The 57,154-nt window shown below is 64.2% G+C and carries 45 protein-coding genes, 3 tRNA genes, 2 rRNA genes and 2 pseudogenes (2 of these 52 cut by a window edge); 23 read left to right on the forward strand and 29 right to left on the reverse strand.

Annotated elements, in window-relative coordinates; all coding sequences use genetic code 11:
* The 8 genes from QE444_RS13095 to QE444_RS13130 all read left to right on the forward strand — a co-directional run.
* Nucleotides 1-2,141: ribosomal RNA gene (locus tag QE444_RS13095) — 23S ribosomal RNA — on the forward strand; it begins 752 nt to the left of the window's first position.
* A 159-nt stretch (nt 2,142-2,300) separates the two neighbouring features.
* Nucleotides 2,301-2,416, forward strand: a 5S ribosomal RNA gene (gene rrf, locus QE444_RS13100).
* Between the two features lie 743 nt (nt 2,417-3,159).
* Entirely contained in the window at nt 3,160-3,804 is a 645-nt protein-coding gene (uvrY, locus tag QE444_RS13105; RefSeq protein ID WP_273861636.1) for a UvrY/SirA/GacA family response regulator transcription factor, read from the forward strand.
* Between the two features lies 1 nt (nt 3,805).
* Entirely contained in the window at nt 3,806-5,632 is a 1,827-nt protein-coding gene (gene uvrC, locus QE444_RS13110) for an excinuclease ABC subunit UvrC (RefSeq protein WP_133861892.1), read from the forward strand.
* Between the two features lie 31 nt (nt 5,633-5,663).
* Complete coding sequence (gene pgsA, locus QE444_RS13115) at nt 5,664-6,224, forward strand: CDP-diacylglycerol--glycerol-3-phosphate 3-phosphatidyltransferase (RefSeq protein WP_133861891.1); 561 nt, start codon at nt 5,664-5,666, stop codon at nt 6,222-6,224.
* Nucleotides 6,225-6,284: 60 nt separating this feature from the next.
* A tRNA-Gly gene (locus tag QE444_RS13120) sits at nt 6,285-6,360 on the forward strand.
* A 36-nt stretch (nt 6,361-6,396) separates the two neighbouring features.
* Nucleotides 6,397-6,470, forward strand: a tRNA-Cys gene (locus tag QE444_RS13125).
* 107 nt (nt 6,471-6,577) lie between these two features.
* Nucleotides 6,578-6,664 (forward strand) — tRNA-Leu (locus tag QE444_RS13130).
* A gap of 42 nt (nt 6,665-6,706) precedes the next feature.
* Here the strand turns inward: QE444_RS13130 and QE444_RS13135 are convergent.
* The 6 genes from QE444_RS13135 to sseA form a co-directional block, all read right to left on the reverse strand.
* Nucleotides 6,707-6,967: a hypothetical protein gene (locus QE444_RS13135; protein WP_007161858.1), complete on the reverse strand. Its 261-nt coding sequence runs from the start codon at nt 6,965-6,967 to the stop codon at nt 6,707-6,709.
* 126 nt (nt 6,968-7,093) lie between these two features.
* On the reverse strand, nt 7,094-7,321 hold the full coding sequence (locus tag QE444_RS13140; protein ID WP_133861831.1) for a TIGR02450 family Trp-rich protein: 228 nt from the start codon (nt 7,319-7,321) through the stop codon (nt 7,094-7,096).
* Entirely contained in the window at nt 7,318-7,983 is a 666-nt protein-coding gene (locus tag QE444_RS13145) for a gamma-glutamylcyclotransferase (protein WP_309738985.1), read from the reverse strand. Before QE444_RS13145 ends, QE444_RS13140 begins: the two co-directional genes overlap by 4 nt.
* A gap of 213 nt (nt 7,984-8,196) precedes the next feature.
* A complete protein-coding gene (gene ahpF, locus QE444_RS13150) occupies nt 8,197-9,756 on the reverse strand; it encodes an alkyl hydroperoxide reductase subunit F (protein ID WP_133861829.1) in 1,560 nt (519 codons plus the stop codon).
* Between the two features lie 83 nt (nt 9,757-9,839).
* The gene (gene ahpC / locus QE444_RS13155) at nt 9,840-10,403 is read right to left on the reverse strand and encodes an alkyl hydroperoxide reductase subunit C (RefSeq protein WP_309738988.1); all 564 of its coding nucleotides are present in this window, start codon (nt 10,401-10,403) and stop codon (nt 9,840-9,842) included.
* 158 nt (nt 10,404-10,561) lie between these two features.
* Nucleotides 10,562-11,413: a 3-mercaptopyruvate sulfurtransferase gene (sseA, locus tag QE444_RS13160; protein WP_309738990.1), complete on the reverse strand. Its 852-nt coding sequence runs from the start codon at nt 11,411-11,413 to the stop codon at nt 10,562-10,564.
* A 116-nt stretch (nt 11,414-11,529) separates the two neighbouring features.
* Between sseA and epsC the strand changes: the two genes are divergently transcribed.
* On the forward strand, nt 11,530-12,474 hold the full coding sequence (epsC, locus tag QE444_RS13165) for a serine O-acetyltransferase EpsC (RefSeq protein WP_007161852.1): 945 nt from the start codon (nt 11,530-11,532) through the stop codon (nt 12,472-12,474).
* Here the strand turns inward: epsC and tcyN are convergent.
* The 5 genes from tcyN to QE444_RS13190 form a co-directional block, all read right to left on the reverse strand.
* On the reverse strand, nt 12,465-13,229 hold the full coding sequence (gene tcyN / locus QE444_RS13170) for an L-cystine ABC transporter ATP-binding protein TcyN (protein ID WP_309738994.1): 765 nt from the start codon (nt 13,227-13,229) through the stop codon (nt 12,465-12,467). The two genes, epsC and tcyN, sit on opposite strands and share 10 nt — an antisense overlap.
* Nucleotides 13,226-13,900 carry a cystine ABC transporter permease gene (gene tcyL, locus QE444_RS13175; protein WP_309738996.1) on the reverse strand — a complete coding sequence of 225 codons (675 nt, stop codon included), beginning with the start codon at nt 13,898-13,900 and terminating at the stop codon, nt 13,226-13,228. The genes tcyN and tcyL overlap by 4 nt, the downstream gene beginning before the upstream one ends.
* Nucleotides 13,897-14,694 (reverse strand): cystine ABC transporter substrate-binding protein, encoded by a 798-nt coding sequence (gene tcyJ, locus QE444_RS13180; protein ID WP_187979172.1) that lies wholly within the window; start codon nt 14,692-14,694, stop codon nt 13,897-13,899. Before tcyJ ends, tcyL begins: the two co-directional genes overlap by 4 nt.
* 112 nt (nt 14,695-14,806) lie before the next feature.
* Nucleotides 14,807-15,799, reverse strand: a complete 993-nt coding sequence (locus tag QE444_RS13185; RefSeq protein ID WP_309738999.1) for a D-cysteine desulfhydrase — start codon at nt 15,797-15,799, stop codon at nt 14,807-14,809.
* A 68-nt stretch (nt 15,800-15,867) separates the two neighbouring features.
* Entirely contained in the window at nt 15,868-16,521 is a 654-nt protein-coding gene (locus tag QE444_RS13190) for a 7-cyano-7-deazaguanine/7-aminomethyl-7-deazaguanine transporter (protein WP_187979174.1), read from the reverse strand.
* Between the two features lie 193 nt (nt 16,522-16,714).
* On the opposite strand from QE444_RS13190, the gene QE444_RS13195 reads away from it, so the two are divergent.
* From QE444_RS13195 to QE444_RS13205, 3 genes are all read left to right on the forward strand, one after another.
* Nucleotides 16,715-17,752 (forward strand): NADP(H)-dependent aldo-keto reductase, encoded by a 1,038-nt coding sequence (locus tag QE444_RS13195; protein ID WP_187979175.1) that lies wholly within the window; start codon nt 16,715-16,717, stop codon nt 17,750-17,752.
* Between the two features lie 177 nt (nt 17,753-17,929).
* A complete protein-coding gene (locus tag QE444_RS13200) occupies nt 17,930-18,634 on the forward strand; it encodes a glutamine amidotransferase-related protein (protein ID WP_309739001.1) in 705 nt (234 codons plus the stop codon).
* A complete protein-coding gene (locus QE444_RS13205) occupies nt 18,631-18,987 on the forward strand; it encodes an antibiotic biosynthesis monooxygenase (protein ID WP_187979176.1) in 357 nt (118 codons plus the stop codon). Before QE444_RS13200 ends, QE444_RS13205 begins: the two co-directional genes overlap by 4 nt.
* On the opposite strand, the gene QE444_RS13210 is transcribed toward QE444_RS13205, so the two are convergent.
* Both QE444_RS13210 and QE444_RS13215 read right to left on the reverse strand, forming a co-directional pair.
* Nucleotides 18,953-19,327 (reverse strand): hypothetical protein, encoded by a 375-nt coding sequence (locus QE444_RS13210; protein ID WP_133861819.1) that lies wholly within the window; start codon nt 19,325-19,327, stop codon nt 18,953-18,955. The genes QE444_RS13205 and QE444_RS13210 overlap by 35 nt on opposite strands.
* A 151-nt stretch (nt 19,328-19,478) precedes the next feature.
* Nucleotides 19,479-19,961 (reverse strand): hypothetical protein, encoded by a 483-nt coding sequence (locus QE444_RS13215; RefSeq protein WP_256664577.1) that lies wholly within the window; start codon nt 19,959-19,961, stop codon nt 19,479-19,481.
* A gap of 239 nt (nt 19,962-20,200) precedes the next feature.
* Here QE444_RS13215 and galU point away from each other — a divergent pair, with 239 nt between their 5' ends.
* The gene (gene galU / locus QE444_RS13220; protein WP_133861817.1) at nt 20,201-21,031 is read left to right on the forward strand and encodes a UTP--glucose-1-phosphate uridylyltransferase GalU; all 831 of its coding nucleotides are present in this window, start codon (nt 20,201-20,203) and stop codon (nt 21,029-21,031) included.
* Nucleotides 21,032-21,158: 127 nt separating this feature from the next.
* Nucleotides 21,159-22,532, forward strand: coding sequence for a glutathione-disulfide reductase (gene gorA, locus QE444_RS13225; protein WP_133861816.1), 1,374 nt, complete (start codon nt 21,159-21,161; stop codon nt 22,530-22,532).
* A 24-nt stretch (nt 22,533-22,556) separates the two neighbouring features.
* Here the strand turns inward: gorA and QE444_RS13230 are convergent, their stop codons facing one another.
* Complete coding sequence (locus QE444_RS13230; RefSeq protein ID WP_280307285.1) at nt 22,557-23,567, reverse strand: bile acid:sodium symporter family protein; 1,011 nt, start codon at nt 23,565-23,567, stop codon at nt 22,557-22,559.
* A 76-nt stretch (nt 23,568-23,643) separates the two neighbouring features.
* Here QE444_RS13230 and QE444_RS13235 point away from each other — a divergent pair, with 76 nt between their 5' ends.
* Nucleotides 23,644-24,438, forward strand: a complete 795-nt coding sequence (locus tag QE444_RS13235; RefSeq protein WP_133861814.1) for a helix-turn-helix domain-containing protein — start codon at nt 23,644-23,646, stop codon at nt 24,436-24,438.
* A 3-nt stretch (nt 24,439-24,441) separates the two neighbouring features.
* Here the strand turns inward: QE444_RS13235 and QE444_RS13240 are convergent, their stop codons facing one another.
* The 6 genes from QE444_RS13240 to QE444_RS13265 all read right to left on the reverse strand — a co-directional run bounded on the left by QE444_RS13240 (nt 24,442) and on the right by QE444_RS13265 (nt 31,019).
* Complete coding sequence (locus QE444_RS13240) at nt 24,442-25,098, reverse strand: glycosyltransferase family 2 protein (RefSeq protein ID WP_133861813.1); 657 nt, start codon at nt 25,096-25,098, stop codon at nt 24,442-24,444.
* Entirely contained in the window at nt 25,095-25,682 is a 588-nt protein-coding gene (locus QE444_RS13245) for a class I SAM-dependent methyltransferase (RefSeq protein WP_405046424.1), read from the reverse strand. The genes QE444_RS13240 and QE444_RS13245 overlap by 4 nt, the downstream gene beginning before the upstream one ends.
* An 8-nt stretch (nt 25,683-25,690) precedes the next feature.
* Complete coding sequence (locus QE444_RS13250; RefSeq protein ID WP_280307287.1) at nt 25,691-26,452, reverse strand: PIG-L deacetylase family protein; 762 nt, start codon at nt 26,450-26,452, stop codon at nt 25,691-25,693.
* Entirely contained in the window at nt 26,440-27,450 is a 1,011-nt protein-coding gene (locus QE444_RS13255) for an acyl-CoA dehydrogenase (protein WP_405046470.1), read from the reverse strand. Before QE444_RS13255 ends, QE444_RS13250 begins: the two co-directional genes overlap by 13 nt.
* A 117-nt stretch (nt 27,451-27,567) precedes the next feature.
* On the reverse strand, nt 27,568-30,132 hold the full coding sequence (gene ligD, locus QE444_RS13260) for a DNA ligase D (RefSeq protein WP_309739009.1): 2,565 nt from the start codon (nt 30,130-30,132) through the stop codon (nt 27,568-27,570).
* Nucleotides 30,133-30,143: 11 nt separating this feature from the next.
* A complete protein-coding gene (locus QE444_RS13265) occupies nt 30,144-31,019 on the reverse strand; it encodes a Ku protein (RefSeq protein ID WP_309739011.1) in 876 nt (291 codons plus the stop codon).
* Between the two features lie 142 nt (nt 31,020-31,161).
* Between QE444_RS13265 and QE444_RS13270 the strand changes: the two genes are divergently transcribed.
* The 8 genes and pseudogenes from QE444_RS13270 (at nt 31,162) to QE444_RS13305 (ending at nt 43,096) form a co-directional block, all read left to right on the forward strand.
* Complete coding sequence (locus QE444_RS13270; protein WP_187979182.1) at nt 31,162-32,151, forward strand: XdhC family protein; 990 nt, start codon at nt 31,162-31,164, stop codon at nt 32,149-32,151.
* A 2-nt stretch (nt 32,152-32,153) separates the two neighbouring features.
* Nucleotides 32,154-32,636: pseudogene (locus tag QE444_RS13275) on the forward strand (NTP transferase domain-containing protein); the annotation flags it as partial.
* A 165-nt stretch (nt 32,637-32,801) separates the two neighbouring features.
* Complete coding sequence (locus tag QE444_RS13280; protein WP_309741985.1) at nt 32,802-33,311, forward strand: CinA family protein; 510 nt, start codon at nt 32,802-32,804, stop codon at nt 33,309-33,311.
* The gene (nadE, locus tag QE444_RS13285; RefSeq protein ID WP_309739013.1) at nt 33,308-34,138 is read left to right on the forward strand and encodes an ammonia-dependent NAD(+) synthetase; all 831 of its coding nucleotides are present in this window, start codon (nt 33,308-33,310) and stop codon (nt 34,136-34,138) included. The genes QE444_RS13280 and nadE overlap by 4 nt, the downstream gene beginning before the upstream one ends.
* A gap of 456 nt (nt 34,139-34,594) precedes the next feature.
* The gene (locus QE444_RS13290) at nt 34,595-36,598 is read left to right on the forward strand and encodes an alpha-1,4-glucan--maltose-1-phosphate maltosyltransferase (RefSeq protein ID WP_309739015.1); all 2,004 of its coding nucleotides are present in this window, start codon (nt 34,595-34,597) and stop codon (nt 36,596-36,598) included.
* A gap of 137 nt (nt 36,599-36,735) precedes the next feature.
* Nucleotides 36,736-40,065: a maltose alpha-D-glucosyltransferase gene (gene treS, locus QE444_RS13295; protein ID WP_133861804.1), complete on the forward strand. Its 3,330-nt coding sequence runs from the start codon at nt 36,736-36,738 to the stop codon at nt 40,063-40,065.
* Nucleotides 40,062-42,281, forward strand: a complete 2,220-nt coding sequence (gene glgB, locus QE444_RS13300; RefSeq protein WP_309739019.1) for a 1,4-alpha-glucan branching protein GlgB — start codon at nt 40,062-40,064, stop codon at nt 42,279-42,281. Before treS ends, glgB begins: the two co-directional genes overlap by 4 nt.
* A gap of 89 nt (nt 42,282-42,370) precedes the next feature.
* Nucleotides 42,371-43,096, forward strand: coding sequence for a polysaccharide lyase family 7 protein (locus QE444_RS13305; RefSeq protein ID WP_309739021.1), 726 nt, complete (start codon nt 42,371-42,373; stop codon nt 43,094-43,096).
* 7 nt (nt 43,097-43,103) lie between these two features.
* On the opposite strand, the gene QE444_RS13310 is transcribed toward QE444_RS13305, so the two are convergent.
* The 9 genes and pseudogenes from QE444_RS13310 to glgA form a co-directional block, all read right to left on the reverse strand.
* Nucleotides 43,104-44,150, reverse strand: a complete 1,047-nt coding sequence (locus tag QE444_RS13310; RefSeq protein WP_309739023.1) for a YbhN family protein — start codon at nt 44,148-44,150, stop codon at nt 43,104-43,106.
* The gene (clsB, locus tag QE444_RS13315) at nt 44,147-45,394 is read right to left on the reverse strand and encodes a cardiolipin synthase ClsB (RefSeq protein ID WP_309739025.1); all 1,248 of its coding nucleotides are present in this window, start codon (nt 45,392-45,394) and stop codon (nt 44,147-44,149) included. Before clsB ends, QE444_RS13310 begins: the two co-directional genes overlap by 4 nt.
* On the reverse strand, nt 45,391-46,152 hold the full coding sequence (locus tag QE444_RS13320) for an endonuclease/exonuclease/phosphatase family protein (RefSeq protein ID WP_133861799.1): 762 nt from the start codon (nt 46,150-46,152) through the stop codon (nt 45,391-45,393). Before QE444_RS13320 ends, clsB begins: the two co-directional genes overlap by 4 nt.
* Nucleotides 46,149-48,338: a glycogen debranching protein GlgX gene (gene glgX / locus QE444_RS13325; RefSeq protein ID WP_252977116.1), complete on the reverse strand. Its 2,190-nt coding sequence runs from the start codon at nt 48,336-48,338 to the stop codon at nt 46,149-46,151. The genes QE444_RS13320 and glgX overlap by 4 nt, the downstream gene beginning before the upstream one ends.
* Before the next feature lie 249 nt (nt 48,339-48,587).
* The gene (locus QE444_RS13330) at nt 48,588-49,091 is read right to left on the reverse strand and encodes a DUF2934 domain-containing protein (protein ID WP_285386631.1); all 504 of its coding nucleotides are present in this window, start codon (nt 49,089-49,091) and stop codon (nt 48,588-48,590) included.
* Nucleotides 49,088-51,895, reverse strand: a complete 2,808-nt coding sequence (treY, locus tag QE444_RS13335) for a malto-oligosyltrehalose synthase (protein ID WP_309739031.1) — start codon at nt 51,893-51,895, stop codon at nt 49,088-49,090. Before treY ends, QE444_RS13330 begins: the two co-directional genes overlap by 4 nt.
* A pseudogene (gene malQ / locus QE444_RS13340) lies at nt 51,892-53,959 on the reverse strand (4-alpha-glucanotransferase). The gene treY and the pseudogene malQ overlap by 4 nt, the downstream one beginning before the upstream one ends.
* Nucleotides 53,956-55,761: a malto-oligosyltrehalose trehalohydrolase gene (gene treZ, locus QE444_RS13345; RefSeq protein WP_309739033.1), complete on the reverse strand. Its 1,806-nt coding sequence runs from the start codon at nt 55,759-55,761 to the stop codon at nt 53,956-53,958. The pseudogene malQ and the gene treZ overlap by 4 nt, the downstream one beginning before the upstream one ends.
* 159 nt (nt 55,762-55,920) lie before the next feature.
* Nucleotides 55,921-57,154, reverse strand: the 3' portion of a protein-coding gene (glgA, locus tag QE444_RS13350; protein ID WP_273861614.1) for a glycogen synthase GlgA. It continues 350 nt past the right edge of the window; 1,234 of the gene's 1,584 nt are visible here — the last part of the coding sequence; its start codon lies off the right edge, out of view; its stop codon occupies nt 55,921-55,923.

Below are 57,154 nucleotides of genomic sequence, written 5' to 3' on the forward strand. Positions count from 1 at the left end.
TGACTTGTGGATCGGAGTGAAAGGCTAATCAAGCTCGGAGATAGCTGGTTCTCCTCGAAAGCTATTTAGGTAGCGCCTCATGTATCACTCTGGGGGGTAGAGCACTGTTTCGGCTAGGGGGTCATCCCGACTTACCAAACCGATGCAAACTCCGAATACCCAGAAGTGCCGAGCATGGGAGACACACGGCGGGTGCTAACGTCCGTCGTGAAAAGGGAAACAACCCAGACCGTCAGCTAAGGTCCCAAAGTCCTGGTTAAGTGGTAAACGATGTGGGAAGGCTTAGACAGCTAGGAGGTTGGCTTAGAAGCAGCCACCCTTTAAAGAAAGCGTAATAGCTCACTAGTCGAGTCGGCCTGCGCGGAAGATGTAACGGGGCTCAAACCAGGCACCGAAGCTACGGGTATCACCTTTGGTGATGCGGTAGAGGAGCGTTCTGTAAGCCTGTGAAGGTGAGTTGAGAAGCTTGCTGGAGGTATCAGAAGTGCGAATGCTGACATGAGTAACGACAATGCGAGTGAAAAACTCGCACGCCGAAAGACCAAGGGTTCCTGCGCAACGTTAATCGACGCAGGGTGAGTCGGTCCCTAAGGCGAGGCTGAAAGGCGTAGTCGATGGGAAACGGGTTAATATTCCCGTACTTCTAGTTACTGCGATGGGGGGACGGAGAAGGCTAGGCCAGCTTGGCGTTGGTTGTCCAAGTTTAAGGTGGTAGGCTGACTGTTTAGGTAAATCCGGACAGTTAAGGCCGAGAGCTGATGACGATCCTTCTTTTAGAAGGAGAAGTGGTTGATGCCATGCTTCCAGGAAAAGCCTCTAAGCTTCAGGTAACTAGGAACCGTACCCCAAACCGACACAGGTGGTCGGGTAGAGAATACCAAGGCGCTTGAGAGAACTCGGGTGAAGGAACTAGGCAAAATGGCACCGTAACTTCGGGAGAAGGTGCGCCGGTGAGGGTGAAGGGTTTACCCCGTAAGCTCATGCCGGTCGAAGATACCAGGCCGCTGCGACTGTTTATTAAAAACACAGCACTCTGCAAACACGAAAGTGGACGTATAGGGTGTGACGCCTGCCCGGTGCCGGAAGGTTAATTGATGGGGTTAGCGCAAGCGAAGCTCTTGATCGAAGCCCCGGTAAACGGCGGCCGTAACTATAACGGTCCTAAGGTAGCGAAATTCCTTGTCGGGTAAGTTCCGACCTGCACGAATGGCGTAACGATGGCGGCGCTGTCTCCACCCGAGACTCAGTGAAATTGAAATCGCTGTGAAGATGCAGTGTATCCGCGGCTAGACGGAAAGACCCCGTGAACCTTTACTGTAGCTTTGCACTGGACTTTGAGCTTGCTTGTGTAGGATAGGTGGGAGGCTTTGAAGCGTGGACGCCAGTCTGCGTGGAGCCATCCTTGAAATACCACCCTGGCAATCTTGAGGTTCTAACTCTGGTCCGTTATCCGGATCGAGGACAGTGTATGGTGGGCAGTTTGACTGGGGCGGTCTCCTCCTAAAGAGTAACGGAGGAGTACGAAGGTGCGCTCAGACCGGTCGGAAATCGGTCGTAGAGTATAAAGGCAAAAGCGCGCTTGACTGCGAGACAGACACGTCGAGCAGGTACGAAAGTAGGTCTTAGTGATCCGGTGGTTCTGTATGGAAGGGCCATCGCTCAACGGATAAAAGGTACTCCGGGGATAACAGGCTGATACCGCCCAAGAGTTCATATCGACGGCGGTGTTTGGCACCTCGATGTCGGCTCATCACATCCTGGGGCTGAAGCCGGTCCCAAGGGTATGGCTGTTCGCCATTTAAAGTGGTACGCGAGCTGGGTTTAGAACGTCGTGAGACAGTTCGGTCCCTATCTGCCGTGGACGTTTGAGATTTGAGAGGGGCTGCTCCTAGTACGAGAGGACCGGAGTGGACGAACCTCTGGTGTTCCGGTTGTCACGCCAGTGGCATTGCCGGGTAGCTATGTTCGGAAGAGATAACCGCTGAAAGCATCTAAGCGGGAAACTTGCCTCAAGATGAGATCTCACTGGAGCCTTGAGCTTCCTGAAGGGCCGTCGAAGACTACGACGTTGATAGGTCGGGTGTGTAAGCGCTGTGAGGCGTTGAGCTAACCGATACTAATTGCCCGTGAGGCTTGACCATATAACACCCAAACAATCTGACCGTGGTCAGAGCGTGAGGAAGACGACGCCGAAAACGGCGCGTGGGTTCGCAAGACCCCAAAGACGAGTTGTCTACTTCGATCACAAACCCAATTGAGCCAGCTAGGCAGCCTCATCGCCTGGTCAGCCAACCGAATTGCTTGACGAACATAGAGCATTGGAACCACCTGATCCCTTCCCGAACTCAGAAGTGAAACGATGCATCGCCGATGGTAGTGTGGGGTTTCCCCATGTGAGAGTAGGTCATCGTCAAGCGCCTAACACCCAGCACCCCCGCTCAGTTCATTCTGGCGGGGGTGTTGTCTTTGGGGCGAGGAAAGTTTGGCCGGGCGTCATGGGCTTGAGTGCTGGGAGCGGCTAATTGGCTAGCGGACGCCTGAAGCCGCGTGGCTGAGGTTGCCCTCACCCTAGCCCTCTCCCGGGGGAGAGGGGACCAAAAGGGCGCGGCGGCGGCGTTGAAGCAGTGCCTGCTAGGCAGGTGCTGCTTTAAGTCTGCAAAGAGCCCAAGAGCCCCAACAGCCCGGCTGCGCCGGGCTGTTGTGTTGGAAGCGCGGCAAAGGACCGTCGTAGGTTGGCGCTGAGCGCAGCGAAGCCCAACGATGAGGTCCGTTGCAGGCATGATAGACCTGAAAAAATGGCCGCCAGGCAGACTCCTATTGCTTATGCAGCCGTCGAGCGCCCGCTGCCGATATAGCGAGTCGGCAAAAGTACGCTAGCCAAGATCGACTGCAGCAGCCTGTCAGAGAACCATCATGGCCACCGGTAACCTGACCGGGAATGATTCTGATCTGGTACATTTTCCTTAACCTTTTCGGTATACAATGCCCAATGGCCTAAGGCCGGTAGGCAAGGGGTGCGAAGCGTCGTACCCCTTTTTTCTTTGCATGACCAATTAAATTTCTAGCGTGGCCCAGGATCCTATCCCTTGAACGTTAGGGTCCGCGGACAGGTGCTCAGGTGACGCAAGCGATGAAAGCGCAAGCGAAGGGGATTCGATTTTGATCAAGGTGCTAGTTGTCGACGACCATGATCTTGTTCGTACCGGCATCGTACGGATGCTCGCGGATGTATCAGGAATCCAGGTCGTCGGCCAGGCAGACAGTGGCGAAAATGCCTTGATGCTGGCCCGTGAGCTCGAGCCGGATGTCGTCTTGATGGACGTCCGTATGCCCGGTATTGGTGGGCTGGAAGCTACGCGCAAGCTCCTGCGCACTCGGCCTGACCTGAAGGTGGTTGTCGTCACGGCCTGTGAGGAAGATCCCTTTCCGACACGTCTGCTCCAGGCGGGCGCTGCCGGGTATCTGACCAAGGGTGCTGACATCGAAGAGATGATCACCGCCATCAAGCAGGCTTTTGCCGGTCGGCGCTACATCAGTGCGCAGATTGCTCAGCAGCTCGCCTTGAAGCCCTTCCAGTCCAAGGCCGAAGCGTCGCCCTTCGATCAGCTGTCCGAGCGTGAGATTCAGATCGCGCTGATGATCGCGGGCTGCCAGAAAGTCCAGGTCATTTCCGACAAGCTTTGTTTGTCCCCCAAGACCGTCAACACCTATCGCTATCGGATCTTCGAGAAATTATCGATTACCAGCGATGTCGAACTGGCCATGTTGGCTGTTCGCCACGGCATGGTAGATGCAACGAGTTGATATGAGTCAATCTTTCGATGCTGCGGCCTTTTTATCAGGTTGCAGTGGACGTCCGGGCGTCTACCGGATGTTCGATGAGGGCGGCAAGCTCCTCTACGTAGGTAAAGCCAAGAACCTCAAGAACCGCCTTTCGAGTTACTTCAGAAAGACCGGCTTGGCGCCCAAGACGGCTTCCATGGTGTCCAAGATCGCCCAGATCGAGACCACCATCACCGGCAACGAGACCGAAGCGCTCCTGCTGGAACAAAACCTCATCAAGCAGTGGCGTCCGCCCTACAACATCCTGTTGCGGGATGATAAGTCCTACCCCTACGTCTATCTTTCCACCGAGGATAAGTATCCTCGGCTGACCATTCACCGCGGTGAGAAGAGAGGAAAGGGACGCTATTTCGGGCCCTATCCCAGTGCCGGTGCCATCCGCGAAAGTCTCAATCTGCTGCAGAAAGCCTTCCAAGTGCGCCAGTGCGATGACAACTACTTTCGCAATCGTACGCGGCCCTGTCTGCAGTACCAGATCAAGAGATGTAAAGGACCCTGTGTTGCGCTGGTAAGTGAGCAGGAATATGGCGAGGACGTTCGCCATTCCGCCATGTTTCTCGAGGGGCGAAGCAATGCCCTGGCCGAAGAGCTGCAAGTCAAGATGGAGAGTGCCTCGGTCAATCTGCAATTCGAGCGCGCTGCTGAGCTACGTGACCAGGTAGCCCTGGTCAGGCGTGTGCAGGACCAGCAGAGTATCGAAGGTGGCACCGGCGACGTCGATGTCATCGCTGCCCTCGTCAACCCCGGCGGTGCCTGTGTCCACCTGGTCAGTGTCCGCGGCGGTCGGGTGCTGGGCAGCAAGAATTTCTTTCCGGAGGTGGGGATCGAGGAGGATTCCAGTGAGGTGCTGGTCGCCTTCCTGGAGCAGTACTATCTCGCTTACCTGGAACGGGATCTGCCGGATGAGATAATCGTCAATTCCGTCCATGAGGACTTCGCTACCCTGATCGATGCCTTTGCCGAAGTCCATAAGCGGCAGCTGGTCATCGCGCATCGCGTCCGCGGGACCCGGGCACGCTGGCAGCAGTTGGCGGTAACCAATGCAGAGCAGGCGTTGAATACGCGTCTGGCCAATCGGCAGCACATGGGTGTGCGTTTCGACGCCCTGGTCCAGGCGCTGGATCTGCCCGAACCACCGCAACGGCTGGAATGTTTCGATATCAGTCACTCCAGTGGCGAGGCGACCGTGGCGTCCTGTGTAGTCTTCGGACCGGAAGGGCCGCTCAAATCGGACTATCGTCGCTATAACATCGAAGGCGTAACGGCCGGCGACGACTATGCAGCGATGCATCAGGCGCTGACGCGTCGCTTCAGTCGGCTGAAAGCGGGAGAGGGCAAGTTGCCAGACATCCTGCTGGTGGATGGCGGCAAGGGCCAGTTGGCCATGGCCCGTGAGGTGCTCAGGGAGCTCGCCGTGCCGGATCTGGTTTTGCTGGGGGTGGCCAAAGGCGTCACCCGCAAGCCTGGCCTCGAGGTCCTCTATCTGGACGATCCTTCCAACGAATTCACCCTGCCGGCTCATTCGCCCGCGCTGCACCTCATTCAACAGATCCGTGATGAGGCGCACCGTTTCGCGATTACCGGGCATCGCGCGCGTCGCGGCAAGGCGCGCAGGACCTCCTCTCTGGAAGAGGTTGCCGGTATCGGGCCCAAGCGTCGTCAGGAACTCCTGAAACACTTTGGTGGGCTTCGCGAATTGCAGCGCGCCAGCATCGAGGAAATTGCCAAAGCGCCCAGCATTAGCAAAAAGCTGGCCGAGCAGATTTATGCCGCCTTGCACAGCGAGTAGAATCGCCTCACGTTCACCAACAGCCGCGCCAATGAATATTCCAAATCTGCTTACCGTACTGCGCGTCTTCCTTATTCCCCTGTTCGTCATCCTGTTCTACCTGCCAGTCCACTGGAGCTACTGGACCGCCAGCACCGTCTTCGCGATTGCCTGCGCGACCGACTGGCTGGATGGGTATCTGGCGCGGCGGCTGGGGCAGAGCACGCCCTTTGGTGCCTTTCTGGATCCGGTAGCGGACAAGCTCATCGTCGCCGTAGCCTTGGTATTGCTCGTGCAGGAGCACGCCAACGCCTGGCTGACGCTGCCCGCCGTCATCATCGTCGGGCGCGAGATCGTCGTATCGGCGCTGCGGGAGTGGATGGCCGAGCTGGGTGCCCGTGCCCAGGTCGCGGTCTCCAATCTGGGCAAATGGAAGACGGCGGCGCAGATGTTGGCCCTGGTCATCCTGCTGGCCAATCCACCGCAGATGACCTTCTGGGTAATCAGTGGCTACGCCTTGCTCATCGTCGCGGCGGCACTGACGCTGTGGTCCATGTGCACCTATCTGATGGCGGCCTGGCCGCATCTGATGAGCGCCGAGAAAAAGAAATAAGTTTTTGAATCAATGGCTTGACATGAAGGGTGGCTCAGATAGAATGGCGCCCGTCACCAAGCGGGAATAGCTCAGTTGGTAGAGCACGACCTTGCCAAGGTCGGGGTCGCGAGTTCGAGTCTCGTTTCCCGCTCCATGTTTTACATGAGTGTCGCAAGACATTCAGGTTTGAGGCCGGGTGGCAGAGTGGTCATGCAGCGGATTGCAAATCCGTGTACGCCGGTTCGATTCCGACCTCGGCCTCCACTATTGAGAGCCCCGTAGATCTCTGGTCTACGGGGCTTTTCATCATCCAGGGATGTGTGAATACTGGATCAGGTTCTACGAATCCGGTCGTCTGAGGATTCGGTTCTGCCCGAGTGGTGAAACTGGTAGACACAAGGGACTTAAAATCCCTCGACTTAACCGTCGTGCCGGTTCGATTCCGGCCTCGGGCACCATCCAAATGAAAAGGCCACTCATGCGTGAGTGGCCTTTTTCGTTTAGGAGGGGATCGTCCAGTAGGGTGTTTCATCCGCGTCGCGCTCGATGCGTGAGCGGCTGTCGAGGATGAAGGCTTCGAGCATGGCAGCGTCGAGCAATTCGGTGCGGGCGATGGGGCGATTGAGTACCGACTGACCGCTACGAGAGAAGACTTCGACATCGTAGGCACGTTGATCTCGTGTGGAGATCACGCAGCGCAGGGGTTCGAATCCGCCTTTCAGGGTGTTGAAGGCGCTGGCGAGTTCGACATAGAGGGTCATCCGGAAGAGCTTCCTGTTCAAAGGTGGCACTGTGACAGCATTGGCTGCTACAGGGTTTCACCTTTGCAGAAACGTGCCGTCATATCGCGATGCTAGTCGCAAAATTCCGGCCCTGCTTTCGGAGTTTTATTGCCAGCCTTGCAGCCAGCATTCTGCATCCTGCAACTCGTGCCAGTCCAGCGTCCAGGTACGACGAGTGAGAACGGCTTGTATATCTATCTGCGAGATGGGATCGGTCTCGACTTCAGGGGTATGCACTCGGGTAACGATGAAATGCTTCTGCCGTTCGCGTGGTTGGACGGCCGTCCATTTGCTGAGCAGCAGCTTGCTGGGATTGATCTGGCGCTGCTTCATCCCTGCATGGCCTCCAGCAGTGGTGTGCTGCGATAGCGCTGCAGCAGGGCTTCCAGGTTCCGATCGGGCATGGCGTGAGCCCTGAGCGCCGTGATGGTGCGTTCGACGTACTCCAGGGTGGTGCCGAAATGGCCGCAGGCTTCGGTCAGGACGCGATTGAGGATGTCATCGGGCAGGCTGCCGGCATAGCAGGGGAGATTGCGTTTCAGCACGAAGCCGAGCGCCTGGACCTTGCTACCGTCTTCCAGGTGGCATTGCAGCCAGCGAGGACGGTAGGAGCCATCCGGCATTTCGCGTTTCCAGAGGGCCAGCAGATGGTCGTCCAGCTGATCCTCGGGCAACTGGTAGGCGAAGCCCGAGCAGGAGCCGCCGCGATCCAGGCCCAGTACCAGGCCGGGTTGTTCGGGGGTGCCGCGATGCAGCTGGGACCAGAGATAGAGACCGCGGTGATAGCCGTGCACCCGCGCCCGTCGAACGTCGACCGCGGGGCACTCGGGGCGCCAGATCAGCGAGCCGTAGGCGAACAGCCACACCGGGCCGGATTGGCGCTGGGCCAGGGTGGCCTCCAGAGAGGCTACGAGTTCCGGATGGGTGAGCGGGGTGGCGGGCGCCAGCTTGGGGGGATAGGAATCGTGGATGCTGGAAGAAATCTGTCTGTGCATTTGTCGCCTGGTCCTCAACCGCTGAAGCTGCCAGGTCTAGGGACCCGGCACCAAGATCCTAACGAAAGTCCGGGAAGAACTCCTAGACCGTTCGTGCCCATCTTTATGACGCCTGGTTAGGTTGCAGCGAGAACCATGCCAACGCCTGGGGAAAAAGCACCAGACGAAAAAAAGCCCGACAGGTGTCGGGCTTGGAGTGGAGCGTCAGATTGATCAGGCGCTGGTGCGGATCAGGTGATCGAAGGCGGCCAGGGAGGCCTTGGCGCCTTCGCCCAGGGCGATGATGATCTGCTTGTAGGGCACGGTGGTGACGTCGCCCGCCGCGAACACGCCAGGCAGGGAGGTCTGGCAGCGCGCGTCCACTTCGATTTCGCCACGTGGCGACAGCTCCACGGTGCCCTTGAGCCAGTCGGTGTTGGGTACCAGACCGATCTGCACGAAGACGCCTTCCAGGTCGATGTGGTGGAACTCGCTAGAATTGCGGTCCTTGTAGACCAGGCCGTTGACCTTCTGGCCGTCACCCTTGACTTCACTGGTGAGCGCACTGGTGATGACGGTGACGTTGGGCAGGCTGAACAGCTTGCGCTGCAGCACGGCGTCGGCACGCAGCTGGCCGTCATACTCGATCAGGGTCACCTGGGCGACGATGCCGGCGAGGTCGATGGCTGCCTCGACTCCCGAGTTGCCGCCGCCGACCACGGCGACGCGCTTGCCCTTGAACAGGGGGCCGTCGCAGTGCGGGCAGTAGGCTACGCCGCGGTTACGGTATTCCTGCTCACCCGGCACGTTCATCTCACGCCAGCGGGCACCGGTGGCAAGGATCAGCGTCTTGGCCTTGAGCGAGCCGCCATCGGCGAAGCGTACTTCGTGCAGACCGCCGGCGTCGTGGGCCGGAATCAGCTGCTCGGCGCGCTGCAGGTTCATGATGTCGACTTCGTACTGCTTGACGTGCTCTTCGAGCGCCATGGCCAGCTTCGGGCCTTCGGTCTCCTTGATGGAGATGAAGTTCTCGATGGCGAGGGTATCCAGCACCTGGCCACCAAAGCGCTCGGCGGCGACACCGGTGCGGATGCCCTTGCGCGCGGCATAGACGGCTGCTGCAGCACCAGCGGGGCCGCCACCAATGACCAGGACGTCGAAGGCGTCCTTGGCCTTGAGCTTGTCGGCGGAGCGGGCGGCGGCGCCGGTGTCGAGTTTGGCGACGATCTCTTCCAGGCCCATGCGGCCCTGGCCGAAGGGTTCGCCATTCAGGTAGACGCTGGGCACGGCCATGATCCGGCGGCGCTCGACTTCGTCCTGGAACAGGGCACCGTCGACGGCGACGTGCTTGACCCGGGGATTGAGCACGGCCATGAGATTCAGGGCTTGCACCACGTCCGGGCAGTTCTGGCAGGACAGGGAAAAATAGGTTTCGAACTGGTAGTCACCGTCGAGGGCCTTGACCTGCTCGATGACGTCCTGGCTGGCCTTGGACGGATGACCGCCAACTTGGAGCAGGGCGAGGACCAGGGAAGTGAATTCGTGGCCCATGGGCAGACCGGCGAAGCGCAGGTCGATGTTCTGACCAGGGGTCAGCAGGGCGAAGGAGGGACGACGCTCATCGCTGCCGTCGGTGCTGAGGCTGACCTGATCGGACAGGCTGGCGATATCCTGCAGCAGGCTGTGCATTTCACGGGACTTCGCGCCATCGTCGAGGGACGCGACGATCTCGATGGGGCGCGTGACGCGTTCGAGGTAGGTCTTGAGCTGGGCTTTCAGATTTGCGTCCAACATGGCGACGTGGCTTCCGTAAAAAATGGGCAAAAAAAGAGCGCGCGGGCAAGGCGCCCGGGCGCTCGGGCTAGATCAGGCGGGCGTTAGATCTTGCCGACCAGGTCCAGCGAGGGGGTCAGGGTCGCTTCGCCTTCTTTCCACTTGGCCGGGCAGACTTCGCCCGGGTGGTTGGCGACGTACTGGGCGGCGCGGACCTTGCGCAGCAGTTCGCTGGCGTCACGACCGATACCGTTGTCGTGGATTTCGCACAGCTTGATCTGACCTTCCGGGTTGATCAGGAAGGTGCCGCGCAGGGCCAGGCCTTCTTCTTCGATCAGCACGTCGAAATTGCGGGCCAGGCGAGCGGTGGGATCGCCTACCAGCGGGTAGTTGACCTTCTTGATGGCTTCCGAGGTGTCGTGCCAGGCCTTGTGCGCGAAGTGGGTATCGCAGGACACGCCATAGATCTCTACGCCCAGCTTCTGGAACTCGGTGTACAGGTCAGCAAGGTCTTCCAGCTCGGTGGGGCACACGAAGGTGAAGTCAGCCGGGTAGAACACGAAGGCGGACCACTTGCCCTTCAGATCGGCCTCGGTCAACTGGACGAATTTGCCATTGTGGTAGGCGGTCGCGGTAAAAGGCTTCACTTCGGTGTTGATCAGGGACATTGATGACTCCTTGATGGATTTAAGTCAGGGTTGAAATCGATAGGACGCATACTAATCGCATTTTGACGATTCTCCTCATTGTTAAAGGCGATGCTGGTGATTAGGCGCCTCTATCGGATACTACAGGTTACGAAGGAAATCAGTACCTTAGCCAAACCTCAGGCGGCGCCCAGGGCCTTTATCGTGGCGGGATGCTGACCCCATTCGCTCCAGGAGCCGTCATAGAGTCGGCCATCCGGAAAGCCGGCGACACTGAGGGCGAGCAGCAGCACCGTGGCGGTGACCCCACTGCCGCAGCTGGTGATCACCGGATGCAGGCCATCGATACCCAGGGCCTGGAAGCGCTGGCGCAGCTCCTGGGGTGGCAGCAGGGTGCCGTTGTCGGTCAGCAGGCTGTCGTAGGGCAGATTCTGGCTGCCGGGCATATGACCGGAGGCGACGCCCGGGCGCGGCTCGGCGATCTCGCCGGTGAAGCGCTTGGCGCCGCGCGCGTCGAGCACCTGGGTCTGGCCCACGCTGAGCGCGGTCTGCACATCGCCCAGGCCGCAGAGCAGGCGGTTGTTGAAGATGACGGGGTAGGGTGGTTGCGGGCTGGGCAGGTTTTCACCGGCCTCCAGCGGCAGGCCCTGCTCACGCCAGAGCGGCAGGCCGCCATCCAGCACCAGCACCTGGTCATGGCCGAACAGGCGGAACAGCCACCAGGCTCGGGCAGCGGAGAAGAGGCCTTTCTGGTCGTAGACGACCAGGGTGGTCTCCGGGGTGACGCCCAGTTCGCCGGCCAGGCGGGCGAAGCGCCCGGCGCTGGGGACCATGTGCGGCAGCGCGGTGTCCGGGTCCGAGAAATATTCGATATCGAAGCGCAGGGCGCCGGGGATGTGCTGCTGCCGATAGGTCTCGTCGGCGATCTGGGGTTCATTGGGCAGATAGAGACTGGCATCTAGGATCAGCAGGTCCGGGCGACCGAGTTGCTCGTGCAGCCAGGCGGCGGTGACCAGCGGGGAAGCGATCATGGGTGGCGTTCCTTGATGGGCAAAGGGCGACAGCTTAGCGCGCCTGGCGCGACGTGGGCTGTCAGGGACCAGCGGATACTTTATCCTCGTCAGCCTGGCAACTGGATAGATGACTTATGAGTGAACTTAACGGGCAATCCACGGGCGGCAACGACTGGCAACTAGGGCGCATCGTCGGTGAACTGCATGAGGCGCGCAGTCAATGGCGCGAGACCCATGGACGTTTTCGCGAATTCAGTGGCCGCGAGCTGCCGTCGCGCAGCGTCATGGCCAGCGTGATCGAATCCCTCAGCGGGGCGCTCTTTCCACTGCGCCTCGGGCCGGATCAGTTGCGCCAGGAAAGCGAGGACTTCTACGTCGGCTTCGAGCTGGAGCGAGCGCTCAATGCCCTGGTGATCCAGGCGAAGCTGGAGCTGGACTATTTCGCCAAGCAGCGTGGCGAGAACGGTGTCAATCGTGCCGATGAGGCGCGCCGGCTGGTACAGGCCTTTGCCCTGGCGCTGCCGGATCTGCGCCGCCTGCTGGATACCGACGTGATCGCCGCCTACCAGGGCGATCCCGCTGCGCGCAGCGTGGACGAGGTACTGCTGTGCTATCCGGGCATCTACGCCATGATCCATCACCGCATCGCCCATCACTTCTATCGCAGCGGCCTGCCGCTGCTGGCGCGGATGGTCAGCGAGCGGGCGCATTCGGCGACCGGGATCGACATCCACCCGGGCGCTCAGATCGGCGAAGGCTTCTTCATCGATCATGGCACGGGCGTGGTGATCGGCGAGACCTGCATCATCGGCGACCGGGTGCGCATCTATCAGGCCGTGACCCTGGGCGCCAAGCGCTTCCCGGCCGATGCCGAGGGCAATCTCAAGAAGGGCCACCCGCGCCATCCCATCGTCGAGGACGACGTGGTGATCTATGCCGGGGCGACCATCCTCGGGCGCATTACCATCGGCCAGGGTTCGACCATTGGCGGCAACGTCTGGCTGACCCACGGCGTGCCGGCCAACAGCAACGTCAGCCAGGCCAGCCTGCAGGGCTGTGCCGGCCTGGCTCAGGAGTAGTCGGCGGCGCTGTCGCGAACGAACTTGGCCAGGAAGCGCCGGGTTCGTTCTTCACGCGGCCGATTGAACAGCTCGGCTGCCGGGCCCTGTTCGACGATGCGGCCAGCGTCCATGAACAGCACCCGGTGGGCGACGTCGCGGGCGAAGGCCATCTCGTGGGTGACGATCACCAGGGTACGACCCTCCTGGGCCAGCCCGCGGATCGTCTCCAGCACCTCGCCGACCCGCTCGGGATCCAGCGCCGAAGTGGGTTCGTCGAAGAGGATGGCCTGGGGACGCATGGCCAGCGCCCGGGCGATGGCGACCCGCTGTTGCTGGCCACCCGACAGCTGCCCGGGATAGGTATCCGCCTTGTCGGCCAGCCCGACCTTGGCCAACAGCTCGCGACCGCGGGCGCTGGCGGTCTCGCGCGCTTCGCCCTGGACGATGATAGGCCCTTCGATCACGTTCTCCAGCGCGGTGCGATGGGGAAACAGATTGAAGTTCTGGAAGACGAAACCCATGCTCTGGCGCAACTGGCGAATGGTGCCCTGCTGGGCCTTGAGCGGCCGGCTGGCATCGATACGCAGCTCACCCAGGCGGATACTGCCGGCGTCCGGGGTCTCCAGCAGATTGAGGCAGCGCAGCAGGGTGGTCTTGCCTGAGCCGCTGGGGCCGATGATGGCGACCACCTCGCCCTGGGCCACCTGGAGGTCGATGGCCTGGAGCACGGTCTGCTGTTGAAAGGACTTGGACAGCCCCTGCACCTCGATCATGACGGGCCTCGCTCGTTGATGTGACGCCCGTAGTGCCGTTCCAGGCGATTCTGCAGGGTGGACAGCAGGCTGGCCAGCACCCAGTAGAGCAGCGCTGCGGCCAGGTACATACTGAAGATCTCGAAGGTGCGGGCAGTGATCAGCTGGGCCTGGCGGAACAGCTCAGGCACCTGGATGGTGGCCGCCAGCGAGGTGTCCTTGACCAGCGAGATGAAGCTGTTGCCGAGCGGTGGCAGGGCGATCCGCAGCGCCTGGGGCAGGATGGCGCGCCTCAGGGTCTGCAGGGGCGTCATGCCGATGCTGGCGGCGGCTTCCCACTGGCCGCGGTCGATGGCGCCGATGGCCGAGCGGATGATCTCCGCCGTGTAGGCCGCCATGTTCAGCGAGAAGCCGATCAGCGCCGCCGGCAGCGGATCGAGCTGGAGACCGAGCTCGGGCAGGCCGTAGTAGATGACGAACAGCTGCACCAGCAGTGGCGTACCCCGGAAAAACGAGATGTACAGCCGCGCCAGGCCACGCAGCGGCAGACTCCGGGAGCGGCGCAGCAGGGCCAGGCCGAAGCCCAGCAGCAGTCCGAAGAACATGCCGCCGAGGCTCAGGACCACTGTCCAGATCGCGCCCTTCAGCAGGAAGGGCAGCGAATCGAGCAGGAGCTGTAGCGTGTCGCTCATTGGGTGACGTCAGCCTTGAACCACTTCTCGGAGATCTTGGCCAGGGTGCCGTCGGCGCGCAGCTTGGCGATGGCCTGGTCGACCGCGGCATGGAATTCCGGATCGCCCTTGCGCTCGGCGATGCCCGATTCCTGGCGGCTGAAAGGCTCACCGGCCAGGGCCAGCTTGTCCTTGGTCTTGGCCAGCAATTCCAGGGCGGCCAGGCGGTCGACGAGGATGGCGTCGATACGGCCGACGCGCAGATCCTGGTACTTGGTCGGATCGTCTTCGTAGGTGCGCACGTCCGCCTTGGGTACGTTCTGGCGCAGCCACTGCTCGTAGTTGGTACCCAGGCCGACGCCGACCTTCTTGCCGGCGAGGTCGGCGGCAGTCTTGATGCTGTCCACATCGTCCTTGCGCACCAGGGCCTGGATGCCGGAGACGGTGTAGGGGGTGGAGAAATCGTATTTCTTCTTGCGCTCCTCGCTGATGGTGACCTGGTTGATCACCACGTCCAGGCGACGGGATTCCAGGGCTGCCAGCAGGCCATCCCACTTGCCGGGCTGGATCTTGGCGTCGACGCCCAGTTCCTTGGCCAGCGCCTTGGCGAAGTCCACTTCGAAGCCGGTCAGCTGGCCCTGTTCGTTCTGGAAGCTGAAGGGCGGATAGGTGCCTTCCAGGCCGACGACCAGTTCGCCACGCTGCTTGACGGTCTGCAGGAGATCTTCGGCCTGGGCGGTGGCCTGGTGGGCCAGGCCCAGGGCGAGCAGCAGGGCGGCGCTACGGAACAGACGCTGGGGGAGAGCTTTGCGCATGGAGGAAATCCTTGAGGTTATGAGGGTGCGCCACTATGGGGGTGTCTGTTCTGACATCCCAAGTCCGAAAACTGCTGACGTTATGCCATCGCCCAGGGACTTGGCTAGCCGATCACGCCAACCAGTCGCCATAGGCGAAGGTACCCGGGGCTCCGCCGGTGTGCAGGAATACCAGGGGGCCGGGCGGCAGCGCGCCGGTGGCTACCATGTCCAGCAGGCCGGCCATGGCCTTGCCGGTGTAGACCGGGTCGAGCACAAGACCTTCCAGCCGGCCCAGCCGGCGGATGGCCGCCAGGGTGCCGGGATTGGGTTCGCCATAGCGGGGACCGAAATAGCCATCACGCAGCTGCGGCGGATCCTGAGGCGGGGCGACGCCCAACAGCTCGGCCAGCTGTTGCCCCAGCAGGGCGACCTTGGGCAGCTGTTCGGCCTCGGTGCGGGAGACGGTGACCCCGATCACCGGCAACTCCGGTCGCAGCTGGTGGAGGGCCAGGTCCAGACCGGCCTGGGTGCCGGCACTGCCGGAGGCGAGGATGACGGCAGCGGGTTGCAGCTGCAGTTCGTGCAGCTGAGCGTCGAGTTCCAGGCCGGCACGGACGTAGCCGAGGGCGCCCAGGGCGCTGGAGCCGCCAATGGGAATCACCCAGGGCTTGCGCCCTTGCTGGCGCAGGCGCTCGGCTGCGGCTTCCAGCTGGCTGACCGGATCATCGAGGGCGGCGACGGCCCTGACCTCGGCGCCGAAGAGTTCGAGCAGGAGACGATTGCCGCCGTGCAGATAACCGGGAGCCGTGGTGGCGATGGGATTTTCCAGCAGGGCGACGCAGGCCAGCCCCTGCTGCGCGGCGACGGCTGCAGTCTGACGGACATGATTGGACTGGATGGCGCCGGCGGTCACCAGGGTGTCGGCGCCGGCGGCCAGCGCCGCGGCGACCAGGTACTCCAGCTTGCGCACCTTGTTGCCGCCCAGGGCCAGGCTGGTGGTGTCGTCGCGCTTGCAGTAGACCGGTCGGCCCAGCTCTGCCGATAGTCGCGGCAGGAGCTCCAGCGGGGTCGCCGAGGATTGCAGCGTCAGGTGCGGAAAGCGGGCGAGGGCGGTGGCGAGCATGGCGGAACCCGGGGCAGTGAAGGGGGCTTCACTCTAGGGGCAAGCCGCGCCTGGCAGCAATCCTGCACTCAGGCGAGGTCCGGGCGCCGTGCCCAGGCCTGGGGTACCAGGGAGCGCAGCAGCACGCCGTAGAGCGGCACGAAGAGCAGCAGGCTGACCGTCAGCTTGACCCCGTAGTCGACCAGGGCGATCTCCGGCCAATGACTGGCCATGAAGGGATTGTCGCTGCGCCAGAAGGCGATGGAAAAGAACGCCAGGGTGTCGAGGGCGTTGCCGAACAGGGTCGAGACCGTCGGCGCCAGCCACCAGTGGCGCGAGCGCCGCAGGCGGTCGAACACCTGGATGTCGAGCAACTGGCCGAGCACATAGGCGCAGAAGCTCGCCAGGGAGATGCGCAGGACGAAGACATTGAGGGCGGCCAGCGCCGTCCAGCCCTGGAAGCTGCCGTCCTGGAACAGCACGGAAACCCCATAGGAGACCAACAGCGCCGGCAGCATCACCCGGGCGATGACCTGACGCGCCGCCGCCTTGCCCATCACCCGCACGGTGAGGTCGGTGGCCAGGAAGATGAAGGGGAAGCTGAAGGCACCCCAGGTGGTGTGCCAGCCGAACAGCTGCAGCGGCAACTGCACCAGATAGTTGCTGGCGATGATGATGAGGATGTGGAAAGCGACGAGCGCGGCCACGAGGGCACGCTGCGGGGTGGCAAGCAAGGCAGACATGGGCAGTCCTTTTTTGGTTACCTGGGGTGAGGGAACCCAGGGCGCGGAGGCGGGGCGACATTCTACGGATATACGGGGCACCTGGCGAGGTCGCGCCGGTCGGCGTCGGATCGGCAGCCTCATCGGACCGATGGGCAGACCAGGCAGCCGCCTGTTAACTTGTACGACTTCCGCACCGACAGAGAGCTTCCAGATGCACTTTCGATCGCTGGGTCGTACCGACCTCCAGGTTAGCGCCATTGCGCTGGGCACCATGACCTGGGGTGAGCAGAACACCGAGGCCGAGGCCTTCGAGCAGTTGCGCGCCGCCAAGGCCGCCGGGGTCAACTTCATCGACACGGCGGAGATGTATCCGGTGCCGCCGCGCGCCGAGACCTACACCCGTACCGAGACCATCATCGGCAACTACTTTCGCCAGCATGGCGATCGCGCCGACTGGATACTGGCCAGCAAGGCGGCCGGTCCGGGACGCGACATGGACTATATCCGCAATGGCGGTCTGGCCTTTACCAGGGCCAATCTCACCGCGGCGCTGGACGCCAGCCTGCAGCGTCTGAACACCGACTATCTGGATCTCTATCAGCTGCACTGGCCGGATCGGCGGACCAACTACTTCGGCCAGTTGGGCTACGAGCACAGCGATGCCGACTTCACGCCCCTCGAAGAGACCCTGGAAGCCCTGGATAGCCTGGTGAAGGCAGGCAAGGTCCGCCATGTCGGGCTTTCCAACGAAACGCCCTGGGGCGTGCAGCAATTCCTGCACCTGAGCGAGACCCGTGGCTGGCCGCGGGTGGTCTCGATCCAGAATCCCTACAACCTGCTCAATCGCAGCTTCGAGGTGGGTCTGGCCGAGCAGGCCATCCGCGAGCAGGTAGGCTTGCTGGCCTATTCGCCACTGGCCTTCGGCGTGCTGGCGGGCAAGTACCTGCAGGGCGCACGTCCGGAGGGCGCGCGACTGACGCTGTTCGAACGCTTCCAGCGCTACAGCAATCCGCAGACGCAGCGCGCCGCCCAGGCCTATGTCGAGCTGGCCCGGGAACGCGGTCTGGATCCGGCGCAGATGGCCCTGGCCTTCGTCACCAGTCGGCCTTTCGTGACCAGCAACATCATCGGCGCCACCTCGCTCGCCCAGCTGGAAAGCAACCTGGCGAGCAGCGAGCTGGTGCTGGACCGGGAAACCCTGGCCGCCATCGAAGCCATCCACGTCGACCAGCCCAATCCGGCGCCCTGATCGCGTGGTATCCGGCGCCCGGTACAGCCGTTGTACCGGGCGTTTTCTTGCGCGCGGCGAAAGGCGGCCGTGACCAACAGGGCATGGGCGCAAGGGCTGCTGTCCGCGACGCCTATTAAAACCGTGGCCCCGAAGGCCTAGAGTCAGTCGGACCTTCCACGCCTGCAGGTGTCCGTCATGACGTCGTATGAAATCGTGCTCCTGGGTGACCAGGATGCATCCATCATTGCCCACCAGGCCATCCCCCAGGCCCTGGCGCTGACGGCCATGGCGCTGGGTGTCACGCTGAGTTCCCGCTGGCTGCCGACTGTAGAAGCCGATGGCGCCCTTGCCCACTGCGACGGCCTCTGGTGCGTGCCCGGCAGTCCCTATCGCCATCGTGAAGGGGTGCTGGCGACTCTGCGCACGGCCCGCGAACAGCGGATTCCCTTTCTGGGTACCTGTGGCGGGCTGCAGTACGCGCTCCTGGAGTACGTCCATTCAGTACTGGGCTGGACGGACGCCGCCCACGGTGAAGACGATCCGTTGGCGACCCGCGCGGTGCTCACGCCCCTGAGCTGCGCCCGCATCGAGGTGCAGAATCAACTCCGGCTGCTGCCGGGTTCGCGCCTGGCGGAGGCGGCCGGCGCCGAACGGGTCGAGGCCACCTATCGCTGTCGCTTCGGGGTAAATCCCGCCTATCTGCCGACCTTGCTCGCTGCCGGCTGGCGCGTCCTCGCCTGGGATGAAGAAGGGCTACCCGCGGCGTTCGAACTGGAAAGCCATCCCTGTTATTTCGGCACCCTCTATCAGCCCGAGCGGGAGGCGCTGGCCGGTCGGGTCCCCTCGGTGGTGCGCGCCTGGCTGGAGGCGGTGGTCGCGACACGGAGCCTACGGGTATGAACCGGCTGGAGCTGCCCGAGGACTGCGTGGTGATCGCCTTCCTCTCGCAGCGCACGGACGAAGATCCCGACTATGAGCGGATGGCCGCGCGCATGGTGGAGTTGGCGCAGGCGCAACCGGGCTTTCTCGGCATGGAGTCGGTACGCGGCGCCGACGGCCGGGGCATCACCCTGTCCTACTGGACCGACCAGGCGGCGGTCGCGGCCTGGGGTGCCCATCCGGAACATCGGCAGGCGCAGCGGCTGGGCCATGAACGCTGGTATCGCTGGCATGACACCCGGGTCATGCGACTGCTGTCGTCGCGGTCCGGGGCCGGTGTCATTCCAGACGGATCGCGCCCAGGGCCGGAGTGACGCGAATCCAGCCGATGCGGCTGTCTTCGCCGATCAGCATGACTTTCTTCCAGGGACGAAAGGGCGCGCTGTCCAGGACCAGGATGCGATCTCCCGGCTCGAGCATGACGATCAGCTGGCGGTTGGCGACCAGGCTGCGTTCCGGCATGGCGGGATACTGCATCAGCGGAATCTGGCCACCGCGGATCTGCCAGGTCTCGCCACTGGCCGCGTTGATGAAGGTCGGCAGCCGCGTCAGCAGGATGGCCAGCGCGAAGAACCCGATCAGCAGCAGGACGAGCCGCTGCGTCACGGTGCGGACGGCAACGATATCGGGTGACAGCTTGCCAATCGAGGACATGGGAATGGCTCTGGGCGGCGGACGGTAGAGGTTCGATGCTACCGTCGTGCGGCCAATTGACATCATTCACATGAAGGAAAGGTCAACGGCTGCTCATTCGCCAGTGCCAGACTGTGAACGGCCGCAAAAGCGGCCGGCTAGAGGGGCGGCTTCAGGGCGCCAGCTGGCGGGTGACTTCCAGGGCCTTGTCGAAGGACGGGTAGCCACTCTTGGCGACCGCCAGCTCGCCATAGGCGCTCTTGTAGGTCTGCGCCTGGATCGGATCCGCCTCGGGCACCAGGAAGGGGTCGGTGTACATGCGATAGAGCAGGGCATAGGCCAGCGGATAGCGATGATCGGCGGAGGCGTTCAGCAATTCCAGGACATCGTCGGTCTGCGGACCCTGCTTGATGGCGATTACCGCCCGATAGAATTCCACCTCGCCATCGGCGCTGGTGCCGCCATTGCGCAGGAGCAGGGCATCCGCGAGCTTGAGCTGTTCCTCACTGCCACCCAGGACCAGCAGCTTGGCCTGCAACAGGTCGTTCTGGCGCAGCAGGGTGGTCTGTTCCGCGCTCAGTGGCCGCGTTTCCGCTGCCTCGTGGTGACCGCCCAGGGAGCAGCCGGCGAGGGAAACACACAGCAACGGGAGCATCCATTTCTTCATGTCGAGATCTATCCGCGGAGTCGTGACGCTGGTTCCAAACTTTGGACGATAGCAGTTCTTTGCGGCTTTGCGCAGAACCCGAAGGCAATCCTGGAGTCGTATCCGCACGTCCACAGAGCGCCCATGCCTGGCTATTTCCAGCGTCGCGCGCTTCGGGCATTGTATGCGACAAGCGGCTGGATAGACCGCCGTTCGTTTTGCCTTCACGTACAGATCAAAGGACTCCCATGATCACCAAATGTCTGTTTCCGGCAGCCGGCTATGGCACTCGTTTTCTCCCTGCGACCAAGGCCATGCCCAAGGAAATGCTGCCCATTGTGAACAAGCCGCTGGTGCAGTACGCCGTGGAGGAAGCTCTGGAGGCGGGCCTGCATCAGATCGGGATCGTCACCGGTCGTGGCAAGCGCTCGCTGGAAGACCATTTCGACATCAGCTACGAGCTGGAAAGCCAGATCAAGAACACCGACAAGGAAAAGTACCTGGTCGGCATTCGCAAGCTGATCGACAACTGCACCTTCTCCTACACCCGTCAGGTGGAAATGAAGGGCCTGGGCCACGCCATCCTGACCGGCCGCCCGCTGATCGGTGACGAGCCCTTCGCCGTGGTGCTGGCGGACGACCTTTGCCTGAATCTGGACGGCGACAGCGTCCTCAAGCAGATGGTCAAGCTGTACAACCAGTTCCGTTGCTCGATCGTGGCCATCCAGGAAGTCCCGGCCAACGAGACCAACAAGTACGGCGTGATCGCCGGCGAGATGATCCGCGACGACATCTACCGCGTGAACAACATGGTCGAGAAGCCCAAGCCGGAAGATGCTCCTTCCAACCTGGCGATCATCGGCCGCTACATCCTGACCCCGGACATCTTCGACCTGATCGAGCAGACCGAGCCGGGCAAGGGTGGCGAGATCCAGATCACCGACGCCCTGATGAAGCAGGCCCAGGACGGTTGCGTACTGGCCTACAAATTCAAGGGTCAGCGTTTCGACTGCGGCAGCGCGGAAGGCTTCGTCGAAGCCACCAACTTCTGCTTCGAGCATCTGTACAAGGCACTGTAAGACGCCCTGTGCACTGGACCAGGCCACCTGCGGGTGGCCTTGTCGTTTCTGGCGGTTGGCCATCCGCGCCGCTGTCCGGGGTGGCCTTGCGTTATGCTGGCGCCAGCAGCTGCAGAGAGAGAGCTCCATGACGACCTTTGATTTCGACCTCTTCGTGATAGGCGCCGGTTCGGGCGGCGTGCGCGCGGCGCGTTTCGCCGCCGACTTCGGGGCCCGGGTGGCAGTCGCGGAAAGCCGCTACCTCGGCGGCACCTGCGTCAACGTGGGCTGCATGCCCAAGAAATACTTCATCTACGGTGCCTCCTTTCGTGACGAATTCCGCCAGGCCCGTGGCTATGGCTGGGACGCCGAGGTCCCGGCCTTCGACTGGAATACCCTGGTCGCCAGCAAGGACCACGAGATCCGCCGGCTGAACGGCATCTACCGGGCCTTGCTGGTCAACAGCGGGGTTACCCTGCTGGAAGCCCATGCCCGCATCCTCGATCCCCATACCGTCGAGGTTGAAGGCCAGCGCTATCGCTGCGAACGCATCCTCATCGCCACGGGTGGCTGGCCGGACGTGCCGGACTTCCCCGGGCGTGAGCACGCCATCACCTCCAACGAGGCCTTCTACCTGCCGGAGCTGCCCAAGCGGGTGGTGGTGGTGGGGGGCGGCTACATCGCCGTGGAATTCGCCTCTATCTTCCAGGGCCTGGGCGCCCGCACCACGCTGCTGTATCGCCGCGAGCTGTTCCTGCGCGGCTTCGACCAGGGCGTGCGCGAGCACCTGCGCGACGAGATGCTCAAACGTGGCCATGACCTGCAGTTCAATGCCGACGTGGCGCGGATCGACAAGGCCGCCGATGGCAGCCTGCAGGTGACGCTCAAGGATGATCGGGTGCTGGAAGCCGATTGCGTGTTCTATGCCACCGGCCGCCGACCGATGCTGGATGACCTGGGGCTGGAAAACACCGGGGTCGCCCTGGATGCGCGGGGCTTCATCGAGGTCGGCGAGACCTTCCAGACCACCGAGCCGTCGATCTACGCCATCGGCGACGTCATCGGCCGGGTGCAACTGACCCCGGTGGCCCTGGCCGAGGGCATGACCCTGGCGCGGCACCTGTTCAATCCGGACAGCTATCGCCCGTTGAACTACGACCTGATCGCCAGTGCGGTCTTCAGCCTGCCCAACCTGGCCAGCATCGGCCTGAGCGAGGAAGAGGCCCGCGAACGTGGCCATCGGTTGAAGATCTTCCAGAGCAGCTTCCGGCCGACCAAGCTCAGCCTGACCGATGTCCAGGAGCGCACCCTGATGAAGCTGGTGGTGGATGCCGACAGCGATCAGGTACTGGGCTGCCACATGGTGGGACCGGATGCCGGCGAGCAGATCCAGTGCCTGGCCATTGCCCTCAAGGCCGGGGCGACCAAGGCTTGCTTCGACGACACCCTGGGCATCCATCCCACGGCTGCGGAAGAGTGGGTCACCATGCGCAAACCGGTTCGCGAGGACGAGGCGCGCTGATCGGGCGCCTCGCCACTGCGGGCATCACTTGGGTAGCGGCGCTACCACGGGTGTGACAGGCACTACCGCCTCACGCTTGGCGTAGCGCTGGGCCAGTATCGCGCAGACCATCAGCTGGATCTGGTGGAACAGCATGATGGGCAGCAGCACCGGCCCCATGGTGCTGCCGGCGAACAGCACCTTGGCCATGGGCACCCCCGTGGCCAGGCTCTTCTTGGAGCCGCAGAAGACCACGGTGATCTCGTCTTCCTTGCTCATGCCCAGCAGCCGCGCGCTGTAGCGCGTGGCCAGCAGCACCAGGGTCAGCAGGGTGGCGCAGATGAACACCAGGCCCACCAGCGACAGGATCGGTGTCTCGCGCCACAGGCCTTCGATCACCGCGGCGCTGAAGGCGGTGTAGACCACCAGCAGGATGGACCCCTGGTCGACGAACTTGAGCTTGCCCTTGTGGCGATCGACCCAGTGGCCGATCACCGGGCGCAGCAGCTGGCCGGCAACAAAGGGCAGCAGCAGCTGGACGCATATCTTGACGATGGCGTCGAGGGTGCTCTGGCCGTCCGAGCCGCCATGGGCGTCGAGCAGCAGCCGTACCAGGAGCGGGGTGAGGAAGATGCCGAGCAGGCTGGACAGCGACGCACTGCAGACCGCCGCCGAGACATTGCCGCGAGCCATGGAGACGAAGGCGATGGACGACTGCACGGTGGCGGGCAGGGCGCACATGAACAGCACGCCAAGATAGAGCTCCGGTGTCACCAGGGGCGCCAGCAGCGGCTGCAGCGCCCAGCCAAGCAGCGGAAAGCTGACGAAAGTAAAGGCGAACACCAGCAGGTGCAGCCGCCAGTGGGTGATGCCGGCCACCAGCGCCTGGCGCGACAGCTTGGCGCCATGCAGGAAGAACAGCAGGCCGATGGCGATGTTGGTCACCACGTTGGCGACCTGGGCAGCGAGGCCCCGGCAGGGCAGCACGCTGGCCAGGATCACCGTGGCAACCAGCAGCAGGGTGAAGTTGTCGGGCATCAGGCGGGGACGAGCCATGGTCTCTCTCGGGTTGTCTGTGGATGGCCTCAAGGCTATCGTCTCCTGACCTAACCGACTAACGCGAAAAGCCCCAATGATGTCGTCAAACGGACAGTCTGCGGTCGAACGTCCCGTTCCCGCACTCGCCCACCTGCCCCGGCGGCTCTATGCCCGCGTCGAGTCCCTGGCGCAACCGGCCTGGACACCCTGGCACCGACATCCCTGGGGGCAACTGTCCTATGCCATCCGGGGGGTGCTCACGGTGACCACCGCCGAGGGCAGCTACGTCGCGCCGCCGCAGCGGGCGGTGTGGATCGCCGCCGATGTGGAGCACCAGGTGCGTTCCTCGCCGCAGGCGGAGATGCGCAGTCTCTATGTGAGCGCCGAGGCAGCGCCCTATGTCGGCGAGCGCTGTCGCGTGGTGGCGGTCAGCCCCCTGATCCGCGAGCTGATCAAGACCTTCAGTGGCTTCGCCCGGGAATATGACGAGGATGGCGCCGAGGGCAGGCTGGTGTCGGTGATGCTCGATCAGCTGCAGGCGGCGCCCGAGGTGGGGTTGTCGCTGCCGGCGCCCCAGGATGGCCGGCTGCGGCTGCTGTGCGAGGCCCTGGCGGCCAATCCGTCGGACGACCGTACCCTGGCGCAATGGTCGGGGGTGCTGGGGGCGTCGGAAAAGACCCTGAGTCGTGCCTTCCTGCGGGATACCGAGCTGACCTTCAGGACCTGGCGCCAGCGGTTGCGGCTGATCAGCGCCCTTGAACGCCTGGAGCAGGGCGCCGCGGTGACCGAGGTGGCGCTGGATTGCGGCTACAACTCGCCATCGGCCTTCATCGCGGCCTTTCGCCGCCAGTTCGGCGCGACGCCCGGGGCCTTCGCCCTGGGCGTCTAACCGTCAGGCGGTGGCGCCGAGCAGGCTCAGGTAGTCACCGAAGCCGCCGCGAGCCCGGCAGTCCAGCCGTGAGCTGGTGCGCACCCGCACGCTGTTGCTCCAGGCGATACGCGCGCCCTGGGTCTTGAGCGCGGTGACCAGGGTGACGTCCTCGTCCACGGTCATGGAGGGAAAGCCCCCGGCGCGCAGGTAGGCCGCCGCCGAGATGCCAAAGTTGGCGCCGTGGATGTGCTGATGGCCTTCACGATCGTGATAGGCCGCCTCATAGCGCGCTCTCAGACCGGGGGAATGCGGGGCCCAGTCGTCCACCTCGACCACACCGCAGACGGCATCGGCGCCGTAGGCGAGTTGGGCGGCAAACCAGTCCGGCGCCACCTCGGAGTCGGCATCGGTGCAGGCCAGCCAGCGCGCGCCCCGCTGGATCAGGTGGGCCGCGCCGGTCGCCCGGGTCAGGCCGACGTTGCAGGCCCAGACCTCCAGTGCGGTTACCGGCAGGCGACGAACGATGTCGGCGGTGCCGTCGGTGCAGCTGTCCAGCACGATGACGATCTCGACGGTCTCACCCAGCAGGGCCGGATGCCGCGCGGCGCGCAGCACCGATTGCAGACAGCGTTCGACGTGTTGCTCTTCGTTATGAGCGGGTATCACGGCACCTATCATAGAAGCTGCTCCCGGCGGGCGACGGAGGTGGGATCGGAAGACCAGAGGGTGAGGACGAAATCGGCTTCTTCGAGCTGGCTCAGGCGATGCAGGCCGGGCAGGGCGGCCATGCGTGCGTGGACCTGGTCGCCGGTCAGGGCGCAGCCGTCGATGGGGTGGCGCCAGTGGCAGCCGAGCAGCACCCCGCCGGGCAACAGGGCGCTGTGGGCGCGATCCAGCAGGGCATCCAGGCCGCGCTCACCGAGGTAGTAGCCGATCTCGCTGATGACGATGAGATCGAAGGCGCCCGCGGGCCAGGCGTCCGGCAAAAGCGCGTGCCGTACCTCGACGTGGGGCTGGTCGGCCAGGCGCTCGCTGGCAGTGGCGACCGCCGAGGCATTGCCGTCGCTGACCAGCAGCCGTTCGCAGCGTTCGGCCAGGCGCCGGGACAGTTCACCGGTGGAGCAGCCTGGCTCATAGCCGTGCGTGTAGCGGCGATGCGGCAGCACGGCCAGGGTCAGATCGCGCTTGCGCGCCTCGTACCAGCGATGGCGGTAGTCCCAGGGGTCTTCGCTGTTGGCGTAGAGCGAGTCGAAATAGCTCATGGAGACAGTCACGTCAGATAGACCTCCCAGGCACGGGTAAGACGGGCAACCACCGCAGGCGGCAGGATCGGCCCCTGTCCCGTGCTGGCGTCCTCGGTCAGCTGACTGCCAAAGGCGCTGACCGCACGCTTCTTCAGCGCGAGGACATCTTCTTCCAGATCCAGGCGCCGCGCCCGGTCCCAGGGCACGCGCGGATCACCGGGGGCGGCCCAGTGCCAGGTCCAGACCGGCACCTCGATGCAGCGAGCCCCGCGCAAACGGCAGGCTTCCACCGCCGCACGCCCGGTCGCCTCGTGATCGGGATGGCCATCCAGCCGCCAGGTGGCGAAGACCACGTCCTCGGGAGTGATGAACTCCAGCAGGCGCTGTTGCAGGGCGTCTTCCTGCTCGCTGACCTGACCGTCCGGGATCGCCAGGCGCGTCACGGTGGCGCGTTCCAGACGCAGCCGGCGCAGGGCTTCGCGGGTTTCCAGCGGGCGGGTATTGCGCAGGCGGCTGGCGGGCCAGAGGGTGGACTGCGGATGGCTGCCATCGCCATCGGTGACCGCCACCAGCGCCAAGCGGCGCCCCAGTTCGCCCAGCAGGCAGAGCAGGCCGCCGCAACCGAGAATTTCGTCGTCCGGGTGAGGGGCGACCACCACGGCGCGATGTCCCGGCGGAACCAGTTGCGCGGCTTCGATGGCCGGCATCTCGCCAAAGCCTGACCACTGCAGCCACGCCTCGGGCGGGGTGCCGAGTCCTTGAATCTGACGATCGCCTACAGTTGCCAAGGGGCACCCTCCAGCAGATTGAGGTCACCCAGTACCGCCAGATCACGTTCGGCGTGACTCTGGCGCAGGTAGACGGGAAGGTCCGCCATGTGGCGGGCGCAATAGGCGTCACGGCACAGCGGCGCGGCGCCGAAGGCGCGGCCGGTATGGCGGATGACGATTTCGGCGCACTGCTCGACCAGGGCCCGCAACTGGCAGACGGGATAGCGGGCGTCCGCCTCGGGATTGAGGTCGATCCAGTGGGCGGCCTGGCGCAAGGCCGTGACGGCGCCGAGCAGGGCGGCGTCCACGTGGCCCAGGTGCGCGAGGGCATGGGGTTCGCGATGACGCTTGCAATGGGCGCGCAGGGTATCCGCCAGGGCGGTGGCTGAGCCATACCAGCAGGCGGCGATGCCGCCGCCGCCATGCCAGAAGCCGGGACGGTGCAGGTACCGACCGGGAGCCCCGACCAGCACGCCGGCGGCGCCATCGAAGAGCACATCGACGCTACCCGTGTGCTGCATGCCGATGGCGCGCCAGCCGTCCTGGGTGACCTCGACGCCGGGTTGCTTCATTTCCACCGCCACCAGCATCGGATGGTCGTCCATCCAGGCGGTGACCAGGGCATGGCTGACCAGGGCGGCGCCGGAGCACCAGGACTTGCGGCCGTGCAGGGTGACCATGCCGTCGGCGCTGTAGCGCACCAGCAGGCGGGCGTCCGGCGGCTCGGCAGCCCAGACGCCCCAGAGGCTTTCAGGCGGTACGTAGCCATCCAGTTCGCTCAGGATGGCCAGGGCATCGGTATGGCCCTCGTACAGCTTGACCAGGCCCAGATCATGATGGGCTACCTGGGCCAAAGCGCGCCAACGATCCAGGGTCTGACCCTGGCCGGGCAAGGGCAGGCGGTCGAGGCCGCGCTGATTGAGAATCTGGAGTCGGTGTTGCAGCAGTGCGGGAGTGACCTCGTCATAGGCCCACTCGTCCAGGGTGTCCTGAAGGCTATCCAGATCGATCGACATCGGCTCCATCCCGTGGCTGGCGACGGCGCTGTCCACGACAGCGCTCGTTAGTGCAGACCACGGGGAGCGATAAGGGGTTTCGCTTGGGCGCTATGCTGGCCGACGGCAGGCGTGTCGCTAGGCCACGCCCAGTCGTTTGCGCCGCGCGGCCGTGAGGCTCTGGCGCACCCCGGCATACCCGGCCCAGGGATCGTCCTTGAGCCCTTCGAGGCGTTGCAGGAGCGAATCGAAGCGCCATTGGTCGCTGCCCTGCAGGTCGGTCAGCTCGTCGCGCGCCACGGGCACCGAAACGCCGAGGTGGGGACGGGCGCGCAGGGAAAAGGCGCTCACCGTGGTGGCGCCATGGCGATTGCGCAGGTAGTCGACGAAGATCTTCCCCTGGCGATTCCGGGCGCCCATCTTGGCAGCGAAGAGCTTGGGCAGGGTGTTGGCCAGGTGCTGGGCGGCCGCCTGGGCGAAGGCCTTGACGGTGTCCCAATCCTGGCGCCGATCCAGGGGCACCACCAAGTGCAGACCGCGGCCGCCGCTGGTCTTGACGAACGCCTGGAGGTCCAGCTCGTCGAGCAGGGTCAGCACCAGCTCCGTCGCTTCCACCATGCGCGACCAGGGCAGGGCGGGATCGGGGTCGAGATCGAGGATGAAGCGGTCGGGGCGATCGATGCGGGCGGCGGTGGCATTCCAGGTATGGAGTTCCACCGTACCCATCTGGGCCGCGCCGATGAGAGCCTCGCGACTGTCGATGACCATCAGCGGTGCATGACCCGGATCCAGCTCGGGCGCCAGTTCGCGGATATGGGGGATCGCCAGGGTCTGTTTGTGCTTCTGGAAAATCTGCTCGCCGGCGATACCCTCGGGCGTACGGACCAGGGCCACGGGCCGCTCGGCCAGGTGCGGCAGGATCCAGTCGGCAACGGCGGCGTAATAGCCGGCCACGTCGAGTTTGCGCGCGCCGCTGGCCTCGTCAATGACGCGCTCGGGGTGGCTGATGCGCACTCCGGCGACGGTAGCCTCCTGCTGTCCGGCACCGGGTTTGCGCCGGGGCGGGGCGTCGGGACCTTCGGCTTCCCGTGCCGGCGCGGCCTGTTCGAGGCCGATGCCCTCGGCGGGCTTGTCGTCACGCAGGCCATGGAAGACGCCCTGACGGACGATGCGATCCTGGGTCAGCTCGGCGTAGGCAATCTCGCACAGCTGCTCGGGCCGCAACCAGGTCACCTCGCGGTAGGCGGCGCCCCTCGGCGGATCCACCACCGGCGGCTGATCGACGATCAGCGGCTGGAATCTGCCGTGCAACTGCTTGAGCAGGGCGGCGGTAAAGCCGGTGCCGACCTTGCCGGCATAGTGCAGCCGGCCCTGGTCATCGTGCAGCGCCACCAGCAGCGCGCCCAGGTGCTGGCGGCCGCCCTTGGGCGGGGTGTAGCCGACGATGACGAATTCCTGGCGATGGGCGCACTTGAGCTTGATCCAGTCCTTGTTGCGCCGGGAGCGATAGGCACTGCCCAGGCGCTTGCCGATCACCCCTTCGAGGCCCAGTTCGCAGGCGCTGGCCAGGATGCGATCGGCCGGTACCTCGAAGGCGGCGGAAAAGCGCAGCAGGTCGCTGTCGTTGCCTTGCTCCAGCAGCTTGCCGAGCAGCTCGCGGCGCTGCTCGACCGGTACCTCGCGCAGATCCGCGCCATTGAGATAGGGCAGGTCGAACAGGTAATAGGCGATGCGGGTCGCCTTGCCGGTCTCGAAGGCATTCTGCAGCGCCTGAAAGCTGGAGATGCCCTGGGCATCGTTGACCACGATCTCGCCGTCCAGCCAGGCGTTTTCCAGGCCAAGGGCCGCCAGGGCCCTGGCCTGCTCGGGCAGACGTTCGGTCCAGTCGTTGCCGCTGCGGGTGAAGAGGCGCACCTCACCGTCCTCGATATGGGCGAGCAGCCGGTAGCCGTCGTATTTCACCTCGTACAGCCAGTCGCCGGCCGGCGGACTGTCGACCAGGGTCGCCAGTTGCGCCTCCAGGGTCTCGGGCAGCTTGGCCTTGCGTGCCTTGGCCTGGCGTGCCGGCGCCTTGGCTGCCTTCGGTTGGCTGGCGGTTTTGCCCTTGGACTTGGCCTTGGGCTGCGCCAGCCGCGGCAGCGTCTTGTCGCTCAGCACGCTGTCGGGTTCGGCCGCGGTCACCTCGTAGTCGGCACTGTCGCGGGCTTCAGCGTCGCGCTCCTTGATCAGCAACCACTGCGGCTTGTCGCCATGGCCCTGCAACCGGGTGCGTACCAGGGTCCAGTGGCCGCGGAGCTTTTCGCCGCGGAGTTCGAACTTGAGCTTGCCAGCGGCATAGGCTTCGGCCGCATCGCCCTCCGCCTGCCACTCGCCGCGGTCCCAGACGATGACATCGCCCGCGCCGTACTGGCCTTCGGGAATGCTGCCTTCGAAGCTGCCGTAGGCGAGCGGATGATCTTCCACCTGTACCGCCAGACGTTTTTCATCGGGATCCAGGCTGGGACCCTTGGGCACCGCCCAGCTCTTCAGGGTGCCGTCCAGCTCCAGACGGAAGTCATAGTGCAGGCGACGGGCATCGTGCTTCTGGATGACGAAACCCAGGGCGCCCCTGGCCTTGCGCCGGCGCGGACTGTCCTCGTCCCGCGGCTCGGCGGTGATGTCGAAGTTGCGCTTGCGGTTATATTCGCTGGACGGGCTGGCCATGGCGGCGGTCCTCACTTGGCCTTGCGGGTACGGCTGGCGGCAGGGCTACGGCGGCTGGTCGAACGACCGGTACCCTTGGACTTGGGCGCCTCCTTGGCCTTGTCCTGCTTGCCGCCCAGGCTGCGGCGCAGCAATTCGGTGAGGTCGATGACGTCGGCACCGCTGTCCTCGGTTTCGGGCTCCTCGGCCACGGCTTCCAGCTTGCCGTCCTTGAGCTTGCGTTCGACCAGGGCCATGACGTTGTCCTTGAAGGTGTCGTGGTACTGCTCCGGATCCCATTGCTCGGTCATCTCGTCCACCAGCCGCTGGGCCATGTCCACTTCCTTCTTGGTGACCTTGGCGTCCAGCCCTTCGAGCCCGACGTCTTCCGCGGAGCGGACCTCGTCGGCCCAGCGCAGGGTGTTGAGCACCAGCGCATCGCCCAGCGGCATGATCACCGCCAGGTGCTGCTTGGAGTGCATCACCAGGTTGGCCACGCCCACCTTGCCGGCGGCGCTCAGGGTGTCGCGGAGCAGGGCATAGACCTTTTCGCCGTTCTTGTCCGGCGCCAGGTAGTAGGGCTTCTCGAAGTGCAGGATGGAGATCTCCCGCGCCTCGACGAAGGTGAGGATGTCGATGGTGCGAGTGGCCTCGGGCAGCGCGTTGTGGATCTCGTCCTCGCTGAGCACCACGTACTTGCCCTTGCCATGTTCGACGCCCTTGACGATGTGTTCGCTGGGCACCTCCTTGCCGGTGGTCTTGTTGATCCGCTTGTAGCCCACCGGATCGAGACTGCGTTCGTCCAGCCAGTCGAAGTCGATGCCCGATTGCCGGGTCGCCGAGACGACCGAAACGGGGATGTGCACCAGGCCGAAGCTGACGGCGCCTTTCCAGATCGAGCGGGGCATGGGCGTTCTCCTCTTGGGTGTCCCTTATGGATAGGCCGGCGATCCATCGGGTTCCGCCCTGGGGAACCCCGCTCCGCTGTTGGGTTCTACCCCCGGAACGACGTTTTTGCCGTCGCAGGTGCAGGGTAGAGAGGAGCAGGGCGTGGACAGTGTCGATCAAGAAGTTTTGCGCAAGACCCTAGCCTGGCGACGGGAGGGACAGGGCGTCAGCCTGTTCACCGTGGTCCAGACCTGGGGCAGTTCGCCCCGGCCGCCGGGCGCCATGCTGGCCCTGCGCGACGATGGCCAGGTCTGTGGCTCCGTGTCCGGTGGCTGCATCGAGGACGATCTGATCGCCCGACTGCACGCCGGCCAGTTCGCCGGGAAGCGCCCGGAGATCATCACCTACGGCGTCTCCGGCGACGAAGCCGCGCGTTTCGGGCTGCCCTGTGGCGGTACCCTGCGTCTGGTCCAGGAGCAGGTCGGTGACTGGCGCTGGGTCGAGCAGTTGCTGCAATGCTGCGACGGCCACGAACTGGCCTTGCGTGAGCTGGACCTGGCGACCGGCGTGGTGCGGATCTCCAGCACCACCCACGATGCGCCGGTCACCCTGGACGAGCAGCGGCTGCGCCTGGTCCATGGACCGCGTTGGCGCCTGCTGCTGATCGGTGCCGGTCAGCTGTCGCTCTATGTCGCCGACATGGCGGCCATGCTCGATTTCGAGGTGCTGGTCTGCGATCCCCGCGAGGAATTCCGTCAGGGCTGGGAGACGCGCCAGGCGCGTTTCATCTCCGGCATGCCGGACGATGCCGTGCTGTCGATCCGCCCGGACGAACGCACCGCGGTGGTAGCCCTGACCCACGATCCGCGCCTGGATGACCTGGCCCTGCTGACGGCGCTGCAGTCCGACGCCTTCTACGTCGGCGCCCTGGGCTCACTGCGCAACAATGATCGGCGGCGGGAGCGGCTGCTGCAGCTGGACCTGCCGGTCGCGGCGATCAATCGCCTGCATGGCCCCATCGGCCTGCATATCGGCAGTCACACCCCACCGGAAATCGCCCTGTCGCTGCTGGCGGAGGTGGTCGCCGTCAAGAACGGCATCGCTCTGACCCAGAAGAAGCGCGCCCTGGTGGCGGTGGAGCAGGTCGCCTAGGGATGGCCCCGGTTCAGGTGCTGATCCTCGCGGCGGGTGCCGGGAGTCGCTTCCGCGCCGCCGGCGGTGGCGACAAGCTGCAGGCCGCCTTGCCCGGACCGGCCGAGCTGACGGTGTTGCAGGCGACCTTTCGACTGTGGCGAGGCCTGGGTCTGCCGTGCCTGGCCGTGGTTTCGGACAGCGCTCCCTGGCGCGCCGAGCTAGCGCAACAGGAAGGCCTGGCAGTGCTGAGCCTGCCCACCACCGGCATGGGCGACAGCCTGGCCGCCGCGGTGCGCGCGACGCCCGGTGCGTCCGGTTGGCTGGTAACCCTGGGCGATATGCCCTTCGTACAGCCCGCGACGGCCCGGCAGTTGCTGGACCTCCATCATCCCGAGCGCATCGTCATCCCGACCTGCCAGGGTAGGCGTGGCCATCCCGTGCTCTTTGGTCGGAATTTTGCCGCTGCGCTGGGCGAACTCGAGGGGGACGAGGGAGCGAAACGGCTCCTGCGCGAGGGTTCGGTGCTAGAGCGGGAAGTCGCGGACGCCGATATCCACCACGACATCGATACGCCCGCCGACCTGGAGAATACCGGGCAGGTAGCCCCAGAACTTCCCCAATTCGCCGCTCTTCCAAGGGAGGAGCACCGCTTTTGGGGACACGCACTCATGAACACCATCGAGTCCATGCTGGACTATCTCAAGACCCGCGAATTGCAACTCACCACGGCCGAATCCTGCACGGCCGGCAAGGTCGTGGGGCTGCTGTCGGAGATACCCGGCAGCGGCGGCTGCATCGAATCGGGTTACGTCGTCTATTCCCCCGAAGCCAAGCAGCGTCTCCTGGGCGTCAGGCCGGAGACCATCGAGCGTCATAACCTCACCAGCGAGGAAGTGGCGCGGGAGATGGCCGCCGGTGCGCTGCGTGACAGTCCGGCTCAGGTGGCCATTGCCAATACCGGGCTGGCCGGGCCCGGCGGAGCGGACGGCATTCCCCAGGGAACCGTCTGCTTCGCCTGGGGCTACCGGGTTGGCGATGACATTGTGCTTTATTCCGAAACCCGGCACTTCCCCGGCGATCGCGAGGCCGTGCAACTGGCGGCGGCCCGTCATAGCCTCGGCGCGGTGGTGCCCTATCATCAACGTCTCGAACGCGAATCAGAGGAGAACGCCCGATGACCGAAGCCCTTCAGCGCGACATCATCCAGGCCCTGCAGGTACCCGAACATTTCGATCCGGCCGCGGAAGCGGAGCGTCGTATCCGGTTCCTCAAGGACTATCTGCTCGGCAGCCGCCAGGAGAGCTATGTGCTGGGCATCAGTGGCGGCGTGGATTCCTCCACCGCGGGTCGACTCGCCCAGCTGGCGGTGGAACGGGCGCGCGAGGAGAGTGGCAATGCCCGCCTGAGATTCATTGCCATGCGGCTGCCCTATGGCGTGCAGCGCGATGAGGCGGATGCCCAGCGCGCCCTGCAATTCATCCAGCCCGACGAGACCCATACCGTCAATATCAAGCCCGCCAGCGACGCCATGCTCGCCTCGGTGCGCGAGGCCCGGGTGGCCTTCGATGACGAACTCCATGAAGACTTTACCCTGGGCAACATCAAGGCGCGCCAGCGCATGATCGCCCAGTACGCCGTAGCCGGCGCACGTCGGGGCCTGGTGATAGGCACCGATCATGCGGCGGAAGCGCTGATGGGCTTCTATACCAAGTTCGGCGATGGCGCCTGTGACCTGACTCCTTTGCACGGGCTCAACAAGCGGCGGGTAAGGGCGGTGGCCGAGTGGCTAGGCGCACCGAACGAATTGGTGCACAAGGTGCCGACCGCCGATCTGGAATCCCTGTCGCCTGGCAAGGCCGATGAAGATGCCTTCGGCATCACCTATGCCGAGATCGACGATTTCCTGGAAGGCAAGGCAGTAAGCCCGGCGACCCTGGAGATCATTCTCAATACCTACCGGCGTAGCGCCCACAAGCGCGATCTGCCCTATACGCCTTTCCATTGAAATCATAGGGTTGCGAGTACTTATTTAGGTGATTTCCCGAATAGTAGCCCTAGTACGATTGCCATCCCGGTGTGTGCTGCGCTGCTATTCGACTAACTCCAGGGCGTTCGGTGTTGGGTTAGATATCGCTTCATATATTTGACCTAAGCGGATGATGTTTAAGGATTTTTACTGATTTTCTGCGCCTGCCGGTCATTGAGATTTGGCTGAACTTTTGCGCGCCGTCGGTGCTCAGACTCTTTCAGACACACCCGCGTGAGTGCTTCCGGTTGCAGTAGAGTCGCGGCTGTCTGGAGCGGCGTCCTCATGGACGTCGCTGCGGGTTACCGACTCCCTTCAGGGGTTCGGCCAGCCGGGCCTCTTTGGCGGTAAGCCAAGCAGTAGCGGGTTCATGACCAAGGTCGCAGCGCTAGCGCGTTGCGGCCTTTCACGCGTCCCAAGATGGAGTCAGGCTCGATGTCGAACACCGATCTCCCCGGTTCTTTTTCCACCCTTTCCCTTGATCCCGCTACCGCTGCCCAGACCCCGCGCATCGCCATAGAGGCGGTCACGCCGGCCGTGGACAATGGCCAGTTTCCCGCCAAGGGCATCGCCGGGCGGGTGGTCGAAGTGACCGCCAAGATCTTCGCCGATGGCCACGACAAGCTGGCTGCCAGTGTGCTCTGGCGTCAGGAGGGCGAAGAGAACTGGCAACAGACCCCGCTGACGCTCGAGACCAATGACCTCTGGCGTGGACGCTTCACGCCGCCAGCCGTGGGCCGCTATGAATTCGTGGTCCAGGCCTGGTGGGATGTCTGGGGCACCTACCGCTACGAGATCGAGAAGAAGTACGCCGCGGGCGTCGGGCTGAACTTGGAATTGCAGGAAGGCCGTCTCCACGTCGAGCAGGCGCTGTCCCGCGCCGAAGGCGAGCAGCGCGGCCCGCTCGAGGCTCTGCTGCAGCGCCTGGACCAGGCCGGTAGCGAAGGTGACAAGGTCGCCGTGCTGCTGGCGGGCGAGGCGAGCCAGGCCATGACCCCGGTGGACGCCTATGCCCACCTGACCCATAGCATCGAATATCCGCTGGACATCGAGCGCCTGCGCGCCGAATTCGCCAGCTGGTACGAACTCTTTCCCCGTTCCATCACCGATGATCCCCATCGCCATGGCACCTTCCGCAACGTGATCGGCGAATTGCCGCGCGTGCGCGACATGGGCTTCGATGTGCTGTACTTCCCGCCGATCCACCCGATCGGCCTGGCCCATCGCAAGGGCAAGAACAACACCCTGGGCGCCGGCGCCGATCAGCCGGGCAGCCCCTATGCCATCGGCAGCCCGGACGGTGGTCACGATGCCGTGCATCCCGAGCTGGGTACCCTGGACGACTTCCGTGCCCTGGTGGCCGCCGCCGCCGATCACGGCCTGGAGATCGCCCTGGACTTCGCCATCCAGTGCTCGCCCGACCATCCGTGGCTCAAGGAGCATCCGGGCTGGTTCTCCTGGCGCCCGGACGGCTCCATGCGCTACGCGGAGAATCCGCCGAAGAAGTACCAGGACATCGTCAACGTGGACTTCTATGCCCAGGACGCCGTGCCGGACCTGTGGCTGGCGTTGCGTGATGTGGTCTGGCACTGGGTGGAGCAGGGCGTGAAGATCTTCCGCGTCGACAACCCCCACACCAAGCCGCTGCCCTTCTGGGAGTGGCTGATCGCCGATATCCGCGGCCGCGACGCCGACGTCATGTTCCTCGCCGAGGCCTTCACCAAGCCGGCGATGATGGCGCGCCTGGGCAAGGTGGGCTACAGCCAGAGCTACACCTACTTCACCTGGCGTAACACCAAGGCCGAGCTGACCGAGTATTTCACCGAGCTCAACGAAGCGCCCCTGCGCGACTGCTACCGGCCGAATTTCTTCGTCAACACGCCGGACATCAACCCGGCCTTCCTGCAGACCAGTGGCCGCCCCGGTTTCCTGATCCGCGCGGCACTGGCCACCATGGGCTCCGGCCTCTGGGGCATGTACGCAGGCTTCGAGCTCTGCGAGGGCGCGCCGCTCACGCCGGGCAAGGAGGAGTACCTGGATTCGGAGAAATACGAGCTGCGGCCGCGCGACTTCTATGCGCCGGGCAACATCATGGGCGAGATCGCCCAGCTCAATCGCATCCGCCGGCAGAACCCCGCGCTGCAAACCCATCTGGGCCTGAAGGCCTATACCTGCTGGAACGACCAGATCCTCTACTTCGGCAAGCGCACCGACGATCTGGGCAACTTCATCCTGGTGGCGATCAACCTGGATCCCTTCAATGCCCAGGAGGGCCACTTCGAATTGCCGCTGTGGGAGCTGGGCCTCGACGATCACGCCACCACCTACGGCGAAGACCTGATGACCGGGCACCGCTGGGCCTGGCACGGCAAGACTCAGTGGACACGGCTGGAGCCGTCGATGCCCTTCGGCATCTGGCGCATCCAGGCGGGTCACTAGCGATACCTCGGGCGGCGCGCGTCAGGCTGCTCGGGGACAGCTCCCCGAGTGCCTGGTTCCTGCCGTCATCATCGCCGGACGGCCTGGACGACCGGTGCACGCATACGCTTCAGACGCCCTGTTAAGGACCTGACGACATGGCAAAACCCAATAAAGCTCGCTCCCGCAAACCCGCCGCCTTCATCGACGACCCGCTCTGGTACAAGGATGCGATCATCTACCAGGTGCACGTGAAGTCGTTCTTCGACTCCAACAACGATGGCATCGGCGACTTCCCCGGCCTGATCGACAAGCTGGACTACATCGCCAGCCTGGGCGTCAACACCATCTGGCTGCTGCCTTTCTACCCTTCGCCGCGGCGCGACGACGGCTACGACATCGCCGAGTACCGCGGGATCCATCCCGACTACGGCACCATGGCCGATGCCAAGCGTTTCATCGCCGAGGCCCATGCCCGTGGCCTGCGGGTGATCACCGAGCTGGTCATCAACCACACTTCCGACCAGCACCCCTGGTTCCAGCGCGCCCGGCGCGCCAAGAAGGGCTCGGCGGCGCGCAACTTCTACGTCTGGTCCGACGACGACCAGAAGTACGATGGCACCCGCATCATCTTTCTCGACACCGAGAAGTCCAACTGGACCTGGGACCCGGTCGCCGGCCAGTACTTCTGGCACCGCTTCTATTCCCACCAGCCGGACCTCAACTTCGACAATCCCCAGGTCATGAAGGCTGTCATCTCGATCATGAGGTACTGGCTGGATCTGGGTGTCGACGGCCTGCGCCTGGACGCCATTCCCTATCTGGTGGAGCGCGACGGTACCAACAACGAGAACCTTCCCGAGACCCACGTGGTGCTCAAGGAGATTCGCGCCGAGATCGACGCCAACTATCCCGACCGCATGCTGCTGGCCGAGGCCAACCAGTGGCCGGAAGACACCCAGCTGTATTTCGGCGATGGCGACGAATGCCACATGGCCTTCCACTTTCCGCTGATGCCGCGCATGTACATGGCCATCGCCCAGGAAGACCGCTTCCCCATCACCGATATCCTGCGCCAGACGCCGGAGATCCCGGCCAACTGCCAGTGGTCGATCTTCCTGCGCAACCATGATGAACTGACCCTGGAGATGGTGACCGACCGCGAGCGGGACTATCTCTGGAACTACTACGCCTCGGATCGCCGTGCGCGCATCAACCTCGGCATCCGTCGCCGCCTGGCGCCCCTGCTGGAACGCGATCGCCGGCGTATCGAGCTGCTCAACAGCCTGCTGCTGTCGATGCCCGGTACCCCGACGATGTATTACGGCGACGAAATCGGCATGGGTGACAACATCCACCTGGGCGATCGCGATGGCGTGCGGACGCCGATGCAGTGGTCGGTCGACCGCAACGGCGGCTTCTCCCGGGCCGACCCGGCCAGCCTGGTGCTGCCCTCGATCATGGACCCGCTCTACGGCTACCAGGCGATCAACGTCGAGGCCCAGTCGCGCGATCCCCATTCGCTGCTCAACTGGACGCGGCGCATGCTGGCCGTGCGCAAGCAGCAGAAGGCCTTCGGTCGCGGCACCCTGAAGATGCTGTCGCCTACCAACAGACGCATCCTGGCCTACCTGCGCGACTTCACCAATGCCCAGGGCGAGCACGAGACCATCCTCTGCGTGGCCAACGTCTCCCGCGCTGCCCAGGCGGTAGAACTGGACCTGTCCAGCTTCGCCGGCCAGGTACCGGTGGAAATGATCGGTGGCAGCGCCTTCCCGCCCATCGGCCAGCTGCCCTACATGCTGACCCTGCCGCCCTATGGCTTCTACTGGTTCTACCTGGCCGGCAACGAGCAGATGCCCGCCTGGCACACCGAGCCGCCGGCACCGATGCCCGACTACCAGACGGTGGTCATCAAGCGCAATCTGCAGGAACTGCTGGACGGCGAGCCGCGCCGCATCTTCGAAGAGGTGCTGCCGGTCTATCTGCCCAAGCGTCGCTGGTTCGGTTCCAAGGACGAGGCCATCACTGGTGTGCGGCTGGACTATGCCGTGCAGATCAACACGCCCAAACTGCCGGTGATGTTCAGCGAGGTGGTGGTGACCAATGCCAAGGGTGAAGAACGCTATGCCTTGCCCCTGGGCTTCCTTGCCGAGGAGGACCAGCATTGCAGCCCGCTGGCCACCCAGCTGGCGCTTTCCCGCATCCGTCACGTGCGGCGAGTGGGCCTGGTGACCGACGCCTTCGCCCTGACCAGCTTCGTGCACGGCGTCTTCGATGCCTTCCGCAAGGGTGCCAGGCTGGCGTCCCCTGCCGGGGACCTGAGTTTCGAGGTCTACGACCAGGCTGAGGACTTCGCACTGGATCCGGACATCGAGATCAAGCACCTGGGCGTCGAGCAGTCCAACAGTTCGCTGATCGTCGGCGACCACCTGATGCTCAAACTGATCCGCAAGGTGGCGCCGGGTATCCACCCGGAAGTGGAGATGGGACGCTACCTGGCCCAGGCCGGGTTCGCCAACATCGCCGCGACCCATGCCGTCGCCCAGCGCATCGCGGCGGACGGCACGCCGCACGTGCTGATGCTGGTCCAGCAGCACATCCACAACCAGGGTGATGCCTGGACCTGGAGCCTCGACGGTCTGGATCGCGTCACCCGTGACCTGCTCAGCGGCGGCATCTCCGACGTGGAGAACGAATTCACCGCCATGGGCGATCTGACGGCCTTCGCCGGCGTGCTGGGCAAGCGTCTGGGCGAGATGCATCTCGTGCTGGCGCAGCCCACCGAGGATGCGGCCTTCGCTCCCGAAACCGTGGACGCCCAGGCGGCCAAGGACCTGGCGCATCGCGTTCGCCTCCAGGTGGACAACGCCCTGGATACCCTGCAGGGCATGGGCGATCAGCTCGACGCCACTGGCAAGTCCCTGCTGCAGGGCCTGGTCGGCAAGCGCGAAGCCCTGGCCAAGCGCATCGAGGCCCTGGCGGCCGATGTCGAGGGCGGTCTGCGTATCCGCGTCCACGGCGATCTGCACCTGGGTCAGGTGCTGGTGGCCCAGGACGACGCCATCCTCATCGACTTCGAAGGCGAGCCGGCACGGTCGTTGGAAGAACGTCGCGGCAAGTACGGTCCGCACAAGGACGTCGCCGGGGTACTGCGCTCCTTCGACTACGCGGCGGCCATGGTCACCCAGTCGAGCAACGCCGGCGCGGATACCTCGGAAGAGCACCTGCAATTGCGTGCCAAGGCAGCAGAGACCTATCGCAACGCTTCCTACGCGGCCTTCCTCGAAGGCTATCGCGCTGCGGCGGCCGACATCGGCCACCAGTGGAGCGAGCGGGGCGAGCAGGCGGCGCTGGATCTCTACAGCCTGGAGAAGGCGGTCTATGAGATAGGCTACGAGGCTGCCAACCGACCCACCTGGATCAACATCCCGCTACGGGGCGTTGCCGCCATCGTCGAGACCCTTTTGTCCGGAGCCCGCGCATGACCGATCACAACACCGTTCCTGTCGCTCCGCTGGACGACCTCCGGCTCTCGGCTGCCGAGGCCGAGTCCCTGGCCCGTGGCGAGCACGGCAATCCCTTCGCCGTGCTCGGTCCCCATCCCGATGGCGAGGGCCTGATCGTCCGCGCCTTCCTGCCCAATGCCCTGGGCGCAGAGCTGGTCGATCGCGTCAGCGGTCGGTCGCTGGCCCAGATGCAACCCGGGCGGGTGCCCGGGCTGTTCGTCGCGCGGCTCTACTACGCCGCGCCCTACAAGCTGGTCATCCGCTGGCCCAGCGGCGTGCAGGAGACCGAGGATCCCTATTCCTTCGGGCTGCTGCTGGGAGAAACCGACCTCTACCTGTTCAACGAAGGCCGCCACCGCAATCTCGGCGAGACCTTTGGCGCCCAGCGCTGCCAGGTCGACGGCGTGGAGGGCGTGCGCTTCGCGGTCTGGGCGCCCAATGCCCGGCGCGTCTCGGTGGTCGGCGACTTCAACAGCTGGGACGGGCGCCGTCTGCCCATGCGCCTGCGCGCCAACAGCGGTGTCTGGGAGCTCTTCGTGCCGCGTCTGCCGGTGGGCACGGCCTACAAGTACGAGATTCTCGGCCAGCACGGCGTGTTGCCGCTCAAGGCCGATCCCATCGCCCTGGCCGCGGAATTGCCGCCGCGCACCGCCTCGGTGGTGGCCGACAACAAGCCCTTCACCTGGCACGACCAGGACTGGATGGCTCGCCGTCGCGAGCTGCAGGGTGTGGAAGCGCCCATCTCGGTCTACGAACTGCACGCCGGGTCCTGGCGCCGTGAAGGCGGTGACGAGGGGCGCCAGTACAACTGGCGCGAACTGGCCGAGCGCCTGATTCCCTACATCCGCGAGATGGGCTTCACCCATATCGAACTGTTGCCGATCATGGAGCATCCCTTCAGCGGCTCCTGGGGCTACCAGCCCCTGGGCCAGTTCGCGCCTACCTCGCGCTTCGGCACCCCGGCGGATTTCGCCGCCTTCGTTGACGCCTGCCACCAGGCCGACATCGGCGTCATTCTCGACTGGGTACCGGCGCATTTCCCGACCGACGAACACGGCCTGGCCCGCTTCGATGGCACCGCGCTGTACGAATACGAGCACCCCTACGAGGGCTTCCACCAGGATTGGAACACCTACATCTACAACCTGGGGCGCCATGAGGTGCACGGCTTCATGCTGGCGTCGGCCATGCACTGGCTCAAGCACTTCCATATCGATGGTCTGCGCGTGGATGCCGTGGCCTCCATGCTCTACCGCGACTACTCGCGCAAGCACGGCGAGTGGATCCCCAACATCCATGGTGGTCGCGAGAACCTGGAAACCATCGCCTTCCTGCGTCATCTCAACGAGGTGGTCCACGAGGAAGCGCCGGGTGCCCTGGTGATCGCCGAGGAATCCACCTCCTGGCCGGGCGTCAGTGCGCCGGTCAGCGAAGGCGGCCTGGGTTTCGACTTCAAGTGGAACATGGGCTGGATGAACGACACCCTGCACTATGTGGAAGAGGATCCGGTCTATCGCCAGTACCATCACCACCAGATGACCTTCGGCCTGGTGTATGCCTGGTCAGAGCGTTTCATGCTGCCCATCTCCCACGACGAGGTGGTGCACGGCAAGGGCTCGATGATCGAGAAGATGCCGGGCGACGTCTGGCAGAAATTTGCCAATCTGCGCACCTACCTGAGCTTCATGTGGACCCATCCGGGCAAGAAGCTGCTGTTCATGGGCTGCGAATTCGGCCAATGGCGCGAGTGGAGTCATGATCGCGAGCTGGACTGGTTCCTGCTGGAGCACGGTACCCACCGGGGCGTGCAGCAGCTGCTGGCCGATCTCAACCAGCTCTATCGTCACGAACCGGCCCTGCACGAGCGCGATCACCTGCCCGAAGGCTTCGACTGGGTGGTCGGCGACGACAATGGCAACAGCGTCTTCGCCTGGCTGCGCAAGGACGCCCAGCAGCGACCGCTGCTGGTAGTCGCCAACTTCACTCCGGTACCGCGTCACGACTACCGGGTGGGCGTGCCGTCGCTGGGCCATTGGCAGGAGATCTTCAACAGCGATGCCGAGCGCTACGGTGGTTCCAACCTGGGCAACGGCGGCGGGGTAACGGCCGAGGAAATCGGCGCCCATGGCCAGCCGGCCTCGCTGAATCTGCAAGTGCCGCCGCTGGGTCTGCTGGTGTTCAAGCCGCAGGGCTGATCCGGGAGCGCCCCATCAGGGGCGCGTTCCGCTGACAGGCATCCCCGTTCTGGGCGATGCTTGTCAGGCATCTGGCAACCGAGAACACCATGATCGATCTCGCCGAATGGAATCTGACGGTTCCCGTACCCATGCCCGTGGCTCAGGTACAGACCGCCGAACTCAACAGCAGCGGCTTTCGCAGCCCCTATCTCGCGCGTGGCGAGGGGGGATCGCTGGTGTTCTGGGTCCCGGTTACCGGTACACCGCAACCCTTCAACACCTATCCCGCCACGGAGCTGCGTGAGACGCGCCCGGACGGCAGTGCCTATGCGTGGAAATACCGCGAAGGGGATGCCCTGCTGCAGGCTGAAGCCGTGGTGCAACAGGTGCCTTCACGCCCCGAGGTCATCATCAGCCAGATCGAGGACCAGACCGCCGTGCCGGAAGCACCCCAGGCGCTGTTGCAACTCATCTATCGCGTGGAGAGCCCTGCGACCGGCAAGGGACAGACCCCCCAGGGCCAGTTGATCGCCCGGTTGCGGGAAAGCCCCAGTGACAGCCCCAAGGAGGTCATCCTGCTGGAGCGCCTGCCCCTCAACAGCCGCTTCAGCTATGATATCAAGCTGGCCCGCAGTGGCGTGCTCACCGTCCGCGCCTACGGCGCCGGGTCGCGCAACGGTGACCTGGGTCTGCAACTGGACAGCGCCTGGGGCAGCCATCACCTGTACTTCAAGGCCGGTGCCCGCTTGCGTGATGGGGAAGGGCCCGCCACCGAAGGCGGGCGGGTCCTGTTCTACCGGCTGATCTCCATGCACCAGCCAAACAACCGGTAAGACTGCTTCAGGTCGCGTGCTTTTCCTGCTGCTTGCGCTCTTCGCGTCGGTCATTGCTGACCTTGAGCTTCTTGGCCCGGCTTTCCAGGGCGAAGTAGAGCACGGCCGCGATCAGCAGCGGCAGGATGAAATACAGCGTCCGGTAGCCGAGCAGCGCAGCGATGATCTTGCCCTGGGAGAGGCCGTCATTGGCCAGCAGGGCGATGAACACCGTCTCCAGCACCCCGACGCCAGCCGGGATATGCACGATGACCATGGCAATGCTGGAGAGCAGCAGCACGCCCAGTACATGCAGATAGTCCACCTGGCGGCCGAGAAACAGGTAGACGATGGCCGCCATGGCCATCCAGTTGATGGAGGAGACCAGCAGCTGCAGGCAGGCCATGCGCAGCGAGGGCAGGGCGAGGCGCTGCTTGCGCACCGTCCATTCGCGCTGCTTGGCGAAGGCACAAACGCCCAGGTAGAAGACGATGAAGGCCAGCAGGCCGAAGCCGATCAGCCGCAGGGTGGTATCGCCGACGAACCAATTGGGCGGCATGTCCACCACGCCGCTGACGAAGATGCCACCGGCCAGCAGGATATAGCCGAGCCAGTTGGTGGCGATGCTCAGGGAAAAGATGCGGGTGATGGTGCCGCTGGAAAGTCCCAGGCGGGAATAGAGACGGTATCTCATGCCGATGCCGCCGACCCAGGTGCTCAGGGTTAGGGTGAAGGCGTAGCAGATGAAGGAGACGAGGAACACCTGGCGCTTGACCAGCTTGTGCCCGCAATAGGCCCGCCCGATCAGGTCATAGCAGCCATACATGACGTACGACAGCACCACCAGGCCGCCGGCCATGGCCAGCGTCGTCCACTTGTAGCCGGTGAAGACCTTCCAGACCTCGCCCCAGTCGACCTTGCGGGCATAGATCACCAGCAGCACCACCACCGCGATCAGGAAGACCCAGGTGAGGATCTTCTTCGCCAGCACCCAGCGACCATTCTGCGGCTTGTCGGCAGCCTGCTGGTCGTCCTCGTCGTCGGTATGATCCAGGGCGTCGCTGTGGCTGCTCATCGTTGGGGATACCTTGAAATCGAGGAATCGACCCGATCCTGGGTTTCGAGTTCGGGCTGCACCGGTGGACTCACCAATTCGATCTTGGGGGTATGGCCGGGCAGCCAGCCAACCCAGGCGGGGAAGTGGCGCAGGAAGTGAAAGACCAGCATCGTCTTGGCCAGGTGCCAGTAGGTGCGCTTGGGTACCTTGCTGCTGTCGACGTGCTCGCAGTGATTCTGGATCAGGGTTTCCAGGCGACCGCGCAATTCACGGTTGAAGACGTGGTCATGGAAGATCAGGTTGCATTCGAGGTTCAGCGAGAGACTCAGGGGGTCGAGATTGCTCGAACCCACGGTGGACCAGTGCTCGTCCATGGTCGCCACCTTGCCGTGCAGGGGCCGCAGGCAATATTCGTAGATCTCCACCCCGGCCTTGACTAGGTAGTTGTAGAGCATCTGCGCGCCGACCTTGACGATGGCCATGTCCGGTTCGCCCTGCACGATCAGCACCACGCGGACGCCCCGCTGCGCCGCATTGCGCATTTCCCTGAGCAGCCGATAGCCGGGGAAGAAGTAGGCGTTGGCGATCACCACCTCGCGCTTGGCATTGCGCAGCATCTCCAGGTAGTGCTTTTCGATGTCGGCGCGATGCTCGTCGTTGTCGCGGAACACCAGCAGCACCTGGGCATTGCCGGGATTGCGGTTGTCGGCCGGCTTCTGCGAGCGCTTGCCCCACCAGCGGTGGGTTTCCTCGGGGGAGTTGATGGCGTCCCGCGCGAAACGGTGGATGTCATCGACGATGGGGCCTTCGACCTCGACGGCGTAATCCTGCTTGGCTTCGGGTCCGAAGTCGCCCAGGTGCTCGGCGGAGTAGTTGATGCCGCCGATGAACCCTAGGCGGGCGTCCACCACCACGATCTTGCGATGCAGGCGGCGGAAGAGATTGGTCCTCATGCCCATGACCAGGGGGCGCGGATCGTAATAGCGGAACCGTACGCCGGCATGCACCATTTCATCGATGAAGTCGCGTGGCAGATCGGGCGAGCCGTAGGCGTCCACGGTGATGTCCACCTGGACACCACGCTTGGCCGCCGCGACCAGCTCTTTCTGCAAGGCTTTGCCGACCTTGTCGTGGAAGAGGATGAAGGTCTCGATGATGACCTCGCGCTCGGCCGCGCGGATCGCCTCGAAGACCCGTGGAAAGAAGTCCTCGCCGTTTTCCAGCAAGGCGATGCGGTTTCCGTCCCGCCATTCGAAATTCATAGATGGAAGTCCGCAGCCAGGGGCGCATGGTCGGACAGGTGCGACCATGGCTGATTGCCCAGCACCTGTGGGCGCCCGACGCTGACGTTGCGCGTGTAGATGCGATCCAGGCAGAGCAGGGGTCGCTTGGCCGGGAAGGTCTTGGGCAGGCGCCCCGCGGTCTTCATGAACACCTCTTCGAGTCCCGCGCCCTGGCCAAGGATGTCATTGGCCTTCTGACGCCAGTCGTTGAAGTCCCCTGCCACCACGACGGGGGCATCGCTGGGCAGGGAATTGATGTGTTCGCAGATCAGCTGCATCTGCATCTGGCGATGTTTCTCGCGCAGGCCCAGATGCACGCAGATGACGTGCAGATCCACGGCCTGATCCGGGATACGCAGGACGCAATGCAGCATCCCGCGCTTTTCCGGACCGGCGATGGAAATGTCGAAGTTGTCGTAACTGACGATGGGAAACTTCGACAGCACCGCATTACCGTGATGGCCGTCCGGGTAGACCGCATTTCGCCCGTAGGCGAAGTCGGTCCACATCGAATCGGCCAGGAACTCGTACTGCGGCGCCGCCGGCCAGTTCTCGAAGCGCAACGGGTGCTTTTCGTGGGTACCCAATACCTCCTGCAAGAAGACAATGTCCGCTGACACCGTCCGCACCGCCTCGCGCAATTCCGGCAAGATGAACTTGCGGTTGAAGGACGTGAAGCCCTTGTGCGTGTTGATGGTCAGGACCTTGAACGAAAAACCCTGTTGCGCGTTCGTCATGCCTGGCGCTTCCTCCGCTTGGTCTGGGTCAGCTCGAACAGCAATACCGAGCGTCCGGTGACCTGATAGGTGTCTCCGAAATTGAAGACGTCGCCGGCATCCAGGTCAGGCTGATTGGTATCCAGCTGCAGGGACCAATGCTCGCCCATGGGGACTTCCGGCAGGGTGAAATCCACCACGTCATAATGAGCATTGACCAGAATCAGCAGCGAGGTATCCGCGCCCTTGCGACGAATGCCGGTCGGCTGGGCACGGCCATCGAGCAGGATGCCCATGCACTTGTTGCTGCCGTCCTGCCATTGCTCGTCGCCCATCTCGGTGCCGCCGGGCTGCAGCCAGGTGACATCCTTGACGCCCAGTTCTTCGTTGTAGGCACCGGTGAAGAAGCGGCTACGACGCAGCAGCGGATAGCGGCGACGCAGGTCGATCAGGTTGCGCACGTACTCCTGCAGTTCGGCGCTCTTTTCGCTGATCTCCCAGTTGACCCAGCCGATCTCGCTGTCCTGGCAGTAGCCGTTGTTGTTGCCGCCCTGGGTACGCGCGAACTCGTCCCCGGCCAGCAGCATGGGCGTGCCTTGGGAGAGGAAGAGGGTCGCCAGCAGGTTGCGCATCTGCCGATAGCGCAGTTCGATGATCTCCGGATCGTCGGTCTCACCCTCGACACCGCAGTTCCACGACAGGTTATGGGAGTGGCCGTCGTTGTTGCCTTCGCCATTGGCCTCGTTGTGCTTGTCGTTGTACGACACGGTATCGGCCAGGGTGAAGCCATCGTGGGCGGTCACGAAGTTCACGGACGAGTAGGGCTTGCGACCGCGACGGTTGAACTTGTCGCCGGAGCCCAGCAGGATCTTCGCGAAATCGCCGATCTTGTCTTCGTCACCCTTCCAGAAGGCACGCGCGGTGTCGCGGAAGGTATCGTTCCACTCCATCCAGCCGGGTGGGAAGTTGCCGACCTGATAGCCGCCGGGGCCGCAGTCCCAGGGTTCGGCGATGAGCTTGGTCTCGGCCAGGATGGGATCCTGACGGCAGGCATGCAGGAAACCGCCGCCTTCGTCGAAGCCGTCCGGCTCGCGGCCCAGGATGGTGGCCAGATCGAAGCGGAAGCCGTCCACGCCCATCTCGGTCGCCCAGTAGCGCAGCGAGTCGGTGACCATCTGCAGCACGCAGGGGTGGCTCATGTTCAGGGTGTTGCCGGTACCGGTATCGTTGATGTAGTAACGCGCATCATCGGGCATCAGGCGGTAGTAATTGGCGTTGTCGATGCCCTTCAGCGAGAGGGTCGGGCCCATCTCGTTGCCTTCGGCGGTGTGGTTGTAGACCACGTCGAGGATGACCTCGAGGCCGGCATTGTGCATACGCGCGACCATCACCTTGAATTCGCCGATGGACTGGCTGGCCATGTAGCGCGAGTGCGGGGCGAAGAAGGCCAGGGTGTTGTAGCCCCAGAAGTTTCTCAGGCCCTTTTCCAGCAGGTGGTTGTCATCGAGGAAGTAGTGGATCGGCATCAGCTCGACGGAGGTCACGCCGAGCGACTTGATGTAATCGATGACTTCGCTTTCCTGCAGGCCGGAGAAGGTGCCCCGGGCGTTCTCGGGCACTGCCGGGTGCTGCATGGTGTAGCCGCGGACATGGGTCTCGTAGAACACGGTGCGGTCACGCGGGACACGCGGATGGGTGGTGTTGCCCCAGGTGAAGGCCGGGTCGATCACCCGGCAGCGCGGCATGAAGGGGGCGCTGTCGCGCTCGTCGAAAGACAGGTCGCCATCGGCATGGCCGATGGTGTAGCCGAACAGGGCATCGTTCCACTCCAGCTCACCGACGATCTGCTTGGCGTAGGGATCGATCAGCAGCTTGTTGTGGTTGAAGCGATGGCCATTCTGCGGCTCATAGGGGCCGTGTACGCGGTAACCGTAGAGCGTGCCGGGACGGGCATCGGGCAGGTAGCCGTGCCAGATCTCGTTGGTGAATTCCGGCAGCTCGATGCGTTCGATTTCTTCCTTGCCTTCGTCGTCGAAGAGACAGAGTTCTATCTTGGTGGCGTTGGCGGAAAAGATGGCGAAGTTCACGCCGGAGCCGTCCCAGGTAGCGCCCAGGGGATAGGGCAGGCCTTCACGAACACGAGACTTGGACTTGCTGATGAACGCGGTCGCTTCGGTTAAGGGCTTGTTGGAATCGGTTGATGTCATTTCGACGCTCTCGGGGATAGCTAGGAAGGAAGTAGCTCTGACTCGGCTCTCAATACCTGCCGGTGGCTGAATCGATACAGATCCGGCTACCTGTATATGAAAGGCCCGACGCAGCGCAGTTCCGGGCCCTGATGGCGAACCGACAAAGCGTTGTTTTTTCTGGAAAAATCAGGAGAACAGCGGTAACGCGAACGCCGCAGCGAGGCGGCAGGGGAAGGCCTGGCCGAACGGCCAGGCCGGAACATCACATCACTCGGTGGCGGCAGGCTTGGCCGTGGCCGCCTTGGCACGGGAAGCGCGCGGCTTCTTGGGCGTGGCTGGTGCCACACCTACGCCGGTGGCCTCGACGTTGGCGTCAGCCTTTGCCTTGCTGGCCGGGGCCTTGCTCGCACCGGTCTTGCCTGCACTGGGCTTGACCGCCTGCTTGACCTTGCTGGCAACCTTCTTGGCGGCCGACTCGACCTTCTCGGTCACGGACTCACCGGCAGCCGCGTCTTCGGTAGCGGCCTTCTCGCTGCCACTCTTGGTCTTGCCGGTGGTGCCGGCCTTGCTAGTAACAGGCTTTTCCGCGCTGGCTGCAGCCTTGGTCGCGCGAGGCTTCTTGGCCGCGGTCTTCTTGGCCACGCCTTCCTGTTCGGCTTCGTACAGTCGGGTCGCCATCTCCCAGTGGCGATCATGTTCGTGAGCCGGCCGTCCTTCGGACTCCCAGATCTGATAGGCGAGCTGCTGGATGCGTTCGTCTTTTTGGGTCATTGCGGTGCGGCTCCTTGAGTGATGTCTTGTGTGCTGAGCAATCCAAGCGGAAAACGTGCCAGAACCTCGCCGACAGAAAGCTCTTTCTTCTGGTCATGGACAGATGCCGGGGCAAAAGTTTCCCCAAAACGGTACATGGACAAGGTTTCGGGAAGTTTTATCCGGGTGTCCTGCCAAGCCTCCGCGGAAAATTGCAGTTTTCCGTTGTTCTCCAGCAGTTCGGAGGCATGCACCGGCACGATGACGATCACTGCCTGTTGTTCCCAGGTACGGGCAAAGGCCAGCACCTGATCGGCGTGGGCACCCACTACGCTCAGGGGCAGATAGTCACCTTCGGTGAACAGTTGCGGCCGCTGCTTGCGCAGTTGCAATACGGCAGCCAGTACCTGCTGCTTGATCTCGCCGTTCTGCCAGGCATCCAGAGCAGCATCGACCGAGGCGTGCCTGGTCAGCGCCTGCTGCCGCGGGGCGTAGTCCACGGCGCGACGGTTGTCGGGCTCCACCAGGCTGAAGTCCCAGAATTCACCACCCTGGTAGAGGTCGGGCACGCCGGGCGCGGTATTGCGCAGTAGCATCTGCACCAGGCCGTTCAGGGCACCTGCTGGCGCCAGTTCCTGTACCGCAGTGACGATCTCGCTGCGCAGGCCGCGGTACTGATCGTCGGTGAGCAGACCTTCCAGAAAGGCCTTGCAGGCCGCTTCGTAGTCCCCGTTCGGAGCCCACCAATCGGACTCCAGCTTCTCCTCGCGCAGGGCCTTTTCCTGCCACTGCAGCAGACGCTCCAGATAGGCCTCCAGACCCTGCCGGTCATCGGCCTGCAGATGCAGTGGCCAGCTGGCGAGCAGGGTCTGGTAGAGCATGAGTTCATCGCCCGGCGTCGGCGCCGGGGCGTCGTTCCACTGGCCGCGCAGCGGGGCGGCCTGCTGCATCCAGCGGGTGGCCTGGGCGATGTAGGCATCCGGACGTTCCGAGACCACCGCCAGGCGAGCGCGGGTGTCCTCGCCACGCTTGTGGTCGTGGGTCGCGGTGGTGAGCATGTTGCGCGGGAAGTGTTCAGCGCGCCAACCGCTGGCCTGGTGGAAGGCACTGACCGGCTGGGCGAAATGCTGCGGATCGAAACCCACGTCATTGCGCGACAGCAGCGGTGCGGAGCGATAGCAGGCGGTGTCTTCCACGGCCTTGGCAGCAATGGGCGAAGTGAGCTGCTGGAACTTGGTGATCGCCCGGCGCTGTTCGCGACGTGCCACGCTGCCCACGGGCTTGTGCCGCGGGGCATCACCACCCAGCCAGGCGCGCAGTTGCTCCAGTAGCGGCTGTTCTGCTTCGCTGACATGGGGGCGGGCGGCCTCCAGCGCGGTATCGAACCACTGGGCATCGGCACCGACGAAACCCGCCGCGCCGGCATAGGTGCGATAGACCTTGAACTGCACGATCAGCTCCAGCAGCACCCGGCGGATGGCGCCCTGACTGGTGTCGCGGGTACGCCAGTCCTGTTGGGCGAGCAGGTGCAGGGTGTGCACGGCCGATTCGAATTCGCTGGACAGCGCGCCGGTGAGAACCAGACGCCGTGCTTCCCGTACCTCTTCGAGGAAGTCCTCGGTACGACCGGTCCGCTCGGCCCAGAACCGGCGGAGCGGTGTTTCGCCGCTGGCCGCATGCTGCACCGCCGAGACCTCGTTCATGAACTCGTAGCCGGTCGTGCCATCGATGCCCCAGCCTTCGCGCAACTGCTCGCCGTCCGCCAGGATCTTCTCGATATAGATGGGGAAGCCATCTTCCGGCGCGCCACCGGTGCGGCTGGCGCAAAGGTCGTCCACCCGACGGCGCAGCTTGCGGCAATAGGCACGGGGATTGGCCAGGCCGTCGATGTGATCCAGGCGCAGGCCGTCGAGCAGGCCTTCGCTGATCAGGCGGAAGATCAGCGAATGGGTCTCCTCGAACACCTCGTGGCGCTCCATGCGCAGGCCGCCGAGTTCGGTGATGTCGAAGAAGCGCCGCCAGTTGATGTCGTCCGATGCGGTGCGCCAGCTGGCCAGGCGATAATGCTGACTCTCCAGCAGGGCATGCAGGCGTTCCTGGTTGGCCGGCTGGCTGCCATCGAAGGCGGCGACCGCCTTCTCGATGGCCGCTGCCACAGCGGGATCCCTGGCGGCATCCGCCAGCTGGCGCTGGGCGCCGCGGGCTTCGTCCAGATCCTTGGCACGTGCCGAGAAGGCATCCGCGAAGAGGCTCAGTTGGGGCAGGTCGCTCTCGCGCAGGATCTGGCCATAGGTGCCTGGGTTGATGGGGAAGTGGTGGGCGTAGTACTCCACGCGGAAGGCGCCTTGCTCGGCGTCGAACACCAGCTTGAGGTCGCCGGCCTGCAGCACGTTGCCATAGGCGTCACCGAGGAAGGGCAGCAGCACCTGGCCCTGCAGATCCGGGTCCGGGCCGTACCAGTTGATGTCGTAGAAGCCGGCATAGCGGCTCTGACGACCCCATTCGAGAATATCCAGCCACCAGGCATTTTCCGAACCGCCCACGTTGGTGTGGTTGGGCACGAAGTCGGCGATCAGCCCCATGCCGTGCTCACGCAGGCGGGCGACCAGGCGCCGCAGCGCGTCTTCGCCGCCCAGCTCCGGGTTGACCCGGGTCGGATCCACCACGTCGTAGCCGTGCACGGAGCCGGCGCGAGCGGTGGTGATGGGCGAGGCGTAGACGTGGCTGATACCCAGCTTAGCGTAGTAGTCCACCAGGGGCAGGGCATCGTCGAAGGTGAAGTCCTTGTGGAACTGCAGGCGTACGGTAGCGCGCAAGCGACTCATCGAGTGTTCTCCGGATTATTACGCGCAGTGCTCAGCACGCTCAGGCGTCGTTTAGGGGTAGCAGCGTTCAGCAGGCGCTCGGCCGGGTCGTCCCAGCGGCGCAGCCAATTGGGGTGTTGGTTGGTGGTGCCGGGCAGGTTGGCCTGCTCCAGCTGGCCCAGGGCGTCTTCCACCGGCAGGATGATCAGCGGTGCCGGGGTGCGGCCGATGAAGGCGATGGCGGCATCGACCGCCTGTTCGACATTGCTTTCCCGGGGGTCGTCCAGTTCCAGCACCTTGGCCAGGTATTGGCGATCCTCGGCCCGCTCGTCGAGGCGGTCCTGGCGCGAGGTGCCATCGGGCAGCAGCCCCAGCTCCTCCTGCCAGTCGGCATCGCGGCCCTGCCACCAACCGGTAAGGGTCGGCAGGTCATGGGTGGTGGGCATGCCCATGGCTGTGTCCGACCATTGCGCAGCGGGCTTGAAGGCCTTGCCATCTCGCTCGAACAGCAGCACCTGCATGCCCATGATGGCGCGCTCGGCCAGGCGTTCGCGGAAGCCTTCGGGCACCGTCCCCAGGTCTTCACCCATGACCACGCAGCGATGACGCCAGGATTCCAGGGCGACCAGTCGCAGCAGGTCGTCGATGGGGTAGGAGAGATAGGCACCGTCGGCCGGCGAAGCGCCCTCGGGCACCAGCCAGAGGCGTTGCAGGCCCATTACGTGGTCAATGCGCACACCGCCGGCATGGGCGAAGTTAGCCCTGAGCATCTCGATGAAGGCGCGGAAGCCATGCTTGACCATGCCGGTGGGCGAGAAGGCGGAAATGCCCCAGCCCTGGCCTTTCTGGTTGAGCAGGTCCGGTGGGCAACCCACGGTGACCGAGGCCAGCAACTCTTCCTGCCGACTCCAGGCCTGGCTGCCACCACCATCCGCGCCCACGGCGATATCGGCGATCAGGCCGATCTTCATGCCCGCGTCGCGGCACTGTGCCTGGGCCGCGGACAGTCCTTCGCTGGCCAGCCATTGGGTGAAGGCGTAGAACTCCACGTCCTGGGCATGGCGTTCGGCGAATTCGGCCACGGCCGGGTTCCTGGGGTCGCGATACTGCTGCGGCCAATGCTGCCAGCTCGGCGAGGCAGCGCCCCTGGGTGAAGGAGGCATGCAGGGCTTCGAAGCGACAATGGTTTTCCAGCGCCTCGCCACCGTCGCGGCGGAAGGCCTCGAAACGCTCCCGCAGCTCGCCGCCGGCGGTGCGGAAATCCAGGTGCAGGGTGCGCAACAGGCGCAGGCGCAGCTTGGCCAGCGCCGGCCAATCGATCAGCTCCAGCTGCTCCAGACGCTCGGCTTCCGCCTGCAGACCGGCGCGCTGCATGGCCTGGCGTACGGACTCGGCACCCAGGACCAGCTCCGGCGCGGCATAGAGCACATTGAAGAACACCCGACTCGATGGCGAGTAGGGGCTGTAGCGGCTGCCATCGGCGCTGAACATGGCGTGCAAGGGGCTGATGGCCAGGGCGTCGGCGCCTTTGTCGCCGGCGGCCTTGGCGAAGTGCACCAGGCCCTGGAGATCGCCGGCGCCGCTGCCCCCTTCGCGTCTGAGGCTGTAGAGCTGCACGGCCAGACCCCAGAGACGGGCCTGTTCATTGCCGGTGGCGTCGGCGATGGTGAAGCAGCGTTCCGGCGCGACGGCCAGGGTCAGGGCTTCGCCATCGACCTCGGCCTGGTGATAACCGGCGGCGCTGATCGGCGCCAGCTGTCCGCGGTCGTCGACCTGGCCGTCCAGACGCTCGCCGCCTTCCAGCTGTACCTGGTAGCGGACACCGCGCTTGAACTGGTCCGGCGCACCGACCGGTTTATCGACCACCGCGGTGATGAGCGGCGGCAAGTGGTGCTTGTCACCCACCTCGGCCAGCTTGCGCAGGCTGGCGTCGATATCGGCGTCACTGTCCGCCGGCAATTCGATGGCCTTGAGCAGATTGCGCAGCGCCTCCGGGCTTACGCGTTGGCGCTGGCCGTCGTAGGCGGTCCATTCGATGGCGATGCCGGCGGCCTCGGCCAGTTGTTCCAGACGATCGCCACTCATGCCTTTTTCTCCAGCCAGACCAGTGCCGAATGCGCGGTCAGCGTGCCGTCCTGACGGGCAGGCGTTGCTGCAGCGTCGCTGCTGTGCAGCAACTCGCCCTGAGGCGCCTCGTCCAGCTGTACGGCCTTGTCGCTCAGATTGAGTTCGATGGTCAGGCGGCTGCCGTCGGCGAGGCTCCAGCGCGCGCGCACGGCGCGGTCGGCCAGGGCTTCGGCGCCTGCGGGACGCGCCCCTTCCAGACGCGGGAAGAGTTCGCGGTGGCGGATCTCCAGCAGCTCGCGGTACAGCCCCAGCCAGGCAGCGTGATCGGGCTGATCGGCTTCGCCGAAATTGGGCTTGGAGTCCTCGAAGGTCTTGGGCGCGTTCGGATCGGGGATCTGCTGGCGATGCTCTTCACTGGTGAAGAAATCGAAGTCCTTGAACTCGTTACGGCGACCATCGCGGACCAGTTCGGCCAGCTCATCGTTGTGACTGGTGAAGAACAGGAAGGGCTGACGGCTGCCCCATTCCTCGCCAATGAACAGCAGCGGAATCATCGGACTGAGCAGCAAGAGCGCCGTGGCGGCCTTCAGCGCCGGCTCCGGTGCCAGACGGGTCAGGCGTTCACCGAAGGCGCGGTTGCCGACCTGGTCGTGGTTCTGCAGGAAGATGACGAAGGCCGAGGCCGGCAGGTCCTTGCTGGGTTCACCGCGGGCCTTGCCGTGGCGGGTCTGCTCGCCCTGGTAAATGAAGCCTTCGCCCAGGCAGCGCACCAGCTTGGCCGTGGCGTCCTCGGTGAAGTCCTGGTAGTAGCCTTCGTTCTCGTCGGTCAGCATGGGATGGATGACGTTGTGCCAGTCGTCCGCCCACTGCGCGTCGTAGTGCTTGCCGCCCAGCAGGGTGGCGGTGTTGTCTTCGTTCTCCAGCATCAGGTGGATGTGGCGACCCGGCTCGACGGTGCTGCGGATCTCCTCGGCCATCTCTTCGAGGAAGCCCTTGTCGTTGATGGCATGGACCGCATCGAATCTCAGGCCATCGAAGCGGTACTCCATCAGCCACATCAAGGCGTTGTCGATGAAGTAGCGGCGCACGGCGTCCTGACGGAAATCGATGGCGGCGCCCCAGGGTGTATGGATGTCTTCGCGAAAGAAGCGCTCGGCGTAGGCGTGCAGGTAGTTGCCGTCCGGCCCGAAGTGGTTGTAGACCACGTCCAGGTAGACCATGACGCCATGGCCGTGGGCGGTGTCGATCAGCGACTTGAGATCGTCCGGGGTACCGTAGGAGGCTTCCACCGCATAGGGCAGGACGCCGTCATAGCCCCAGTTGCGATCACCGGGAAATTCCGACAGCGGCATCAGTTCGATGGCGGTGACGCCCAGCGCGGCCAGGCGGGGTACCAGCTTCTCGACACCGGAAAAGCCACCCAGGGTGCCGACATGCACTTCGTAGATGACGCTTTCGTGCCAGGGGCGACCCTGCCACTCGACGCTTTGCCAGTGATAGGTGGTAGGGTCGATGACGATGCTTGGCTCGTGCACGTCGCCGGCCTGGGCGCGGGACGCAGGATCCGGGACCAGCAGATCCTCGATCTGATAGCGATAACGGGTACCGGCGCCGCACTGGGCCTCGACCGCGAACCAGCCGTCTTGCTCGGCCTCCATGGCAAGGGTCATGCCGCCTTCCAGGACCACCGAAACGGCATCGGCGCTGGGTGCCCAGAAGTGGAAGAGGGTGCGGTCCTTGCCCACCAGGGTGGCACCGGCACGGGTTTGCCAGGCATAGCCCCCGGTCACCGCGGCTGCGTCGCGCGAAATATCAGTCATGGATAGAGAACTCCCGAAGCCGGACGGCAGAAAAGACACTGCGGCCCAGTTGGCCGCAGTTGCTGTTATGACCGGTGAGAGTTGCTCAAAGTTGGGCGGGGATAGCGCTTTTCGTCGGCCTTTTGGCGAAGGAAAAGCGCTTGGTAGCCACGTCGGGCATCAGGCGCCGACGTGACGCTCCTGATGCGCGGTGGCCTGGAGCAGATCGAGGTACAGCGAGGCGTACGGCTTGGCGCATTCGGACCAGAAGAACGGGCCCTGCATGGCCCGGTGCCGCATGGCCAGCAGCAGGTCCTGACGTTCGAACACACCCAGGGCGCGATCGATGGCGCTGATGTAGTTCTCCAGCGACAGCGGGGCGAACAGGAAGCCGGTGGTGCCGTCCTCGATACTGTCGGCCAGACCGCCGGTGCGGGTGGCGATCGGCAGGGAGGCGAAGCGCTGGGCGTACATCTGGCTCAGGCCGCAAGGCTCGAAGCGCGAGGGCATCAGCAGGAAGTCGCTGCCGGCATACATGCGTCGGGCTTCCGTCTCGCAGAAGCCGATGTGGGCACTGACGCGGCCAGGGTAGCGCAGGGCCAGGGCCCGCACCTGACGCTCGATGTGCGGCTCGCCGCAACCGATTATCATCAGCTGGCCGCCACGGGCGACGATGTGATCGGCGGCCTGGATGGTCAGATCGATGCCTTTCTGCTGGACCAGCCGCGAGACCACGGCGAACAGCGGGCCATTGGACGGCTCGAGACCGAATTCCTCGCGGATGCGAGCCGCGTTGACCGCCTTGCCGTCCCAGTCGGATTCGTGGAACTGCTGGCACAGATGCGGATCGCTGCAGGCGCTCCAGCCATCGTCGATGCCATTGAGCAGACCGGTCAGCTTGCCTTCCCGCGCCTTGACCTGCAGCAGCCCTTCCAGGCCGCAGCCGAATTCGGGCGTGGTGATCTCGTGGGCATAGGTGTGGCTGACCGTGGTGATGTGGTCGGCATAGACCAGGCCCGCCTTGAGAAAGGAAACCTTGCCCCAGAACTCGAGGCCTTCCATCTGGAAGGCATGGGGGGGGATATCCAGGTCGGCCATGACCGAGGCGGGAAACAGGCCCTGGTAGGCCAGGTTGTGGATGGTGGTAAGGCAAGGGGTGCTGGCACCCTTCCAACGCAGGTAGCCAGCAGCGAGGCCGGTCTGCCAGTCGTTGAGGTGCAGCAGGTCCGGCACCCAGCGAATCGAGGCGTCGCCCAGGGCGAAGTCGGCCGCGGCGCTGGCCAGACGACCGAAACGGATGTGGTTGTCGGCCCAGTCGGCGCCGTTCAGGTCGCCGTAGGGATTGCCCGAGCGCTCGTACAGCTCGGGACAGATCAATACATAGACGACCAGCCCGTCGTCCAGATTGACGCGA

This window comes from Pseudomonas sp. SORGH_AS_0199 (assembly GCF_031453735.1).
Lineage (GTDB): Bacteria > Pseudomonadota > Gammaproteobacteria > Pseudomonadales > Pseudomonadaceae > Chryseomonas > Chryseomonas aestiva.

Excerpts from the sequence above, each read along its gene's own strand:
- ligD (WP_309739009.1), bottom strand. The coding sequence starts at position 30,132 with ATGGCCAGCCCGTCCAGCGAATATAACCGCAAGCGCAACTTCGACATC.
- glgB (WP_309739019.1), top strand. The coding sequence starts at position 40,062 with ATGACCGATCACAACACCGTTCCTGTCGCTCCGCTGGACGACCTCCGG.
- treY (WP_309739031.1), bottom strand. The coding sequence starts at position 51,895 with ATGAGTCGCTTGCGCGCTACCGTACGCCTGCAGTTCCACAAGGACTTC.
- QE444_RS13135 (WP_007161858.1), bottom strand. The coding sequence starts at position 6,967 with ATGACCCTCTATGTCGAACTCGCCAGCGCCTTCAACACCCTGAAAGGC.
- QE444_RS13245 (WP_405046424.1), bottom strand. The coding sequence starts at position 25,682 with ATGAGCTATTTCGACTCGCTCTACGCCAACAGCGAAGACCCCTGGGAC.
- pgsA (WP_133861891.1), top strand. The coding sequence starts at position 5,664 with ATGAATATTCCAAATCTGCTTACCGTACTGCGCGTCTTCCTTATTCCC.
- QE444_RS13210 (WP_133861819.1), bottom strand. The coding sequence starts at position 19,327 with ATGTCCTCGATTGGCAAGCTGTCACCCGATATCGTTGCCGTCCGCACC.
- QE444_RS13310 (WP_309739023.1), bottom strand. The coding sequence starts at position 44,150 with ATGAGCAGCCACAGCGACGCCCTGGATCATACCGACGACGAGGACGAC.
- ahpF (WP_133861829.1), bottom strand. The coding sequence starts at position 9,756 with ATGTTGGACGCAAATCTGAAAGCCCAGCTCAAGACCTACCTCGAACGC.
- tcyJ (WP_187979172.1), bottom strand. The coding sequence starts at position 14,694 with ATGCGCAAAGCTCTCCCCCAGCGTCTGTTCCGTAGCGCCGCCCTGCTG.
- QE444_RS13265 (WP_309739011.1), bottom strand. The coding sequence starts at position 31,019 with ATGCCCCGCTCGATCTGGAAAGGCGCCGTCAGCTTCGGCCTGGTGCAC.
- glgX (WP_252977116.1), bottom strand. The coding sequence starts at position 48,338 with ATGACATCAACCGATTCCAACAAGCCCTTAACCGAAGCGACCGCGTTC.
- QE444_RS13320 (WP_133861799.1), bottom strand. The coding sequence starts at position 46,152 with ATGACGAACGCGCAACAGGGTTTTTCGTTCAAGGTCCTGACCATCAAC.
- uvrC (WP_133861892.1), top strand. The coding sequence starts at position 3,806 with ATGAGTCAATCTTTCGATGCTGCGGCCTTTTTATCAGGTTGCAGTGGA.
- treZ (WP_309739033.1), bottom strand. The coding sequence starts at position 55,761 with ATGACTGATATTTCGCGCGACGCAGCCGCGGTGACCGGGGGCTATGCC.
- QE444_RS13205 (WP_187979176.1), top strand. The coding sequence starts at position 18,631 with ATGAACCGGCTGGAGCTGCCCGAGGACTGCGTGGTGATCGCCTTCCTC.
- ahpC (WP_309738988.1), bottom strand. The coding sequence starts at position 10,403 with ATGTCCCTGATCAACACCGAAGTGAAGCCTTTTACCGCGACCGCCTAC.
- clsB (WP_309739025.1), bottom strand. The coding sequence starts at position 45,394 with ATGAATTTCGAATGGCGGGACGGAAACCGCATCGCCTTGCTGGAAAAC.
- galU (WP_133861817.1), top strand. The coding sequence starts at position 20,201 with ATGATCACCAAATGTCTGTTTCCGGCAGCCGGCTATGGCACTCGTTTT.
- QE444_RS13235 (WP_133861814.1), top strand. The coding sequence starts at position 23,644 with ATGATGTCGTCAAACGGACAGTCTGCGGTCGAACGTCCCGTTCCCGCA.
- QE444_RS13255 (WP_405046470.1), bottom strand. The coding sequence starts at position 27,450 with ATGTCGATCGATCTGGATAGCCTTCAGGACACCCTGGACGAGTGGGCC.
- QE444_RS13305 (WP_309739021.1), top strand. The coding sequence starts at position 42,371 with ATGATCGATCTCGCCGAATGGAATCTGACGGTTCCCGTACCCATGCCC.
- nadE (WP_309739013.1), top strand. The coding sequence starts at position 33,308 with ATGACCGAAGCCCTTCAGCGCGACATCATCCAGGCCCTGCAGGTACCC.
- gorA (WP_133861816.1), top strand. The coding sequence starts at position 21,159 with ATGACGACCTTTGATTTCGACCTCTTCGTGATAGGCGCCGGTTCGGGC.
- QE444_RS13280 (WP_309741985.1), top strand. The coding sequence starts at position 32,802 with ATGAACACCATCGAGTCCATGCTGGACTATCTCAAGACCCGCGAATTG.
- QE444_RS13230 (WP_280307285.1), bottom strand. The coding sequence starts at position 23,567 with ATGGCTCGTCCCCGCCTGATGCCCGACAACTTCACCCTGCTGCTGGTT.
- QE444_RS13200 (WP_309739001.1), top strand. The coding sequence starts at position 17,930 with ATGACGTCGTATGAAATCGTGCTCCTGGGTGACCAGGATGCATCCATC.
- QE444_RS13215 (WP_256664577.1), bottom strand. The coding sequence starts at position 19,961 with ATGCTCCCGTTGCTGTGTGTTTCCCTCGCCGGCTGCTCCCTGGGCGGT.
- QE444_RS13185 (WP_309738999.1), bottom strand. The coding sequence starts at position 15,799 with ATGCTCGCCACCGCCCTCGCCCGCTTTCCGCACCTGACGCTGCAATCC.
- tcyL (WP_309738996.1), bottom strand. The coding sequence starts at position 13,900 with ATGAGCGACACGCTACAGCTCCTGCTCGATTCGCTGCCCTTCCTGCTG.
- epsC (WP_007161852.1), top strand. The coding sequence starts at position 11,530 with ATGAGTGAACTTAACGGGCAATCCACGGGCGGCAACGACTGGCAACTA.
- sseA (WP_309738990.1), bottom strand. The coding sequence starts at position 11,413 with ATGATCGCTTCCCCGCTGGTCACCGCCGCCTGGCTGCACGAGCAACTC.
- QE444_RS13145 (WP_309738985.1), bottom strand. The coding sequence starts at position 7,983 with ATGCACAGACAGATTTCTTCCAGCATCCACGATTCCTATCCCCCCAAG.
- QE444_RS13195 (WP_187979175.1), top strand. The coding sequence starts at position 16,715 with ATGCACTTTCGATCGCTGGGTCGTACCGACCTCCAGGTTAGCGCCATT.
- QE444_RS13290 (WP_309739015.1), top strand. The coding sequence starts at position 34,595 with ATGTCGAACACCGATCTCCCCGGTTCTTTTTCCACCCTTTCCCTTGAT.
- treS (WP_133861804.1), top strand. The coding sequence starts at position 36,736 with ATGGCAAAACCCAATAAAGCTCGCTCCCGCAAACCCGCCGCCTTCATC.
- QE444_RS13190 (WP_187979174.1), bottom strand. The coding sequence starts at position 16,521 with ATGTCTGCCTTGCTTGCCACCCCGCAGCGTGCCCTCGTGGCCGCGCTC.
- QE444_RS13330 (WP_285386631.1), bottom strand. The coding sequence starts at position 49,091 with ATGACCCAAAAAGACGAACGCATCCAGCAGCTCGCCTATCAGATCTGG.
- tcyN (WP_309738994.1), bottom strand. The coding sequence starts at position 13,229 with ATGATCGAGGTGCAGGGGCTGTCCAAGTCCTTTCAACAGCAGACCGTG.
- QE444_RS13140 (WP_133861831.1), bottom strand. The coding sequence starts at position 7,321 with ATGAAGCAGCGCCAGATCAATCCCAGCAAGCTGCTGCTCAGCAAATGG.
- QE444_RS13240 (WP_133861813.1), bottom strand. The coding sequence starts at position 25,098 with ATGATAGGTGCCGTGATACCCGCTCATAACGAAGAGCAACACGTCGAA.